The organism is Rhodophyticola sp., assembly GCF_965284195.1.
Taxonomy (GTDB): Bacteria; Pseudomonadota; Alphaproteobacteria; order Rhodobacterales; family Rhodobacteraceae; genus Rhodophyticola.
Genome location: NZ_CBDIRM010000001.1, coordinates 3,206,754 through 3,262,783 on the forward strand (window position 1 = coordinate 3,206,754; position 56,030 = coordinate 3,262,783).

General features: G+C 63.1%; 56 protein-coding genes (1 of these 56 only partly in view). 22 read left to right on the plus strand and 34 right to left on the minus strand.

Features of this window, described 5'->3' with window-relative positions; all coding sequences use genetic code 11:
- Window positions 1-155 precede the first annotated feature (155 nt).
- The 14 genes from hemA to bchF are packed head-to-tail and all read right to left on the minus strand — an operon-like array spanning window position 156 to window position 15,504.
- The gene (gene hemA, locus ACQ651_RS16085; RefSeq protein WP_227285631.1) at window positions 156-1,370 is read right to left on the minus strand and encodes a 5-aminolevulinate synthase; all 1,215 of its coding nucleotides are present in this window, start codon (window positions 1,368-1,370) and stop codon (window positions 156-158) included.
- 9 nt (window positions 1,371-1,379) lie between these two features.
- On the minus strand, window positions 1,380-2,198 hold the full coding sequence (gene puhE, locus ACQ651_RS16090; protein ID WP_375551168.1) for a putative photosynthetic complex assembly protein PuhE: 819 nt from the start codon (window positions 2,196-2,198) through the stop codon (window positions 1,380-1,382).
- The gene (gene acsF, locus ACQ651_RS16095; RefSeq protein ID WP_227285629.1) at window positions 2,198-3,313 is read right to left on the minus strand and encodes a magnesium-protoporphyrin IX monomethyl ester (oxidative) cyclase; all 1,116 of its coding nucleotides are present in this window, start codon (window positions 3,311-3,313) and stop codon (window positions 2,198-2,200) included. Before acsF ends, puhE begins: the two co-directional genes overlap by 1 nt.
- Window positions 3,310-3,606: a hypothetical protein gene (locus ACQ651_RS16100; RefSeq protein WP_121897694.1), complete on the minus strand. Its 297-nt coding sequence runs from the start codon at window positions 3,604-3,606 to the stop codon at window positions 3,310-3,312. Before ACQ651_RS16100 ends, acsF begins: the two co-directional genes overlap by 4 nt.
- A 5-nt stretch (window positions 3,607-3,611) precedes the next feature.
- Window positions 3,612-4,085 (minus strand): photosynthetic complex assembly protein PuhC, encoded by a 474-nt coding sequence (puhC, locus tag ACQ651_RS16105; protein ID WP_227285628.1) that lies wholly within the window; start codon window positions 4,083-4,085, stop codon window positions 3,612-3,614.
- Window positions 4,086-4,100: 15 nt separating this feature from the next.
- Window positions 4,101-4,736 carry a photosynthetic complex putative assembly protein PuhB gene (puhB, locus tag ACQ651_RS16110; protein WP_227285627.1) on the minus strand — a complete coding sequence of 212 codons (636 nt, stop codon included), beginning with the start codon at window positions 4,734-4,736 and terminating at the stop codon, window positions 4,101-4,103.
- Between the two features lie 13 nt (window positions 4,737-4,749).
- Window positions 4,750-5,520 (minus strand): photosynthetic reaction center subunit H, encoded by a 771-nt coding sequence (gene puhA, locus ACQ651_RS16115; protein WP_227285626.1) that lies wholly within the window; start codon window positions 5,518-5,520, stop codon window positions 4,750-4,752.
- 26 nt (window positions 5,521-5,546) lie between these two features.
- A complete protein-coding gene (locus ACQ651_RS16120) occupies window positions 5,547-6,968 on the minus strand; it encodes a PucC family protein (RefSeq protein ID WP_227285625.1) in 1,422 nt (473 codons plus the stop codon).
- Window positions 6,965-7,648, minus strand: a complete 684-nt coding sequence (gene bchM / locus ACQ651_RS16125) for a magnesium protoporphyrin IX methyltransferase (RefSeq protein ID WP_430449834.1) — start codon at window positions 7,646-7,648, stop codon at window positions 6,965-6,967. The genes ACQ651_RS16120 and bchM overlap by 4 nt, the downstream gene beginning before the upstream one ends.
- On the minus strand, window positions 7,648-8,616 hold the full coding sequence (gene bchL, locus ACQ651_RS16130) for a ferredoxin:protochlorophyllide reductase (ATP-dependent) iron-sulfur ATP-binding protein (protein ID WP_121897558.1): 969 nt from the start codon (window positions 8,614-8,616) through the stop codon (window positions 7,648-7,650). Before bchL ends, bchM begins: the two co-directional genes overlap by 1 nt.
- Window positions 8,617-8,629: 13 nt before the next feature.
- On the minus strand, window positions 8,630-12,187 hold the full coding sequence (locus tag ACQ651_RS16135) for a magnesium chelatase subunit H (protein WP_430449835.1): 3,558 nt from the start codon (window positions 12,185-12,187) through the stop codon (window positions 8,630-8,632).
- Window positions 12,177-13,748 (minus strand): ferredoxin:protochlorophyllide reductase (ATP-dependent) subunit B, encoded by a 1,572-nt coding sequence (gene bchB / locus ACQ651_RS16140; RefSeq protein WP_430449836.1) that lies wholly within the window; start codon window positions 13,746-13,748, stop codon window positions 12,177-12,179. Before bchB ends, ACQ651_RS16135 begins: the two co-directional genes overlap by 11 nt.
- Window positions 13,745-15,028, minus strand: a complete 1,284-nt coding sequence (locus ACQ651_RS16145) for a ferredoxin:protochlorophyllide reductase (ATP-dependent) subunit N (protein ID WP_227285621.1) — start codon at window positions 15,026-15,028, stop codon at window positions 13,745-13,747. The genes bchB and ACQ651_RS16145 overlap by 4 nt, the downstream gene beginning before the upstream one ends.
- Window positions 15,025-15,504: a 2-vinyl bacteriochlorophyllide hydratase gene (gene bchF / locus ACQ651_RS16150; RefSeq protein WP_227285620.1), complete on the minus strand. Its 480-nt coding sequence runs from the start codon at window positions 15,502-15,504 to the stop codon at window positions 15,025-15,027. The genes ACQ651_RS16145 and bchF overlap by 4 nt, the downstream gene beginning before the upstream one ends.
- Before the next feature lie 318 nt (window positions 15,505-15,822).
- Here bchF and ACQ651_RS16155 point away from each other — a divergent pair, with 318 nt between their 5' ends.
- From ACQ651_RS16155 to idi, 7 genes are all read left to right on the plus strand, one after another.
- Window positions 15,823-16,614, plus strand: coding sequence for a cobalamin B12-binding domain-containing protein (locus ACQ651_RS16155; RefSeq protein WP_430449837.1), 792 nt, complete (start codon window positions 15,823-15,825; stop codon window positions 16,612-16,614).
- Window positions 16,615-16,647: 33 nt separating this feature from the next.
- Window positions 16,648-18,078 (plus strand): transcriptional regulator PpsR, encoded by a 1,431-nt coding sequence (gene ppsR / locus ACQ651_RS16160; RefSeq protein WP_227285618.1) that lies wholly within the window; start codon window positions 16,648-16,650, stop codon window positions 18,076-18,078.
- A 45-nt stretch (window positions 18,079-18,123) separates the two neighbouring features.
- Window positions 18,124-19,047, plus strand: a complete 924-nt coding sequence (locus tag ACQ651_RS16165; protein ID WP_430449838.1) for a cation diffusion facilitator family transporter — start codon at window positions 18,124-18,126, stop codon at window positions 19,045-19,047.
- A 63-nt stretch (window positions 19,048-19,110) separates the two neighbouring features.
- Window positions 19,111-20,031, plus strand: a complete 921-nt coding sequence (chlG, locus tag ACQ651_RS16170) for a chlorophyll synthase ChlG (protein WP_430449839.1) — start codon at window positions 19,111-19,113, stop codon at window positions 20,029-20,031.
- Window positions 20,028-21,317, plus strand: coding sequence for a BCD family MFS transporter (locus ACQ651_RS16175; protein WP_430449840.1), 1,290 nt, complete (start codon window positions 20,028-20,030; stop codon window positions 21,315-21,317). Before chlG ends, ACQ651_RS16175 begins: the two co-directional genes overlap by 4 nt.
- Before the next feature lie 3 nt (window positions 21,318-21,320).
- Window positions 21,321-22,502 carry a geranylgeranyl diphosphate reductase gene (locus ACQ651_RS16180; protein ID WP_227285614.1) on the plus strand — a complete coding sequence of 394 codons (1,182 nt, stop codon included), beginning with the start codon at window positions 21,321-21,323 and terminating at the stop codon, window positions 22,500-22,502.
- Window positions 22,499-23,029 carry an isopentenyl-diphosphate delta-isomerase gene (gene idi / locus ACQ651_RS16185; RefSeq protein WP_430449841.1) on the plus strand — a complete coding sequence of 177 codons (531 nt, stop codon included), beginning with the start codon at window positions 22,499-22,501 and terminating at the stop codon, window positions 23,027-23,029. Before ACQ651_RS16180 ends, idi begins: the two co-directional genes overlap by 4 nt.
- A gap of 39 nt (window positions 23,030-23,068) precedes the next feature.
- Here the strand turns inward: idi and dxs are convergent, their stop codons facing one another.
- From dxs to ACQ651_RS16250, 13 genes are all read right to left on the minus strand, one after another.
- The gene (gene dxs, locus ACQ651_RS16190) at window positions 23,069-24,991 is read right to left on the minus strand and encodes a 1-deoxy-D-xylulose-5-phosphate synthase (protein ID WP_430449842.1); all 1,923 of its coding nucleotides are present in this window, start codon (window positions 24,989-24,991) and stop codon (window positions 23,069-23,071) included.
- Window positions 24,992-25,111: 120 nt separating this feature from the next.
- Window positions 25,112-26,239 carry a photosynthetic reaction center cytochrome PufC gene (pufC, locus tag ACQ651_RS16195; RefSeq protein ID WP_375551158.1) on the minus strand — a complete coding sequence of 376 codons (1,128 nt, stop codon included), beginning with the start codon at window positions 26,237-26,239 and terminating at the stop codon, window positions 25,112-25,114.
- A complete protein-coding gene (gene pufM, locus ACQ651_RS16200; RefSeq protein WP_227285611.1) occupies window positions 26,236-27,234 on the minus strand; it encodes a photosynthetic reaction center subunit M in 999 nt (332 codons plus the stop codon). Before pufM ends, pufC begins: the two co-directional genes overlap by 4 nt.
- Window positions 27,235-27,236: 2 nt before the next feature.
- A complete protein-coding gene (gene pufL, locus ACQ651_RS16205; protein ID WP_227285610.1) occupies window positions 27,237-28,136 on the minus strand; it encodes a photosynthetic reaction center subunit L in 900 nt (299 codons plus the stop codon).
- A gap of 146 nt (window positions 28,137-28,282) precedes the next feature.
- Window positions 28,283-28,444, minus strand: a complete 162-nt coding sequence (gene pufA / locus ACQ651_RS16210) for a light-harvesting antenna LH1, alpha subunit (RefSeq protein ID WP_121897572.1) — start codon at window positions 28,442-28,444, stop codon at window positions 28,283-28,285.
- A gap of 11 nt (window positions 28,445-28,455) precedes the next feature.
- Window positions 28,456-28,608 carry a light-harvesting antenna LH1, beta subunit gene (gene pufB, locus ACQ651_RS16215; protein ID WP_121897573.1) on the minus strand — a complete coding sequence of 51 codons (153 nt, stop codon included), beginning with the start codon at window positions 28,606-28,608 and terminating at the stop codon, window positions 28,456-28,458.
- A gap of 142 nt (window positions 28,609-28,750) precedes the next feature.
- On the minus strand, window positions 28,751-28,969 hold the full coding sequence (gene pufQ, locus ACQ651_RS16220) for a cytochrome PufQ (protein WP_227285609.1): 219 nt from the start codon (window positions 28,967-28,969) through the stop codon (window positions 28,751-28,753).
- Window positions 28,969-30,453, minus strand: a complete 1,485-nt coding sequence (gene bchZ / locus ACQ651_RS16225) for a chlorophyllide a reductase subunit Z (protein ID WP_121897575.1) — start codon at window positions 30,451-30,453, stop codon at window positions 28,969-28,971. The genes pufQ and bchZ overlap by 1 nt, the downstream gene beginning before the upstream one ends.
- Window positions 30,453-32,033 carry a chlorophyllide a reductase subunit Y gene (gene bchY / locus ACQ651_RS16230; RefSeq protein ID WP_430449843.1) on the minus strand — a complete coding sequence of 527 codons (1,581 nt, stop codon included), beginning with the start codon at window positions 32,031-32,033 and terminating at the stop codon, window positions 30,453-30,455. Before bchY ends, bchZ begins: the two co-directional genes overlap by 1 nt.
- 135 nt (window positions 32,034-32,168) lie before the next feature.
- A complete protein-coding gene (locus tag ACQ651_RS16235) occupies window positions 32,169-33,170 on the minus strand; it encodes a chlorophyllide a reductase iron protein subunit X (RefSeq protein ID WP_227285607.1) in 1,002 nt (333 codons plus the stop codon).
- Window positions 33,167-34,108 (minus strand): chlorophyll synthesis pathway protein BchC, encoded by a 942-nt coding sequence (gene bchC / locus ACQ651_RS16240; protein WP_121897697.1) that lies wholly within the window; start codon window positions 34,106-34,108, stop codon window positions 33,167-33,169. The genes ACQ651_RS16235 and bchC overlap by 4 nt, the downstream gene beginning before the upstream one ends.
- Window positions 34,109-34,241: 133 nt before the next feature.
- Entirely contained in the window at window positions 34,242-35,381 is a 1,140-nt protein-coding gene (locus ACQ651_RS16245; RefSeq protein ID WP_430449844.1) for a methyltransferase, read from the minus strand.
- 3 nt (window positions 35,382-35,384) lie between these two features.
- The gene (locus ACQ651_RS16250; RefSeq protein WP_227285604.1) at window positions 35,385-36,254 is read right to left on the minus strand and encodes a polyprenyl synthetase family protein; all 870 of its coding nucleotides are present in this window, start codon (window positions 36,252-36,254) and stop codon (window positions 35,385-35,387) included.
- Window positions 36,255-36,372: 118 nt separating this feature from the next.
- Between ACQ651_RS16250 and crtD the strand changes: the two genes are divergently transcribed.
- Genes crtD through ACQ651_RS16280 form a run of 6 tightly spaced genes read left to right on the plus strand, consistent with a single transcriptional unit; the run spans window position 36,373 to window position 42,899 of the window.
- Window positions 36,373-37,941: a 1-hydroxycarotenoid 3,4-desaturase CrtD gene (gene crtD / locus ACQ651_RS16255; RefSeq protein WP_430449845.1), complete on the plus strand. Its 1,569-nt coding sequence runs from the start codon at window positions 36,373-36,375 to the stop codon at window positions 37,939-37,941.
- Window positions 37,896-38,762 (plus strand): carotenoid 1,2-hydratase, encoded by an 867-nt coding sequence (gene crtC / locus ACQ651_RS16260; protein ID WP_430450341.1) that lies wholly within the window; start codon window positions 37,896-37,898, stop codon window positions 38,760-38,762. The genes crtD and crtC overlap by 46 nt, the downstream gene beginning before the upstream one ends.
- A 53-nt stretch (window positions 38,763-38,815) precedes the next feature.
- Window positions 38,816-39,373: an ATP-dependent protease subunit HslV gene (hslV, locus tag ACQ651_RS16265; protein WP_430449846.1), complete on the plus strand. Its 558-nt coding sequence runs from the start codon at window positions 38,816-38,818 to the stop codon at window positions 39,371-39,373.
- Window positions 39,370-40,452, plus strand: a complete 1,083-nt coding sequence (locus ACQ651_RS16270) for a hypothetical protein (protein ID WP_227285601.1) — start codon at window positions 39,370-39,372, stop codon at window positions 40,450-40,452. The genes hslV and ACQ651_RS16270 overlap by 4 nt, the downstream gene beginning before the upstream one ends.
- On the plus strand, window positions 40,449-41,765 hold the full coding sequence (hslU, locus tag ACQ651_RS16275) for an ATP-dependent protease ATPase subunit HslU (protein ID WP_430449847.1): 1,317 nt from the start codon (window positions 40,449-40,451) through the stop codon (window positions 41,763-41,765). Before ACQ651_RS16270 ends, hslU begins: the two co-directional genes overlap by 4 nt.
- A 39-nt stretch (window positions 41,766-41,804) precedes the next feature.
- Window positions 41,805-42,899, plus strand: a complete 1,095-nt coding sequence (locus tag ACQ651_RS16280; protein ID WP_430449848.1) for an alpha/beta hydrolase — start codon at window positions 41,805-41,807, stop codon at window positions 42,897-42,899.
- On the opposite strand, the gene ACQ651_RS16285 is transcribed toward ACQ651_RS16280, so the two are convergent.
- Genes ACQ651_RS16285 through ACQ651_RS16295 form a run of 3 tightly spaced genes read right to left on the minus strand, consistent with a single transcriptional unit; the run spans window position 42,896 to window position 45,185 of the window.
- On the minus strand, window positions 42,896-43,495 hold the full coding sequence (locus ACQ651_RS16285; RefSeq protein WP_430449849.1) for a Smr/MutS family protein: 600 nt from the start codon (window positions 43,493-43,495) through the stop codon (window positions 42,896-42,898). The genes ACQ651_RS16280 and ACQ651_RS16285 overlap by 4 nt on opposite strands.
- Window position 43,496: 1 nt before the next feature.
- A complete protein-coding gene (gene mltA, locus ACQ651_RS16290) occupies window positions 43,497-44,522 on the minus strand; it encodes a murein transglycosylase A (RefSeq protein WP_430449850.1) in 1,026 nt (341 codons plus the stop codon).
- Between the two features lie 3 nt (window positions 44,523-44,525).
- Window positions 44,526-45,185, minus strand: coding sequence for a Tim44/TimA family putative adaptor protein (locus ACQ651_RS16295; protein ID WP_430449851.1), 660 nt, complete (start codon window positions 45,183-45,185; stop codon window positions 44,526-44,528).
- Between the two features lie 129 nt (window positions 45,186-45,314).
- Here ACQ651_RS16295 and ACQ651_RS16300 point away from each other — a divergent pair, with 129 nt between their 5' ends.
- Window positions 45,315-45,788 carry an FxsA family protein gene (locus ACQ651_RS16300; protein ID WP_227285595.1) on the plus strand — a complete coding sequence of 158 codons (474 nt, stop codon included), beginning with the start codon at window positions 45,315-45,317 and terminating at the stop codon, window positions 45,786-45,788.
- Between the two features lie 54 nt (window positions 45,789-45,842).
- Window positions 45,843-46,334: a protein-export chaperone SecB gene (gene secB, locus ACQ651_RS16305; RefSeq protein WP_121897589.1), complete on the plus strand. Its 492-nt coding sequence runs from the start codon at window positions 45,843-45,845 to the stop codon at window positions 46,332-46,334.
- On the opposite strand, the gene dnaQ is transcribed toward secB, so the two are convergent.
- From dnaQ to ACQ651_RS16325, 4 genes are read right to left on the minus strand one after another with little or no spacing between them, the layout of a single operon-like run.
- A complete protein-coding gene (gene dnaQ / locus ACQ651_RS16310; protein WP_430449852.1) occupies window positions 46,335-47,024 on the minus strand; it encodes a DNA polymerase III subunit epsilon in 690 nt (229 codons plus the stop codon).
- The gene (gene coaE / locus ACQ651_RS16315) at window positions 47,017-47,610 is read right to left on the minus strand and encodes a dephospho-CoA kinase (RefSeq protein ID WP_430449853.1); all 594 of its coding nucleotides are present in this window, start codon (window positions 47,608-47,610) and stop codon (window positions 47,017-47,019) included. Before coaE ends, dnaQ begins: the two co-directional genes overlap by 8 nt.
- Window positions 47,607-48,440, minus strand: a complete 834-nt coding sequence (locus tag ACQ651_RS16320; RefSeq protein WP_430449854.1) for a shikimate dehydrogenase — start codon at window positions 48,438-48,440, stop codon at window positions 47,607-47,609. Before ACQ651_RS16320 ends, coaE begins: the two co-directional genes overlap by 4 nt.
- A complete protein-coding gene (locus ACQ651_RS16325) occupies window positions 48,437-49,033 on the minus strand; it encodes a Maf family protein (RefSeq protein ID WP_430449855.1) in 597 nt (198 codons plus the stop codon). Before ACQ651_RS16325 ends, ACQ651_RS16320 begins: the two co-directional genes overlap by 4 nt.
- 416 nt (window positions 49,034-49,449) lie before the next feature.
- Here ACQ651_RS16325 and hemJ point away from each other — a divergent pair, with 416 nt between their 5' ends.
- The 7 genes from hemJ to ACQ651_RS16360 form a co-directional block, all read left to right on the plus strand.
- The gene (hemJ, locus tag ACQ651_RS16330) at window positions 49,450-49,905 is read left to right on the plus strand and encodes a protoporphyrinogen oxidase HemJ (RefSeq protein WP_430449856.1); all 456 of its coding nucleotides are present in this window, start codon (window positions 49,450-49,452) and stop codon (window positions 49,903-49,905) included.
- A gap of 129 nt (window positions 49,906-50,034) precedes the next feature.
- Complete coding sequence (gene rho / locus ACQ651_RS16335; RefSeq protein WP_121897595.1) at window positions 50,035-51,306, plus strand: transcription termination factor Rho; 1,272 nt, start codon at window positions 50,035-50,037, stop codon at window positions 51,304-51,306.
- Window positions 51,307-51,333: 27 nt separating this feature from the next.
- Entirely contained in the window at window positions 51,334-52,623 is a 1,290-nt protein-coding gene (mnmE, locus tag ACQ651_RS16340; RefSeq protein WP_430449857.1) for a tRNA uridine-5-carboxymethylaminomethyl(34) synthesis GTPase MnmE, read from the plus strand.
- A 2-nt stretch (window positions 52,624-52,625) separates the two neighbouring features.
- Entirely contained in the window at window positions 52,626-54,500 is a 1,875-nt protein-coding gene (gene mnmG, locus ACQ651_RS16345; RefSeq protein ID WP_430449858.1) for a tRNA uridine-5-carboxymethylaminomethyl(34) synthesis enzyme MnmG, read from the plus strand.
- The gene (gene rsmG / locus ACQ651_RS16350) at window positions 54,497-55,123 is read left to right on the plus strand and encodes a 16S rRNA (guanine(527)-N(7))-methyltransferase RsmG (protein ID WP_430449859.1); all 627 of its coding nucleotides are present in this window, start codon (window positions 54,497-54,499) and stop codon (window positions 55,121-55,123) included. Before mnmG ends, rsmG begins: the two co-directional genes overlap by 4 nt.
- A complete protein-coding gene (locus ACQ651_RS16355) occupies window positions 55,116-55,907 on the plus strand; it encodes a ParA family protein (protein ID WP_430449860.1) in 792 nt (263 codons plus the stop codon). The genes rsmG and ACQ651_RS16355 overlap by 8 nt, the downstream gene beginning before the upstream one ends.
- An 11-nt stretch (window positions 55,908-55,918) precedes the next feature.
- Window positions 55,919-56,030: the 5' portion of a ParB/RepB/Spo0J family partition protein gene (locus tag ACQ651_RS16360; protein ID WP_430449861.1), read on the plus strand. Its footprint extends 785 nt past the window's final position; 112 of the gene's 897 nt are visible here — the first part of the coding sequence; the start codon lies at window positions 55,919-55,921; its stop codon lies off the right edge, out of view.

The window sequence follows — 56,030 nt, forward strand, 5'->3', positions numbered from 1 at the left end:
CCTTCCATATTCACGTTCGGGTCTATACCTAACGCAATCCGGGAAGAGACCACACATTTTTTTGCTCCGATCACGAAAACGCGACGGATTTACGCAAATAACGGCTCTGTTTCAGGCGCTTACGTTACGGAACCCAAGCGCAGAACCCCGCCGATTCAGGCCACGGCATGGGCGATGGCGCATTGCTTCCAAAGCGTTTTCAGCGCCTCGACCAGATAGTCGATATCGGCGTCCGTATGCAGCGGGCCGGGGGTGAAGCGCAGCCGCTCGGTGCCTTTGGGAACGGTCGGATAATTGATCGGCTGCACGTAGATCCCGAACTGGTCCATCAGGATATCGCTGAGCATCCGGCATTTGACCGGATCCTTCACCATCACCGGGATGATATGGCTTGGGTTGTCCACATGGGGAATGCCCTCGGCATCGAGACGCTGCCGCAGGCGTTTGACCTGCCGTTTCTGCATGTCCCTTTCGATGCTGCTTTCCTTGAGATGCCGGATCGACGCCGTCGCGGCCGCGGCACAGGCGGGCGGCAGCGCGGTGGTGAAAATGAAGCCGCTGGCAAAGCTGCGGATGAAATCGCAGAGCGCGTGGGAGCCGGTGATGTAGCCACCGACCACGCCGAAGGCCTTGCCGAGCGTTCCTTCGATCAGCGTGATCCGGTCCATCAGGCCCTCACGTTCGGCAACGCCGCCACCGCGCGGGCCATACATGCCCACCGCATGCACCTCATCGATATAGGACATGGCGCCATGCTTGTCGCAGACATCGAGAATTTCCCTGATCGGGGCGATGTCGCCATCCATCGAATAGACGGATTCGAAGGCCACGATCTTGGTTGCGTTGGCGGGCAGGGCCGCCAGCTTGCGGTCGAGATCTTCGGGGTCGTTATGCTTCCAGATGGCCTTCTGGCAGCGCGCATGGCGAATGCCTTCGATCATCGAGGCGTGGTTCAGCTCGTCGCTGAGAATCACGGCATTGGGCAAGCGCGACCCGAGCGTGGAGAGCGCGGCCCAGTTCGAGACATAGCCGGAGGTGAAGAGCAGCGCGTCTTCCTTCTGATGGAGGTCGGCCAGTTCCGCCTCCAGCCGCTTGTGATGATAGGCGTTGCCCGAGATGTTGCGTGTGCCGCCTGCGCCGGTGCCGCAATTCTGCACCGCCTCGACCATCGTGTTCACGACCTTGGGGTGCTGGCCCATGCCGAGATAGTCGTTGGAGCACCAGACGGTCACGTCGCGCGTGCCATCCTCGTGATGATTGACGACCTTGGGAAACGCGCCGCACTTGCGCTGCAACTCGGCGAAGATGCGGTAGTTGCCCTCTTCCTTCAACTGGTCGAGCTGATTTTGGAACAGCTGGTCAAATTTCATCGGGCATCCTCACTTCATCGTCTGGCTAGGTGTCGTATCCCGGGGCCGGGGCCCCGGGGTCGGGTCTGGCAGCATCCAGCGCCAGAGTTTTTCGTCGGGCAGGGGCAGGACCATGAACCAGTGCTCCAGGAGCGCCAGCGCGGTCAGCGCGGCAAGCAGGGCAAAGCCCACGATATCGCCCGTGGTTTGCGCCCCCCAGAGGCGTTCCATCCAGCAAGCCAGCGCGAAGCTGAGCCCGGTGATCGACACCGGGAACAGCGCGTTCATGCGCGCGACGCGGAAATGGCTGGACAGGTGGGTAAGGTGTTCGGGAATGAACTCCAGATTGATTTTGCGCACACCGAGATAGAGGTTCAGCTTGGCGCTGATGCGCGCCGCGAAGAGAATCGCGAAGGTCCAGGTGCCGAACTGGTTTTCGGCCCCCCAGGAGGCGAAGACCATCGCCAGAAGCAGCCCGAGAAGCAGCAGTTCGTGATAGGCGACCGTGCCCCAGGCGCGCACGAAGCGTTCCCATTCCGGGGCACCGTCCCTGGCATAGCCGCGATAGGGGCCGGTGATGACGCCGGTCAGGAAGGTGAGTTCCACCCAGCCCCAGAGCGCAAGCGCCGAGAGAAAGCCGATATAGGCCCCCGCGACGGAGGTGTTCCCCAGCGTGTCGAGAAAACCGACCGCCCCGAGGACGAGAAAGGGGAGGTTCATGAGAACCACCCATTGGCGGGCATTGCCGCCTTCCCGTTCGGCGCGGCGCACCGCCACAAGGATCGCGCCGGTGGAGAACCACCAGAGAAACAGTGCCACAAGGGCCGCGATCCAGGGGGAGGCGAGCATCAGTAGGCGGGCTCCATTCTCGTGGTGTCCGGCACGGCGTGTTTCTTGGCCGGAATGGTGAAGAGGGAGACAAACGCCATCGCGGCGCGCGCGCTGGGCCCGATACGACCCAGCAGGCTGCCGCGCTGCTTGGCCGCCGCCAGATCGGCATTGGCCTTTTGCAGCCGCTTCAGACCCTTCATCCAGCGCGGATGGTCGATATCGAGCGTGATCGGGAAGATCTGCTCGGAAATCGCGGAGGTCTTGCGGAAGACCTCCTGCCCGTACCAGTCGGGATCAACGCCCAGCGCCTCGTGAAAGGCCGGGCGCTGATGATCGCGGACATACATGGTGGAATAGACCGCGGTGAGGAAGAACTTGATCCACAGGACGTTGCCGCCGCTGGTCAGTTTCGGATCGGTCTTCATCAGCAGCGCGAAGGCCTCGCCATGGCTGAACTCGTCGTTGCACCACTCCCGGAACCACTTGAAGATCGGGTGGAACCGATGCTCCGGGTGCTTCTCCAGATGCCGGTAGATGGTGATGTAGCGGGCATAGCCGATCTTTTCCGACAGGTAGGTGGCGTAGTAGATGAACTTGGGCCGGAAATAGGTGTATTTCTTCTTCTGCGTCAGAAAGCCCAGATTGACGGCGATGCCCGCCTCGCGGAGCGCATCGTTGATGAAGCCCGCATGGCGCGCCTCGTCCCGCGCCATGAGCTGGAACAGCGTCACGATATCCTCGTTATTGCCGCGCCGCTTCATCTCCTTGTAAAGGACGCATCCCGAAAACTCGGCGGTACAGGAAGACACCAGAAAGTCGATGAACTCGGCTTTCAGCCTCGGCTCCATATTCTCCCAGTCGACGCTGTCCCAGTCTTCGTTCTTCTTGAAATGGCCCTTGTTCGGGTCCGATTTCATCTGGGCGATGAGCTTGTCCCAGTCGGCGCGCACGGGTGTCACGTCGATGGCGTCCATCTCGTCGAAATCGGTGGTGTAGAAGCGCGGGGTCAGAAGCGTGTTCTGCATGGCCAGCGCGGTGGCGCCCTCGCTGTCGACGACGCCCTGGTGGTTGTCGGCGGCCAGGGCTTCTTCGACGGTTGCGGCGTCGGCGGAATGGGTGCGTTGGACGTTCATACCGAGACCTCCTCACTGAAGGAAAATTCGCAGAGTTCCATGAACTCGAAATCGCCGGTCATCCGGGTCCAGAGCTGTTCCAGCTTGGAGGCCCGGGTGATCGTGGCCATGCGGTCCTCGATCACGACCTCGCCATAGGGCGCCATGATCGGAGCGCCGTGGACGAGCACTTCGTCCCCGGGATGGATCACCGCGCCGTTCAGAAATTTCATATGCGCGTGCAGGCTGTCGAACTTGTGGCTTACCTCAACCTGGCAAGGCGCCGTTTCGGTTTCTCTCGTAAACAGTCCCATGTTGGTCATTCCTCCAGCAAGCGGGCGAAGACCCGCGTGTTGTCCGCCCCGAAACCGATGAGTTCGGCCCGGAAATCGGTGTAGTCGTCGCGTAATCCGATGCGCCCGTCTGAAAAGAGCACCAGTCGTATGGGTTCGGAACCGGTCAGCCCGACGGCCCCCCGTTCACGTTCCAGAACCCGGTATACGCCCGCAACAAACCCGCCCTGATCGGCGGCCAGCGTGGCGATCACATTGCCGTCCATGTCGAGTACACGGGCGGAGCCATCCATTTCGCCGAACAGGCGGATCATCCGCTCCTGCGCCACCGGCCGTTCCTCAAGCGAGGGCGGCAGCGCCTCCAGCGGGCGATTGGTCGCGGTGGCATAGGCCACGATGATCAGCACACACAGGCACAGCACGAACATCGCGCGGATCAGCACCGTGGGGATCATCTCCTTGTCGCGGATGACGAGTCTTTCTTCGGGGCTCAGAGCCATCTTTCCGACCCTCCCCTATTCTGCCGCCACGGCATCCGGCGCGGGGATGCGCGAGATGACGGGCTCGGCCACGGCGGTTTCCGCCGCATCGGCCAGAAGGGCGGCGACCTTTTCCACATCCGGAATGCAGCGCAGCGCCGGTTCGGTCTGCTTCATCCGCCACGGCCGCACATGGGGCCATGTCATCATGTAGCTCAGCGTCACATCGCCGGGCAGAAGCTCCAGCGCGATCGTGCCGGTTCCGTTGGCCCGCTTGGCCAGCGTCGCATTGGCGATCTGCCGGAACGGCAGGTTCAGCGTCATCGTGAGCGCCGCGCCGATCCGCAGCGCCACGCGCCGATTGGTCAGCGTGTAGACGGTCGATTTGGCCTGAACATAGGCGATCAGCACCAGCAGCGCGCAGACGATGGCGCCAAGGACCAGAAAGAAGGACGCGGCATTGGCGCTGGCGGCCCAGCTTTCGCCCGCAGCGCCGGCGATGGTGCGCCAGGCGAAGAGGAAGGCGAAATAGCCGGCCACCCAGTACAGGCTGAGTGATTCCCGCGCCAGGGCCCACCAGTCCGGCTGGCCCTGCCACAGGATCTCTTCGCCCGCGGGCAGGTTTTCGGGTAATCCACGGACAGGCTCGGTCTGAAAGTCGTCGTGGGACATCGGTTTCTCCTCCTCAGATGGCGGGGTCGAGCCGCTCTTGCGAGGCGTAGAGAATGCCTCCGGCATAGTAGGCCGAGATCTTCTCCTCCTCCAAAAGGGTGACCTGATTGGGGGATTTGGTGACCGGCACATTCGCGAAATGCTTGCCGAAGATCGCGTTGATCTTCACCCGGTCGGATTTGATCTTGCAGTAATGGATTGGCACGAGGCGGGTGCCCCCGCCATGATCCGCATCAAGTTCGATGGACAGATAGCGGACCAGCTGTTCGGGCGCGTCCAGCCACATGTCGCTGATCTCGCCCACGATCTCTCCGTCCCCGGCCTCCACCGGCAACCCGCGCGGGTCGCGCCCGGCGGAAACACGATAGCCCTCGGTCGCGCCCATGGGAACGATCTTGCTGTGGCCGTGGCCGTCAAGCTCGGGCAGGTCGCGGCGTTTCGCCCAGGAGGCGGGGCCGACACCGTCCAGCATCGGGTCGCCGGTCGGCTCGAACGGATAGCCATTGGCGGGGTTCGTCCGCTTCAGCGCCACCTCTCCGCGCGCTTGCAGGTCGGGCCCGGGCACGGTGACCTCGCCCCGATTGTGGGGCAGCTTGAAGGTTTTCGGGCTGGGGACGGGAAACAGGCCCTGATTGGCCGATTGCGTTCCGTCATCGTTTTCCAGCGGATAGCCTTCGCGCATGTTCTCGGTCTGCAGGTAGTAGATCAAGAGGGCGAAGAAGATCCAGAACAGCCAGATCGACAGGCTGGCCAGATCGAACGTTCCGAAAAAGGTGCTTGTCATGTTTGGTCTCCTTCGTGACCCGTCGGTTAAGTGGGCATGTCGGCAAGGCCGATCTTGCGGACGCTGCCGGTCTGTGTGGTTGTGATGGTCCGCACCAGCGGGCCAAGCGCGATGAGCGTTGCGAACAGCAACAGAATTTCCAGGTGATAGACGACCGAATAGCCGGTGCCGGGATTGGCAAGCGCCTCGCCCAGACTGCCGGACATGGCGGCCTGATTGACCAGATCGCGCACCCCGCCGCCGATGGCGATGGACAGGCCCGCCGCCGTGGCCTGCGCCGCGCCCCAGGCCCCGAGCGCCAGACCGCGCCCGGCCATGCCCTGCGCCGGCATCGTCATCGCGGCGGTCAGCGTGGCCACCGCGAAGAGACCGCCGCCAAAGCCGATGCCGCAGGCACCGGCAAAGAACAGCACTTCGGAGCCCATCGGGTTTGCGAAGATCACGGCGCAGAACGCCGCGACACCGGCCAGAATGCCGCGCGCCGCCATCCGGTAGGGATTGATGCCGCCCGCCAGCCATTTGGCGGCCAGCGCGAACCCGACCAGCGCACCGGCGGCCCAGGTGGCCGTCAGCAGGGTCGTGGCGGACACCGACAGGCCGAGGATCTCCCCGCCATAGGGTTCCAGCAGGACATCCTGCATGTTGAAGGCCATGGTGCCCAGAAAGACCACGACCAGAAGCCGCCCGGCTGTCCCGCCATTGGCATAATCGGCCCAGGCGTCGCGGAAGCTGGGACGCGGCGCGGCGCGCTCTTGCCTCGTCATCGGGCGGACGCGTTCCTGTTTCCACAATGCGATGAGGTTCAGGATCAGGGTGATCAGGGCGGCGGACTGGACGACCTGAATAAGCTTCAGCGGCGTGAAATCGCGCAGGAACCAGCCCACCACGAGGGCGGAGATGCCCATGCCAATCAGGAACATCACATAGAGAAGGGCCACGACGCGGGGGCGGGCCTCCTCCGACGCGCGGTCGGCGGCGAGCGCGAGACCGGCGGTCTGGGTCATATGCATGCCCAGACCGGTCATCAGGAAGGCCAGCGCGGCAAGCACCTCACCGGCGAAGGGCACATTGTGAACAACATCGCCACCCAGAACGAGCAGCGCCGCAGGCATCACCGCCAGCCCGCCCATCTGCCAGATGGAGCCGAACCAGAGATAGGGGATGCGCTTCCAGCCGATCGAGGAGCGGTAATTGTCGGACTTGAACCCCAGAAGCGCGCGGAACGGGGCGATCAGCACCGGCAGCGCCACCATGATCGCGACCAGAACGGCGGGCACCGAAAGCTCCACGATCATCACGCGGTTCAGCGTGCCCAGAAGCAGAACCCCAGCCATGCCGACGGAAACCTGAAACAGCGAAAGCCGCAGAAGCTCGCCCATGGGCAGGCCGTCGCTGGCTGCGTCCGCAAAGGGCAGATACCGGATGGATATGCGCGACAGCATGCTCATCTGGCATACTCCAGACAGGTGGAAATGTAGAAGCCCCGGGACACACGCTCGACTTCGGAAATCGAGCCTGATGCGCCATGCAGAGACGTTTTCCGGGCCAGATGCCGCGGCTTGTGCGGCACCATGGTGGGGGAGCGGTCGGACCGCGGGAAGAGTTTGCCCACCCCCCACATCGCCATCAGAAGCGTGGTGCGCGGTGCGACCGTGAAGACCACGGATCCCTCGACCCGGGGGCACAACCCGGCCAGCGCCCGGCCCAGATCGTCGGCCTCGTAATAGATCATGCTGTCCATCGCCATGACGTAGTCGAAGGCGCCAAGGCTTTCGGAGAGCATATCGCCCGAGGTAAAGGTGACGCGCGGCGCCAGATTGTCGGACAGGCGGCGTTCCGCGATCTTCACGAGTTCCGGCGAGATGTCGATCGCCACGACATCGGCGCCGCGCATCGCAAGCTCCGCCGTCATCTGGCCTGCGCCGCAGCCTGCATCGAGCACGCGCTTGCCGGCCAGATCCTCGGGCAACTGGCCCAGCATGATCGCCCGCATCCGGTCGCGGCCCTCGCGCACGGTCTGGCGGATACCCGAAACGGGTGCGTCAGAGGTCAGACGCTCCCATGTCCGGGTTGCCGTGCGGTCGAAATAATCCTCGACCCGTGCGCGTGTGGCGGCGTAGTCGGCCATCAATCAAACCCGAGCAATTCGAAGATTTCACGATCCGGCAGGGACTCCGGGGCAAGCGGGTCGGTGCCCTTGAAGAGAAGATCGGCAAGCCGCACGTATTCGGCACGGGCCAGCACGATATCCTCATCGTCGGGCATCTCGAAAAGGGTCTTCTTCTTCAGCCGCGACCGCCGGATGGCGTCGATATCGGGCATGTGCGCGATGCGGTTGAACCCGACCACCTCGCAATAGCGATCCACCTCATCGGTGTCCTTCGAGCGGTTGGCGATGCAGCCGGCGAGACGCACGTTGTAGTTCTTGGATTTCGCGCCCACGGCCTGAATGATCCGGTTCATCGCGTAAATGCTGTCGAAATCATTCGCGGTCACGATCACGGCGCGGTCCGCATGCTGGAGCGGGGCGGCGAAACCGCCGCAGACCACATCGCCCAGCACATCGAAGATGACCACATCGGTGTCTTCCAGCATGTGGTGCTGTTTCAGCAGCTTGACCGTCTGGCCCACGACATAGCCGCCGCATCCGGTGCCCGCGGGCGGGCCGCCCGCCTCGACGCACATGACGCCGTTATAGCCGGTGGTCACGAAATCCTCGGGGCGCAGTTCCTCGGCATGGAAATCCACGTCCTTCAGGATGTCGATCACCGTCGGCTGAAGATGGCCGGTCAGGGTGAAGGTGCTGTCATGCTTGGGGTCGCAGCCGATCTGCAGCACCTTCTTGCCAAGCTTGGTGAAGGCGGCGGACAGGTTGGACGAGGTGGTGGATTTGCCGATCCCGCCCTTGCCGTAGACGGCAAAGACCTTGGCGCCTTCGATCTTCAGCGTCTCGTCCTGATGGACCTGCAGCGAGCCCTCGCCATCCTCCCCCTTCTTCAGGATCGGCGGGTTGGCCAGCCCACGGGCCTTCAGACCCTCTTGCTCGCGGGCATTGGCGCGCGCGGCGGGCGGGTGTTTGGTATCCAGTGGGCTCATGTCGGTTCTCCTGTCATTCAGCGGCTACGTTGAGCCCTTCAAGCGTGTCTTCCAGCTCGTCCGCCCCGGCCTGAAGGGCGGCAAGCGTGGCCTCGTCGGGTTGCCAGTAATCACGTTCATGTGCCTCCAGCAGGCGGTTGGCCATGCGCGCGGAGGCTTGCGGGTTGAGCGCGGCCAGACGGCGGCGCATCTCCTCATCGAGCACGAAGGTCTCGGACAGGCGCTGATAGACCCAAGGGTCGACCTGACCGGTGGTGGCGGACCAGCCAAGCGTGTTGGTCACCTGGGCCTCGATCTGGCGAACGCCTTCATGGCCATGCTTCAGCAGACCTTCGAACCATTTCGGGTTGAGCGAGCGGGAGCGGGTTTCCAGCGCGACCTGATCCTGAAGCGTGCGGACCTTGCCCTCGCCCCGGGTCTGGTCGCCGATGAAGACCGGCGCTTCGACACCCTTGGCGCGTTTGACCGCGCGCGAGATGCCGCCCAGCGTATCGAAGTAATGATCGACCGTCGTCACGCCCAGCTCGACGGATTCGAGGTTCTGATAGGCGATATCGACATCCTTGAGGGCCGATTGCAGGAGGCCTGCGTTTTTCTTGGCCTTGCCGTCGCGGCCATAGGCGAAGCTCTTGCGCGCCTCATAGGCATCGGCCAGTTCATCCTCACCGTCCCAGGCGCTGCTGTCGACGAGGATGTTGACGTTGGAGCCGTAGGCGCCTTCGGCATTGGAGAAGACGCGCAGGGCCGCCGTTTCCATGTCGACCCCCATTTTCTCGGCGTAGTCGAGGGCGTGGGCGCGCACGAAGTTCCGCTCCGTCGGCTCCTCCGCCGTGGCGGCCTTGTAGGCGGCTTCGGCCAGCATCCGGGTCTGCAGGGGCAGCAGATCGCGGAAAATGCCCGAAAGCGTCATCACCACGTCGATCCGCGGGCGGCCCAGTTGTTCCAGCGGGATGAGATCGGCACCGGAGAGCCGGCCATATCCGTCGAAGCGCGGGGTCGCCCCCATCAGCGCCAGCGCCTGGGAGATCGGGCCGCCATCGGATTTGATATTGTCGGATCCCCACAGAACCAGCGCCACCGAACGGGGAAGCGTGCCGGCGGCCTGCAACAGCCTGTCGGCCTGTTTCGCACCGTCCTGCAGGGCGAAGGCCGTTGGCATGCGGAACGGATCGAAGGCATGGATGTTGCGGCCGGTGGGCAGAACCTCGGGCGAGCGGGTCAGATCGCCGCCCGGAACCGGTTCGATGAAATGCGCCTCAAGCGCGCGCATCAGCGCCGGAAGCTCGGTCTGCTGACGCAGCAGGTGTTCGACCCTGCCCCGCGTTTCAGGGTCTGTTTCGGCCATCACGCGCAGATGTTCCTGTAACTCCGCCTCGTCGATGGCGCGGCCCAGAACATGCAGCCCGTCGGGGATCAGCGCATCCTCGGTCTCCAGAAGCTTCAGCCACAGCGTATCCGGATCGGTGTCGGCCATGTCGACGGCCTCGGCCTGCGTGCCGATCAGGGCGGCCAGTTCCTCCCGCTCGGGGCTGTCGGGGGGCAGGCCACGCCAGCGGGTGAGGCTGTCTTTCAGTTCGCTCAGACCCTTGTAGAGACCGCTTGCGGCCAGCGGCGGGGTCAGGTGCGTGATCGTCACCGCGTTGGACCGGCGTTTCGCCAGCGTCGCCTCGGACGGATTGTTGGAGGCGTAGAGATAGACATTGGGCATGTCCCCGATCAGCCGGTCGGGCCAGTCGCGCGCGCCCAGGCCCGCCTGACGGCCCGGCATGAATTCCAGCGCGCCATGCATCCCGAAATGCAAGAGCACATCGGCGCCGAAATCCTCCCGCAGGTAGCGGTAGAAGGTGGAGAAGGCATGGGTCGGGGCAAAACCCTTCTCGAAGAGCAGCCGCATCGGGTCGCCTTCATAGCCGAAGGTCGGCTGAACCCCGACGAAGACATTGCCGAACTGCGCGCCCAGCACGAAAACGCCGCCGCCATCGGATTGCTGTTTTCCCGGGGCCGGGCCCCAGACGGCCTCAAGCTCGGCCAGATGGGGCTCGCGGGCGACGATATCGTCGGCGGGGATACGCGCGGCGACGTTTGCCTGCTGGCCATAGCGCTCGGCATTGCCGTGCAGGATCGCGTGGCGCAAGTCGTCCACCGTGGCGGGCGGGTCCAGGTCATAGCCTTCGGTCTTGAGCGCATGCAGCGTGTTGTAGAGCGACTCGAAGACGCTGAGATAGGCGGCCGTGCCGATGGCCCCGGCATTGGGCGGAAAGCCGAACAGGACGATCCCGAGCTTGCGCTCGGTCACATCGGAGCGCCGCAGGATCGCCAGCTTGCGGACCTTTGCGGTCAGCGCCTCGATCCGTTCGAGACAGGGCGACATGGCCTTGTGATTGTCCTTGTTCGGGCAGTTGTAGTTGCAGCCGTGGCAGCCGTCTGCCCCGTGGCGCCCGCCGAAGACCGTGGGGCAGGTCGCCCCGTCGATCTCGGGAAGCGCGATGAGCATCGTGGTCTCCACCGGGCCGAGACCGCCCTCGGACGAGCCCCACTGGCCAAGGGTCTGAAACTCGATCGGATGGGCCGCGACATAGGGCACGTCGAGATCCTTGAGGACCGCAACGGCGGCGTCGCTGTCGTTATAGGCCGGGCCGCCGATCAGGCTGAACCCGGTCAGGGAGACCAGCGCGTCGATCCGGCCGCCGGCGAAGTAATCCGCGATCGCGGGACGACCGTCGAGCCCGCCGGCGAAGGCCGGGATCACGGCCAGACCGGCCGCCTGCATCTGCCGGATCACACCATCGTAATGGGCGGTGTCGGAGGCTAGGATGTAGCTGCGCATCATCAGCAGGCCGACGGTGGCGACCGGAGCCGCGGGCTGCGGCAGATCGGCGGCATCGGTGGTGATGTGGTGGCCCGGCAGGTCCGGGTGGTACAGCCCGACATCGGGATAATCGATGGGCGCGGCGGCCTCGGCGCCCTTGAAAGCGGTGTCGCTGGCATAGCGGCCCACAAGGAAGCGGACCATCTGTTCGACATTGTCGTCGGACCCGCCCAGCCAGTATTGCATCGACAGGAACCAGGCGCGGAGATCCTGCGCCTTGCCGGGGATGTATTTCAGGATCTTCGGAAGCCGGCGGAGCATCTTCATCTGCTTTTCGCCGGACGAGGCAGAAGGTTTCGCCGAGCCGCGCAGCTTTTTCAGAAGCTTCATCGGCCCGCTGCTGGGCTTGCGCATGTCCAGCTCACCCATGCGGGTGAGGCTTACGACCTCGGAGGCGGAGATCAGCCCGATCATCGCGTCGCAGGCGTCGCGGCGGGCTTCGAGGTCGGGCAGGATCGCCTGGATATGCTCCTCGATGAACAGAAGGTTCGCGACGATCAGATCGCCGTGGCGCACGGCATCCTTGGCCATTTCCAGCGCATCCGGGTTCTCGGCCCATTCCGCGGAGGCATGGACGGAGACCGAGAGGCCCGGGAACTCATCGGCCAGACGCTCTGAAACCCGGGCGGCGGGCCCGGCGGCGTGGCTGTCCAGCGTCACGATGACGACGCGGTAGCCGGGGATGTGGCCGCTATCGCGCATAATGGGCCTTTGCCTCGTAGAGTGTGTCGATGCTGATTTCCGTCACGCCCTGTTCGGCGGCGAATTTCTCGGTATTGCGCCGCGCCTTGCCGCGCACGAAGAACGGGATCTTCTTCAGCTCCTTCTCGGCGTCTTCCAGCCAGACCATCACGTCGCCGCCGGTTGATCCGGGCGCGGCATCGTCCTGCGCGTCCTGAGCGGGGCGGGCGGTTTCGGCGACCGATGCACCGGGCTCGGCCACGGGCTTCGGCGCATGGCCCCCGTGATGGCTCGGGCCCGCTTCGTCGTGGAACTCGAAATCCTCGCGGAACATATGCAGCAGGTGCTCTTCTAGACCCATCACCAGCGGATGGATCCAGGTGTCGAAGATCACATTCGCGCCTTCCCAGCCCATCTGCGGCGAATAGCGGGCGGGGAAATCCTGCACATGGACGGGCGCGGAAATGACGGCGCAGGGAATACCGAGGCGTTTGCCGATATGGCGCTCCATCTGGGTGCCGAGGATCATTTCGGGCGCCGCCTCCTCGATGGCCTTTTCCACCTCGAGATAATCGTCCGTGATCAGTGCGGTGAGCCCGTAATCCTTCGCAAGCGCGCGGATGTCGCGCGCAAACTCCCGGTTGTAGCAGCCCATCCCCACCACCTCGAAGCCCATCTCGTCGCGGGCGATCCGGGCGGCGGCCTTCACATGCGTGGCGTCGCCGAAGAGGAAAACGCGTTTGCCCGTCAGGTAGGTCGAGTCGACGGATTTGGACCACCAGGGCTGGCGCAGCCGGGAGAGATCCTTGCGGGGTTCGACCCCGGCGAGCGCCGCGACCTCGGCCACGAAATCATGGGTCGCGCCCACGCCCAGGGGCACGGTTTTCGTGTAGGGCTGGTCGCAGACCTTTTCCAGATGGCGGCAGGCGGTCTCGGCATGCTCGGGATAGAGCATGACGTTGAAATGGGCCTGTCCAAGGGTCGTGATCTGTTCGGGCGTGGCACCCAGCGGGGCCACGACATTTACGGCGATGCCCATTTCCCAGAGCAGGGATCTGACCTCTTCGATATCGTCGCGATGCCGGAAGCCCAGCGCGACGGGACCGAGGATGTTGCAGGAGATTTCCGGCGTGCGCGCCATCGGGCGGGCAAGGGCCTTGACGATCTGATAGAAGGTCTCGTCCGTGCCGAAGCCTTCCTTGCGCTGATAGCTCGGAAGCTCCAGCGCGATGACCGGCACCGGAATGTCCATCGCTTCGGCAAGGCCGCCGGGATCGTCCTGAATAAGCTCCGCCGTGCAGGAAGCGCCGACGATGAGCGCTTGCGGCCGGAACCTCTCATAGGCGTCCATGCAGGCGGTCTTGAAGATGCCGGCGGTGTCGGCGCCCAGATCGCGCCCCTCGAACGTGGTGTAGGTGACCGGCGGGCGATGATCGCGCCGTTCGATCATGGTGAAGAGGAGATCCGCGTAGGTGTCGCCCTGCGGCGCGTGCAGCACGTAATGCAGGCCTTTCATGCCGGTTGCGACGCGCATCGCCCCCACATGGGGCGGGCCTTCATATGTCCAGACAGTCAGTTTCATTCCGCGGCCTCCAGCTTCAGAAGGGCGCGGCGGCGCAGCGGGCGGGCGAAAAGGGCCGCCAGATCGCCGGCCTGTTCGTAGAAATGGACCGGGGTGAAGACAAGCTCGATGGCCCATTTGGTGGTGAGACCCTCGGCTTCGAGCGGGTTCGCGAGGCCAAGACCGCAGACGGTGAGATCCGGGCGTGCGGCGCGGCAGCGATCAAGCTGCAGGTCCACATCCTGCCCTTCCGATATCGTCGGACCGGCCGGGATCAGATCCATGTCCGGGCCGACAAGGCCCTTGTGGATATAGGGCGCGCCGATCTCGATCGCCTCCATCCCGCATTCGCGAATGAGGAACCGGGCGAACGGGATCTCCAGCTGGCTGTCGGGAAAAAAGAAGATCGATTTGCCCGCGAGCGTTTCCGCGGCGGCGGCCACGGCCTTGCGCGCGCGGGCGCGCGGCGCGGCGGTGACGCGATCGAAGGTTTCGTCATCGACGCCGAATTCATCGGCGATGGCGCGCAGCCACGCCGTTGTGCCCTCTTCGCCGAAGGGGAACGGGGCGGAGATCATCCGCGCGCCGCGACGGTCCAGCGCCGCGGCGGTATCGCCCAGAAACGGCTGCAGCAGCGCATAGACCACGTTTTCGCCGATGCCGGGCATCTCGGCCGAGCGCGGCGCGGGCAAAACGCGGATCGGGCCGATGCCCATCTCGCTCAGAAGCTTGACGGCCTGATCCTCGACCACGTCGGGCAGCGCGCCGACCAGAAGCAGCTCGCGCGCCTGCGTGGCGGGCAACACCGGAACCATGGAGGCCAGGCAGGCATCTTCGCCCTGGGTAAAGGTGGTTTCGATCCCGGAGCCGGAATAGTTCAGCACCCGGACATGGGGCGCATGTTCGACGGTCAGCCGCTCGGCGGCGCGGGCGAGATCCAGCTTGATGACTTCGGACGGGCAGGACCCGACAAGGAAAAGCTGCCGGATGTCGGGGCGGCGGGCCAGCAGACGGGCGACCTCCCGGTCAAGCTCGTCATGGGCGTCGGCCATGCCGGCCAGATCGCCCTCTTCAAGGATGGCGGTGCCGAAGCGGGGCTCGGCGAATATCATCACGCCCGCGGCGGATTGCAGCAGATGCGCGCAGGTGCGGCTGCCGACCACCAGAAAGAATGCGTCCTGCATCTTGCGGTGCAGCCAGATGATGCCGGTCAGGCCGCAGAACACCTCGCGCTGTCCGCGCTGTTTCAGGATCGGCGCGTCGCGGCAGGTCTGCGCGGGAATGGTGGCGGGGCGGTTCATGCGTCCCCCTCCAGCCGCGCGGCGCGGAGCTTCAGCAGGAACTGGCCCGCGTTGATCACATAGGCCGCATAGGCCGCCAGCGCGATCCACATCTGTTCGGCATGGGGCAGGCCCGCAAGCAACGCCCAGACATAGGCCGCGTGCAGTGCGATGACGGCGAAGCTGAAGACATCTTCCCAGAAGAAGGCCGGCGCAAAGAGATACTGCCCGAACACCACCTTTTCCCAGATCGCGCCGGTTATCATGATGACGAAGAGAAAGCCGGTCTTGACGACGATCGAGATCGTCGCGGCCTCGTATCCCGAACCGCTCAGCATGAAGCGCGCGACGAGCACCAGGGAAATCAGGAATGCCAGAAACTGAAGCGGCGCCAGAACCCCCTGCACGGTCGTCCAGACAGTCGCGTCCCTTCGGGCGCGTTCCTCCGGTGTGTAAAGCCGCCGCGATGGCGGATGCGTCAGAGTCTCAGATGACATGCAGATACGATTCCTTGGATCTCCCCTTGAAAGCTACTGTTGTCAGATTGGAAGTGTCAACTAAAACTTACACATTTTGAGGCGCCCGGAATGCTTCTATTTCCGAGATTATAATAGGGAAAAGACCCTATTTTTGCTAAGAAATTCAGGCGGTCCGCGGCACAATCCGCCCGGACGGCACGGAGGGGCAACCCGAGTTGTCAATTTCCTTTGACAGATTTGGCGAAGTCATAGAGACTGTCTGGCGAAAGACTTCCCGGACGGTCCGGCACCGCGTTTCTTTCTATGGCCGGACATCTCTCGGGGAGGGGTGATCCGATGACTCAATACAGCAAACTCTCCGTTCGGCCAGGCAGCACCATGCAGGATGCAGAGGTGAAGATGCTGGCCGCGCGGGCGTTATCGGTTCTGGCCTCCAAGGCGACCCCTCGACCGGCTGGCGTTCAGCAGCATCTCGAAGCGCTGTGCGACGCCTATACCTCCCCCGATGAAGACGAGCGCCACGACACGATCCTGCGGATCCGTCAGGAGGGTATCGCGCCACGCGATATCATCGCGCATATCATCCCCGAGACCGCACGGCTTCTGGGCATTCATTGGGCCAATGACACGCTGAGCTTCTCCGAGGTGTCGATTGCGGCCGCCCGCCTGCAGGAAACTGTGCGCGCGCTGGCCGCGAAAGACCAGGTGAAGCGACACGACAGCCTGGGCACCGTTTTGCTGGTGGTGCCAAGGCCCGAACATCATACCCTGGGCCTGTTCGTCGCCGCAGACCGGTTTCGGCGTCTGGGATATGAAGTCGACATTTCTGTCTCGCAGCACCCGCGTCAGATCAGCGACCGGGTTCTTGCGCGCAGATATGCGATGGTGGGGGCGACAGCCTCCAGCCGAAGAACCCTTGCATCCGTTAAGGAACTGGTCGATAGCATCCGGGCTCGCGTGCCGCGCAAAGTGAAAGTGGTCGTGGGCGGAAGCGTCGTGGACCAGAAACTTGATATCGTTGCATTAACCGGTGCCGACTATTCCGCACCGGACGCGCAAGCCGCCTTGAAGCTCTGCGGTTTGACCATATCTCAAGACTCTCTTCTGGAACGGACGACCGCTAACTGAACGACGACACGTTATAAAAAGGCGAAAGCCGTCATGAATACACGCGGATCAGATTTCTGGGATGAGCCGGCTGCGCCACCAATCGCGCCAGAGCATTTCAACGATATCGTGGCCACCGCCGCCGACCTTGCGATTGTACTGGATACATCGGGCATCGTGCGGTCCGTCGTGGTCAACCCCCTGAACCCCACCTTGGGCCGTCTGGACCACTGGAAGGATCGCAACATCCGCGATTTCACCGCCGAAGACAGTCTGGTGAAGCTGGAAACCCGGCTGGACGCCTATCGCGACGGCAAGAAAGACACCGTCGATGCGATCGAGGTGAATCATTACGACAATGCGAATTGGGAATTCCCGATCCGCTATACGCTGCACAAGACCGGGCAGGATGACATCATCCTGATGCTGGGCCGTGATCTCAGGCCGATCGCGGAGTTGCAGCACCGCCTTGTGAAGGCGCAGCTTGCGCTTGAGAAGGATTACGAGACCCACCGGGATTACGAGACGCGCTACCGCGTCATCATGGAGGCGGCGCGCGATGCGCTGATTCTGGTCGATGTGACGACCGGGCGGATCATGGACCTGAATACCGCCGCCTCGCAGATCCTCGGGGCGGATGCGGAGACCCTGACCGGAAGCTCCTTCACCCAGGAATTCGAGGGCCGGCGCCGGGGCGAGTTCGTCGAGAGCCTGATCGCGACCGCCGGGGACGAAGGCAGCGGCCCCGTCACCGCGGAAACCAAGCGCGGCCAGAAGGAGGTCGCGATCGACCCGGTCCTGTTTCGCGCGGCCGGGGACAAGACGCTGCTTTGCCGTATCGAAGCCGCCGCAAGCGCCGAAACCGTGGCCGCGGAGGTGTCGCAGTCTCTGGCGGTGCTTTATCGCGACGGGGCGGATGCGGTGGTGTTCACCGATCCGCTGGGGGCGATCCGGTCCTGCAATGACAGCTTTCTGGGGCTGTGCGATTCCGGGCAGCTTTCTGAAATTCGCGGCAAGTCGCTTGGCGATTTCCTGAGCCGCGGCAGCGTCGATCTGAAGGTCATGCTGGACAATGCCGCCCGCACCGGCCGGATGCGGATCTATGCCACCCGGCTGGAGGGCGCCTATGGCTCGCAGCTTTCGGTCGAGATCTCGGCCACGCATATGCCCGGAAACGGCGGGTTCGCCTTCGTGATCCGGGATACGTCGCGGATGGAGATCGTGCGGGAGCCGGTTTCCGCCGTGCCCGGCGGCGCGCCGATGACCGATGAGGCGATGCGCAATGTGATGGATCTGGTCGGTTCGGCGCCGCTGAAGGATATCGTCGCCGCGACGACGGATGTCGTGGAGAAGATGTGCATCGAAACCGCCGTTGAACTGACCGATAACAATCGCGTGGCCGCGGCCGAGATGCTGGGCCTTTCGCGGCAATCTCTCTATGTAAAATTGAGAAAATACGGGCTGTTGGCGAAAAACGACGGCTAGCGTGGCGATCTGGTATTCAGGTATCGGGGGCAGTATCTTCCTCCCATGCCTCATGACCACGCCCATCACCACCATCATCATGCCGATCCGTCCGTTGGCGACTGGCGCCTTGCCCTTGCGGTAGGTGTCAATATCGGCCTGACGGTGGTGCAGGTGATTGGCGGTGTTCTGTCCGGCTCCCTGGCACTGATCGCGGATGCGCTGCACAATCTGTCGGATGCGATGGCGTTGATCATCGCCTTCGTGGCGCGGCGCATCGCCCGGCGCCCGGCCGATGCCGACATGACGTTCGGCTATGGCAGGGCCGAAACGGTGGCCGCCCTGATCAATTACACCACGCTGATCCTCTTGGGGATCTATCTCGCCTATGAAGCCGTGATGCGGTTGTTCGACCCGCAGGAGGTGGCCGGCTGGACCGTGGTGATCATCGCGGCCGTGGCGCTGGTGATCGATCTTGCCACCGCTGCGCTGACCTATGCGATGTCGAAGGACAGCCAGAATATCCGCGCCGCGTTCCTGCACAATCTTGCGGATGCGGCGGGCTCGGTCGGGGTCATCATAGCGGGAACCGCGATCCTGCTGTTCGGCTGGAACATCGTGGATCCGATCGTGACCCTGATCATTGCGGGCTACATTCTGTGGATGTCGTTCGCGGAGATCGGCGGCGTGATCCGCATCCTGATGCTGGGCAGTCCGCCCGCATTGCAGACCAGAGCCGTTCTGAACGCGATCGATGAGATCGACGGCGTTGCGGATGTTCATCACGCCCATCTGTGGCAGATGCAGGAACACGAAGCGGCGCTTCAGGCCCATATCGCGCTGTACCCCGGATGCTGGGACCGGGCCGATGCGATCAAGGCGCAGATCAAGGCCCGGCTGCGTCAGGATTTCGCCATTTCCCACGTGATGCTGGAGATGGAATGCGCCGCCCATGCCTGCACCGATGCCAAGGCAATCGGTCACGGCTGAGGCCGGTCGTCTAGCCGAGTTTACACTTGCCGAGTCGCAAAGTGTCAGCTTAAACTTACACTCATGAGTGTAACGACCGACCTCACCCCAAGCAGCCCTGTCCGGCGCTGGCCCGAACCCGCTGCTGCCCTGACATTGCTGAAACCGATCACATGGTTCCCGCCGATGTGGGCGTATCTTTGCGGCGCGGTCTCGGCGGGCGTCGCGCCCTCGGGCCACTGGTTCGTGCTGTTTCTGGGGGTGCTGCTGGCCGGGCCGATCGTTTGCGGAATGAGCCAGGCCGCCAATGACTGGTGCGACCGCCATGTCGATGCGATCAACGAGCCGAACCGTCCGATCCCGTCGGGGCGCATACCGGGGCGTTGGGGTCTGTGGATCGCTCTGGCGATGTCGGTCCTCGCCATCGGCATCGGCTGGTTCCTGGGCCCGTGGGGTTTTGGCGCAACCATCGTGGCGGTCATCGCCGCCTGGGCCTATTCGGCCGAGCCGGTGCGCCTGAAGAAATCGGGCTGGTGGGGGCCGGGGCTGGTTGGCCTTTCCTATGAATCGCTTCCCTGGTTCACGGGCGCGGCGGTTTTGGCTGCGGGCGCCCCGTCTTGGCCGGTGATCATCGTGGCGCTGCTTTATGGCATCGGCGCCCATGGCATCATGACGCTCAACGACTTCAAGGCGCTGGAGGGAGACCGGCAGATGGGCGTGAACTCCCTGCCCGTCACCTTGGGGCCGGAGCGCGCGGCGCGGCTGGCCTGCTGGATCATGGCGATCCCGCAGGTGATCGTGATCGGGCTCTTGCTCTATTGGGGGCGCGAATGGCACGCTCTCGCCGTCGGCCTGTCGCTGGCGCTGCAGGTCTGGGCAATGACCGTCCTGCTGAGCGATCCGAAGGCCAGGGCGCCCTGGTACAACGGAACCGGTGTCACGCTTTACGTCTCCGGCATGATGGTGACCGCCTTCGCCATCCGCACGCTGGAGACCTGGCCATGACACTCAGCTGGTTTCAGATCGTGCGGATGGGTCTTGTGCAGATGGCGCTTGGCGCCATCGTGGTGCTGACCACCTCCACGCTGAACCGGCTGATGGTGGTGGAGCTGGCGCTGCCCGCCGTCCTGCCCGGGCTTCTGGTCGGGCTGCATTACGGGATCCAGATCACGCGCCCGCAATGGGGCTACCGATCCGACACCGGCGGGCACCGCACCCGCTGGATTATCGGGGGTATGGCGGTCCTGGCGCTGGGCGGGTTTTCCGCCGCCTATGGCGTCGTCGCGATGGAAAGCTCTTTCGCAGTCGGGCTGGCCATCTCGGTTCTGGCCTATGCAGCCATCGGTGTCGGTGTCGGCGCCTCCGGCACATCTCTCCTTGCGCTGCTCGCGACGGCAACCGCCGAACGCCGCCGACCGGCCGCGGCCACGATCACATGGTTGATGATGATCTTCGGCATCGCGATGACGGCGGGCATCTCCGGCCAGTTCCTCGACCCCTACACGCCGCTTCGCCTGATGCAGGTCGTGGCCGTGGTGACCGGCGGGGCATTTGTGATCACATGTCTGGCGGTCTGGGGCATCGAAGCCTCGGTCGTATCCCGGCGCGAGATGGACACCATGCCCTTCATCGACGGGATGAGGGAGATCTGGGCCGAGCCCAAGGCCCGCCATTTCACCGTTTTCGTCTTCCTCAGCATGACGGCCTATTTCATGCAGGAGCTGATCCTTGAGCCGTATTCGGGTCTGGTTTTCAACTATACGCCGGGCCAGTCCACGTCGCTCTCCGGGGCGCAGAACGGCGGGGTCTTCCTTGGCATGGTCGTGGTTGGCATCGCCGGCACCGCCCTGCGGTTCGGATCGCTGCGGGCCTGGGTGGTCGCGGGCTGCATCGGCTCCGCCGCGTCGCTTGGGCTGATCACCGTTCTGGGGCAGATCGGCCCGACCGCGCCGCTTCTGCCGGCCGTGATCCTGATGGGGTTCTTCAACGGAATGTTCGCCGTGGCCGCCATTGGCTCGATGATGGCGCTGGCCGGCGAAGGCCGGGGCGCGCGCGAAGGCACGCGGATGGGCCTGTGGGGTGCGGCGCAGGCGATCGCGGCCGGGTTCGGCGGGCTTCTCGGCGCCGCGCTGGTGGATCTTTTGCGCATCGTGCTGTCGGACCCGTCCGCCTTCGGCACCGTCTTTCTGTTCGAGGCACTGCTTTACATCGCCTCTGCCTTCATGGCCGTCCATGTGATGGATCGGCGTCCCTCTTATCGGCCCCCGCGGGGCCTTGTTCCGGGAGAATAAGCTATGCGCTATGACGTTGTCGTTGTCGGGGGTGGCCCCTCCGGTGCAACCGCCGCCGAAGACCTTGCCCGGTCCGGCCACAGGGTCGCGCTTCTGGACCGTGCGGGGCGGATCAAGCCCTGCGGTGGGGCCGTTCCACCGAGGCTGATCGCGGATTTCCATATTCCGGACGCGCAGATCGTGGCCAAGATCAACACCGCGCGGATGATTTCACCCACCAACCGCCGCGTCGATATCCCGATCGAGAATGGCTATGTCGGCATGGTCGACCGGGAGAATTTCGACGAATTCCTCAGGGTCAGGGCGGTCGAGGCCGGCGCGACGCGGCTTACCGGCACCTTCACCCGGATCGAGCGGGAGGAAGAGGGCCCGGTTGTGATCTATCGCGACAAGGCTACGAAAGAAGAGACCCGCGTTGCGGCAAAGCTCGTGATCGGGGCCGATGGCGCCCGCTCCAACGTTGCCCGCGCCGAGGTGCCGGGCGGCGACAAGATCCCCTATGTGATCGCCTATCACGAAATCATCGAGGCGCCGGGCAAGGTGGGAAGCTACGATCCGGAACGCTGCGACGTGGTCTATGACGGCCGGATCAGCCCGGATTTCTACGGCTGGGTGTTCCCGCATGGCAAATCGGCCAGTGTGGGCATGGGCTCCATGGTCAAGGATGTGGATCTGAAGAAGGCCACCGCCGATCTGCGTGAATCTTCGGGCCTGACGGATTGCACCACGATCCGCCGGGAAGGCGCGCCGATCCCGCTGAAACCGCTTGACCGGTGGGACAACGGCAAGGATGTCGTGTTGGCCGGAGACGCGGCCGGCGTTGTCGCGCCATCCTCGGGCGAGGGGATCTACTACGCGATGGTTGGCGGACGCGTTGCGGCGACGGCTGCGGCCGCCTGTCTGGCCAGCGGTCGGGTCAAGGACCTGCAGCTTGCGCGGAAACTGTTCATGCGCGAACACAAGAACGTCTTCAAGATCCTCGGCGCGATGCAGGATGCCTATTACAAGTCCGACGAGCGCAGGGAACGCTTCGTATCGCTCTGCCACGATGTGGATGTCCAGCGCCTTACGTTCGAGGCCTATATGAACAAATCCCTGGTCAAGGCGCGCCCCCTTGCGCATATCAAGATCGGCATCAAGAATATCGCGCATCTGACAGGGCTTATACCGGCGACACGTGCATGACAGAGATGATTCCAACCTGGGTCGACGGCGTTCTGACCCCTGTGGAAAAACTGGAGGCTCACAGGAAGGGGCTGCGACATCAGGCGATTTCGGTGTTCCTGATGCGGGGCAACAAGACCCTGTTGCAGCGCCGGGCGCTTGGAAAATATCATACGCCGGGGCTGTGGGCGAATACCTGCTGCACGCACCCATATTGGGGCGAAAGCGCTTTGGATTGCGCGCAGCGCCGTCTGGGCGACGAACTGGGGCTGCCGCCCATCCCGCTGACCTTCCGCGACCGGGTCGAGTATCGCGCCGATGTAGGCGGCGGGATGATCGAGCACGAAGTTGTGGATATCTTTGTGGGCACTCTGCCTGAGACCGTGCCGGTTCTGCCAAATCCCGCCGAGGTTATGGACACGATCTGGCAGGGTCTGGACGATCTGGCGCAGGAGGTGGTGAAGACCCCGGGCAGCTTTACCCCCTGGTTGCAGATCTACCTGCGGGACCATGCGGCCAGCATTTTTGGCGACATGCACCCTGCCTGACGCCTTCGTCAGGGCCTGCATGCAGGATACCGCGCCCGATCAGGCGCGGTTTTTCGTTTCGAAATCGGCGGTCGCGACACCCAGCGCCGACAATCCGGCCCTTGCAATATCGCCCGCGGTCAACCCCGCTTCGGCATACATATCCGCCGGGCTGGCCTGGTCGATGAACGTGTCGGGAAGCGTGAGCGTACGGATCGCCAGACCCCGGTCAAGCCGCCCGGATGCCGCCAGATGGTGCAGGACCATCGCCCCGAACCCGCCGACAGCACCCTGTTCCACCGTGATCAGCGCCTGATGCTCCTCGGCCAGCCTGTCGATCAGACCGGTGTCGAGCGGTTTGGCGAAACGGGCATCCGCAACGGTGACGGAGATGCCCCTCGCCTCAAGCTCCGCGGCGGCGTCCAAAACCTCGGACAGATGCGCACCAAAGGACAGAATTGCCAGGTTAGAGCCTGTTTTCACGATACGGCCCTTGCCGATTTCCAGCACATCGCCACGCTCGGGACGTGCGACACCAACCCCTTCGCCGCGCGGATAGCGCAGCGCGATCGGCCCGTCGTCATGAGCGGCCATGGTGGCCATCATGTGCACCAGTTCGGCCTCATCCGCGGCGGCCATGACGGTCATGTTCGGCAGTGCGGCGAGATACCCGATATCGAACGCGCCCGCATGGGTCGGCCCGTCGGCCCCCACCAGCCCCGCACGGTCGATGCAGAACCGCACCGGCAGGTTTTGCAGCGCCACATCATGCACAATCTGGTCGTAGCCCCTTTGCAGGAAGCTGGAATAGATCGCGCAGAAGGGCTTCAGCCCGCCCGCCGCAAGCCCGGCCGAGAAGGTCACCGCGTGCTGCTCCGCGATCCCCACATCGAACACCCGCGCGGGCATCGCCTTTTGCATCACGTTGAGCCCGGTGCCGCCGGGCATGGCCGCGGTCACGGCGACGATGCGGCTGTCCCGCTCCGCCTCGGCCAGCAAGGTGCTGCCGAAAACGGCGGTGTAGCTGGGAGCGTTGGGCTTGGATTTTGCCTGAACCCCGGTTTCAGGGTCGAATTTCGCGACACCGTGATAGCAATCATCCGCGCCCTCCGCCGGTGCGTAGCCTTTGCCCTTCACGGTGACGCAGTGGATCAGAACCGGCCCGGTGGCGCGCGCCTTCGCCGCGCGGAGCACCGGCAACAGCTGATCCATGTCGTGACCGTCGATCGGGCCGATATAATCGAACCCCATATGCTCGAACAGCGTGCCGCTGCCATGGGCGCCGGTCACCAGTTCGCGTGCCCGTTCCGCCCCGGCCCGCAACGGAGCGGGCAGATTGCGGGCGACCCCGTCCGCGATGTCTTTCAGCGCATGAAGGGGCGTGTTTTCATAGAGCCCGGACAGGTATTTCGACATGGCGCCGACCGGGGGCGCGATGCTCATCTCGTTGTCGTTCAGGATGACGAACAGGCGCCGCCCTTCGGAGCCGGCGTTGTTCAGCGCTTCATAGGCCATACCCGCCGAAATCGACCCGTCGCCGATCACCGCGATGGCATCGCCCGTCGCCTCGCCCAGCTCGCGGGCCATGGTGAAACCGAGTGCGGCCGAGATCGAGGTGGAGGAATGCGCCGCGCCGAACGGGTCATAGTCGGACTCGGCGCGCTTGGTGAACCCGGACAGGCCGCCCTTCTGGCGCAGCGTGCGGATCCGCGGGCGGCGGCCGGTGACGATCTTGTGCGGGTAGCATTGATGACCCACATCCCAGATCAGCTTGTCATAGGGCGTGTTGAAGACCGCGTGGATCGCGACGGTCAGCTCGACCACCCCAAGGGAGGAGCCCAGATGACCCCCGGTTTCGGAAACCGCCGAGATCGTCTCCGCCCGCAGCTCATCGGCGCATCGGGCAAGATCCGCGTCGCTCAGGCGCCGCAGATCCGCGGGATACTGAACCGTGTCTAACACAGGTGTTATCGGTCGGGTCATGGTCTGGGTCCTCCCCTGAAACGTCAAACGCCACGAACCGCTGAAGGCGACCGTGGCGTTTGCTTAGCTTGTCTGGCTCAGCGGGCCGGTCATCCCGCAGTCGCCAAGCCCCGTCAGCGTCTATTGCTCGAAGGCGCTGTAATCGTAATCTCCGCTCGTCGTGGCAAGCTCGGGCCAGTTGTGGATCACATTCAGCCCCTCCATCGGGCGCTGATAGCCCTGGTGGCATGTCCGGCAGGCCGCAAGCGGCGGATCGCCATAGACTGGGCCAAGCCGTTCAGGCGGATAGACATCGGCCAGCGGTACCAGGTAATCGGCATTCAACTCCTGCACCATCTGGATACCGAGCGAGGCGGTCGCCCATTGCGGCGTAACCTGCGCGCCATCGTAGAAGGCACGGGAATTGTGGCAGAACGTGCAGTTTACCCCCAGAGAGTTGGAGATGTAGTTCATGAAGGCATAGGTCCGCTCCGTCTGCTGGATCAGCGGATCGCCGGGCAGGTTTTCCACGCGCGGCGCGAGATCGTGAACCGCGATCCGCTCGAAATCGAGCAGATAGGTCTCCAGATAGTCCGACGGCAGCGACGTGAAGTTGGAGGTCATCGTCACCCGGTTCTGGTTCGCCGACCATCCGGCCATGGCGCTGTTCACCGGCGAGATGCGGAACCAGATGTTGTTGGGCACATTCTGTCCGCGGTGGCAGGTGTAGCAGGTGACGCCCACCTGGGCATTGGCATTGACGTGAACGTCCCAGTTTTCATTGATGCTCTGGGTCATTTCGATCATGCGGCGCGCCACGACCTTGGTGTAGAGATTGTCTTCGCCGTATTCCTCCAGCGCAACGTCGCCATGGCAATAGGCGCACCCTTGTTCGGGCGCGACCCACTGGGTCATCGCATTCATCAGGCGGTTGAAATTGGCGTCGGTCAGCCCGCCCAGAACCTGCACGTTCCGATAGATATCGCCGGCAAGTTCTTCGCCGCGTTCCGGAACGAACGGCTCGTCGGTGTAGAAATCGGCCACCGTCGGGTCGCCCCGGCGCAGGCTCGCGTCGAACTCGGGGACATACATCGCCGTCCCGCGGGGGCCGGTCTGCATGCTGCTGGTCTGGGCCGGGTTGCCAAGCCCGATGATCACGACCGCCAGGATCACCGCCGACCCCATCACCGCGATCAGAATGGCCAACCCCCTTACGCTGGTGGGGTTGTCCTTGTTCCATTGGTCAAACCATTTGGGCCGGATGCTCATTGACCTGTCTCCCGGCCAAGGAAGCCTTCGTAGGTTCCATAGGCCTCATAGCCATAGGGTTCGAGATATTCGGGCGCGAAATTGTGTTCCACCGCCCAGAGGAACCAGTTGTCCACCACCGTTCCCGTCAGCAGAATGCCGATGCCGCCGGTGATGGGGGTCAGCACCGCGAACCACCAGGCCCATCGGTGAATGCCTTCCATCGTAGCGTTGAACCCCATGGTCCAGCGCCAGAAGAGCGCGGCCCGTTCGGAGGCGGTGCCACGGTCGTAGATCTGCTCCAGCTCCCGGTCGCCGCCGAAGCGGGAGACCGCGAGGATGGTCGCGCCATGCATCGCGAAGAGCAGGACGGAGCCGTAGAGGAAGACGATCGAAAGGGCGTGGAACGGATTGTAGTAGAGGTTGCCGTAGCGGATCGAGAAGGCCGTCGTCCAGTCCAGATGCGGGAAGATGCCATAGGGCACGGCCTCGGACCAGCTTCCCATGAAGATCGGGCGGAACAGGCCCAGAACGAGGAACAGCCAGATGGCGGACAGAAACGCCCAGGCAATGTGCTTGCCCATCTTGTGTTCCACGGCCAGCAGATAGACCCTCAGCCACCATGTCATAACCGAAACCAGAAGGAAGAAGCTGGAGATGATGTACCAGCCGCCATCGTTGAGCGGCGGTATGCGCAGCCCGTATTCGGGGCCGGGCGGTTCCAGCGCCAGCCAGAAAAGCTGCCGGATGAATTCGGGGATCGACCAGTCGACCTGCGCCAGCATGTTCAAACCGACGATGTTCAGCCAGAGCGTGCCGGTGGCGAGGCTGACAACCCCCGCCCAGCCGAGATAGATCGGTCCGAGCTGGGCATTGCCGAACCAGCCGAGCAGGGTCGAAAAACTCGCGCCCTTGGTCCGTTCCCGGGCCATGCGGTTTTCGTTGTCCATCCCCATTTCGGGCGGGCCCTGAACCTGCACCTGGGTGAAGATGTTCTGATATTCGAAATACGCCATGATCATTCGCCTCCGATCAAAGCGGGTGCGTTGGTGCCATAAGTGGCCGCACCGGTGCTGTCATGGACCAGCCCGGGATCGGGCCAGATCGGCAGCTCAAGCCACCAGTTCCACCATTCCGGCCAGCCGCTTGTCCAGACCGGGCCGGAGATGATGATGCAGATCGCCGACCAGAACCCGGCGTTCAGCGCCAGAAGCAGGCCCACGCGGTGGATGCCGAGCGTTCCGATCGAATAGCCGATGAAATCGCGGAAGAACGTGTCTTCGTCGTCCGGCGTCTTCGCGTTTTCGCCTTTCGCGGGGTTCGCCGCAGACAGGATCAGCCCGCCATGCAGCGCCAGCGCGAGCGTCGTCGCGAAGAAGAAGCTGACCGCGATCATATGGGCCGGATTGTAATGGAAGTGCAGGTAGGAGTAGCCGACATTGGAAACCCAGTCGAGATGGCTGAAAATTCCGTAAGGAAAGCCATGGCCCCAGGCCCCCATCAGAAGCGGGCGGAACACCACCAGCGTGACATAGGCAAAGATGGCGACGCTGAAGGCGAAAGGCACGTGATAGCCGATGCCCAGCTTGCGGCAGATTTCCACCTCGCGCAGCGCCCAGCTGCAGAACGCGCCGACCGCACAGAAAGTGATGATCTGCCAGAGGCCACCCTCCATCAGCGGCGCCATTCCCAAGCCATAGCTCAGGTCTGGGGGTGCGATATTGATGGTCCAGGGGTTGAAGTTGCCCTGCATCGCCGCGCCCCAGAAAATCAGGATCGTTCCCAACAGGGCGAAAAATGCGGTCGTGACGCCGAAGAAGCCCACGTAGAACGGCCCGACCCAGAAATCGAACAGATCGCCGCCGATCAGCGTCCCTCCACGGACACGATATTTTCGTTCAAAGCTCAACAAAGCCATCTGTCTGTCTCCGCGTTCGGCGGCATGGGTCGCAGCAAGCGTCGTCAGCCGTCACACATTGGGGTTTCGATGGCCGCGGGCAGGATGCACCCGCCCGCAGCGTTCTTGTTCACATGACCCGGCGCGTCTGGCGACACGCCAAAGGATCACATGCCGCCAGCTGCCGCCGCGGCAGTCTCAAACCAGTTGAGACCGCTGGACAGAACCACCAGGTGGATCATCGCAGCCAGCAGGAAGAGGAACACGCCCTGCGCCACGAACACGCGGCGCGGGTCGAAGATGAGCCAGATTTTATAGAACTTAGCCATATCTCAGCTCCTCAGCCGAACCACGGGCGCCAGATATACGTGGCGATATGAGCTGCGAGGGCGATACCGGCAAAGAGCCAGAGCCCGCTCATATACACCGAGTGCAGCTCCTGCGCCTGCTCGTCGGTTAGACCCGTGAAAGACAGGTCGGAATTATCAGCCATATTTCCTCCGGAAGTTTGACTGATGCCGCAAACCCTGCGGCCGGGCCCCGACAAGGCCTCATTGCCCTGCCGGCATTCACCCACCGGGTTGCCCCGGTTTGTGAAGTCTCTTCGACCCTATCGGGCCAATTCGGCTCGACCCTCAGGCCGAGAAGATCATCGGCGTGATGATCCGCGCCTGGCTCCAGGCACGGGCCACCGGGCCCCTGTCCGTCATCGAGCCGCTGCGGATCGCCGCCAGCGCCCAGGTCAGCATCGCCAGTGGCAATGCGGCCAGGAAAATGATCACGAAATAGATCATGAACTCCGTCTTTGGCGGCTTGTGCCGCGTGACGGGTGCATCCGAGGTGTAATCAGTCATCACGCCCCTCCCTTAGGTTGATGATCGGGATCCACGCCGGCCGGAGCCAGTGCGGCAATGGTTTCACGCACCACCCGTTCGGCGCCCTGCTCCAGCGCCGATTTCTCGGCGGCGTCGCGTAGGGTCTTGGCCGCGGAAATGCGGGTCAGAACCGGGTGGTTTTCGACGATCTTGTCGAGCAGGGCCTGCGCATCGGCATCCCAGGGGAAGTCCCGGCGCAGGGTTGTGGGGGTGGCTTCGGCGCTGTCCATCTCGCTGCCCAGCGGCAGGATGTGGAACAGCGCATCGAAAAGGCCGTTGCAGACCTCCTGAAGCAGGTAGGTTGCGCCCGCATAGCCCATGAAGGGCGTGCCGGTGGCGCGGCGGATCGCGGCGCCCGGGAAGCTGGCGGGAATGAAGGCAGGTTTGGGCCCGTGGCCGCCGGACAGTTCGGCGAGATACATTTTCTCGTTGATCGAGCCCATCAGGATGAGCGGCCGATGCTGCGCGACCATCGCGCGAACCTCTTCGTTATTGGTCTTTTTGCCGGCCACCCGTGCCACCGCAAAGGCACAGGGCAGACCCAGGTCGGTCTCAAGGAAATTGCGGATGCCGCGGGCGTAGGTTTCGTTCGCGACGATGCCGAAGCTCGCCGTGGCGAAGAAATCCTGCGTGACCGAACGCCAGAGATCCCAGACGGGCTTGATGGTGGAATGCTTCTCGCGCTCGATGAAGGGCTCCGGATCGAGATCCAGCATCTCACCCAGCTTGCGCAGGAATTTCGTGGTGCTCTCCACGCCGATCGGGGCCTGAAGATAGGGCTTGCCAAGGCATTCGCTCAGGCCACGGCCAAACTCCCGGTACATGCAGATATTCACATCCGCATTCACCAGATTGCGCATCTCCGCCAGATGGCTGCCCAGCGGCATGACCATGTTGACTTCGGCCCCGATCCCTTCGACGAGGCGACGGATCTCCGCCAGATCGGAGGGCATGTTGAACGTGCCATACATCGGCCCGAGGATGTTCACGCGGGGCGCGGCGCCCTCTTCACGTTTCTTTTCGGGCGGCATCCGGCCCTTGGTCATGCCGAATTCGGTGAAGATCCAGGTCATCGCGCGATCGGCGCATTCCCACTGATCCTCGTCGATGGTGCGCGGCAGGAAGCGCTGGATATTCGTGCCCTGGGGCGTCACGCCGCCGCCGATCATCTCGGCAATCGAGCCGGTGACCACAACGGCCGGCAAGGCGGGATCAAGCGTGCCCCAGGCGCGTTTCATCGCGCCTTCCGTGCCGTCGCGGCCCAGTTCTTCCTCGCCCAGACCGGTGGTCACGATCGGCAATTCGTGGGGCGGCAACGCATCGGTGTAATGCAGAACCGACGTCACCGGCAGGTTTTCGCACCCGACCGGGCCGTCGATCACGACCTGCAGGCCCTTGACGGCGCAGAAGGCATAGATCGCCCCCCAGTATCCGCCCGCGCGATCATGATCCTGAACAAGCATCAGATCATCTCCTGCGCTTTGGCGGCGCGCGCCTGTTTGTCGAGTTTCTTCTGATGCGCGGCACGGAAATCGGGGCGCAGGTTCGGATCACCCTCCCACACGCCGGCGGTGTCGCCATGACCCACGCCTTCGAAGAAGTCGCGCATATGGTCCATACGGTCCTTGTTGCCCATCGCGGCATTGACGACCTGTTGCAGGCTGCCGGCCCCCATCGGGCCCATCAGGGGCCGCGCGGAGATGAGGTTGGTGAAGTAGAGCGACGGGATGCCGAGCTCCTTGCCCTTCTGCACGACGGGCGTGGTGCCGACCGCGAGATCGGGCTTGATCGCCTCCATCGCGGCGCAATCGTCTTCCAGCGAGGCGCGGAACTTGACCTTCGCGCCATGCGCCTCCAGCCAGTCGACATCGTCCCTGGACCAGGCCGTCTTGGGGCAGGCGGTCCCGACATAGGGAATGTCGGCCCCGCTTTCGATCAGCAGACGCGCCACCAGAAGCTCCGAGCCCTCATAGCCCGACAACGTGATCGTACCCTTGACCGGCGTGCGCGCCAGCGCTTCCCTTATCGCGGGCAGGAATGCGTTTTGCGATGCCGCGACCTTATCGGCGGCGATCCCGAAAGCGTCCCCGATATTGGCCAGCCAGGCGGCAGTGCCGTCATGCCCCACGGGGGCGGAGCCCACGATGGGCCGGCCCGCGGCCTCGAACTCGCGGATCGCGGCGGTGTAGAACGGGTGGATCGCGGCAACGGCGCCGCAATCCAGAGCGGAATAGAGCTCACGCCACTCACGGCAGGGAACGACCGGACCTGCCGCCAGACCGAGTGGCGCGAGCATCCCACCTATTCCAATAGGATCAGCTGGGAACATTTCGCCCAACAGGGTCACTGTCGGACGGTCTGATTTACCCGAGACAGGGGCTTGAACGGGACCGGCCTCCACCTCCTGTCGGGCATAGTTGAGCATGGCGCCGGCCAGAACGTCCTTGGCCTCTGCATGCGTCGGGATCCCGAAGCCAGGAACATCAATGCCCACAATGCGGACACCGTTGATTTCGCTTGGCAAAAGCCGAAGCGGCACACCCGAAGCCGTCGGAACGCAAAGATTGGTGACCACAATGGCGTCATAGCGTTCGGGGTCGGCCATATCGTGCACGGCTTCGCGGATGTCTTCGAAGAGCTTCCCTGTTACCAGGGTCTCTGAATTGAACGGGACGTAGCCCACCGAGCGGCGGGCGCCGTAGAAATGAGAGACGAAGGTCAGCCCGTAGACGCAGCAGGCCGAGCCCGACAGAACCGTCGCCGTCCGCCGCATCCGCAAGCCCACGCGGAGCGAACCGAAGGCAGGGCACATGGATTGCGGCTTGTCATGGGGGCCTTGCGGATAGTCCTTGGCATACTGGTCGAGGATCTCGGATTTGCCGGCCATTCGCGCGGCTTTCTCCATCTCGGCGGCCCCGGCATGGCATCCCATCCCGTCGCCCGCCAGATCAGGTGCGGGTGCGGGTGCCGGGCTTTCCTCGCGGCCCTCTCCCATGGTCACCTCAACATCGGCGGCGGCGTCATATGTGATCTCTTCGCTCATCCTTCCCCCTTCGTCCGTCCGGAGGGACCACTGAGATTGCGGAAGATGTCGCGCAGCAGACGGCGGAGCTGATCCGGCCGGGCGCGTTCAAGCGTCAGATCCGTACACTCCACGCCGTGATGGGTGCTGCATTCCTTACACATCGTCATACACCACCTCCAAAGAGGCTTTGGGCTTTGCGTTCTTGCCGCGCATATCGGTATCGGTGGCGGGCTCCAGCACCACGCCCGCGCCGGTGTCGGAGCCGTCGAACAGCTCCAGAAGCTCATCCTGGCTGAGCGCGGTCGGCCGCATCGGCGGTGCCACGGCGACGTTTTCGCCAAGCGCGGCGAACAGGCCGCCCCACTGGCTCTCGCCGGTGCCGACGATCTGGTAATTCGCGGATTTCTTGCGCAGGTCGTCATCCTGCGGGATCGAGGCCAGCACCGGGATGTCCACCGCCTTGGCAAAGGCCTGCGCCTCGCCGGAGCCGTCATCCTTGTTGATGACCAACCCCGCCACGCCGACATTGCCGCCGAGCTTGCGGAAATACTCCACTGCGGAGCAGACGTTGTTGGCCACATAAAGCGATTGCAGGTCGTTCGACCCGACAAGGATCACCTTCTGCGCCATGTCCCGCGCGATGGGCAGCCCGAAGCCGCCGCAGACCACGTCGCCCAGGAAGTCGAGCAGAACGTAATCGAAATCCCAATCGTGGAAGCCCAGCTTTTCCAGCAGCTCGAAGCCGTGGATGATGCCACGCCCGCCGCACCCGCGGCCAACCTCGGGGCCGCCCAGCTCCATCGCAAAGACACCGCCGCGCTTGAAGCAGACATCGCCGATTTTCACCTCTTCGCCCGCCAGTTTCTTGCGGGTCGACGTCTCGATGATCGTGGGGCAGGCCTTGCCGCCGAAGAGCAGGCTGGTGGTATCCGATTTCGGGTCGCAGCCGATCAGCAGCACCCGCTTGCCCTGTTCGGCCATCATGTGGCTGAGATTGGCCAGCGTGAAGGATTTGCCAATGCCGCCCTTGCCGTAGATCGCGATGATCTGTGTCTTCTTGGTCGGCTCGCCCTGCGGCACTTCCAGCGTCGGCTCGGCGGCTTCTTCCCGAAGCTTGTTGTCGTAATCCTTGAGATTCGGGATATCGAGGGTCATGCGGCGTTCTCCCAGTTCAGGATCATCTTCAGGCAGGCCGGATCTTCGAATGCCGTCTGGTAGGCAGTTCTGGCCTGATGGGCGGGCAGGTTATGAGTGATCAGCCCGTGCAGGTTCAGCGCGCCGTGATCGATGAGATCGCGGGTGGCGACCAGATCGGCGCGCGTCCATTCGGCGGCGATGCGGAACCGGGCCTCTTTCATGAAGGCGGGCGGGAAGGCAAAGCTGAGCGGTTCGGGATAGAACCCCGCCAGCACAATTTCGCCGCCCTTGGCGATGCGGCCGATCAGCGGGTTGAGCAGGCTGCCGTCGCCGGTGGCATCATAGATGCAGCCGTAATCCTTGCGGTCGTCGCTGTCGGGATGAAGGACGGTGTAGCCCTCGGCGCCGGTTGCGCGGTCCTCGCTGATCTCCCAGACGGTGGGCGGTTTGCCCCCGGCGGCGATTGTCAGCCGCGCCAGAAGACGCCCGAACACGCCGTGGCCGACGATAAGGTCGGGCAGTGTCTTGTCGAGGCCGGCCATCGCGTGCCGAGCAGTCGCGGCCAGCGCCAGAAGGGCGCCCTCGGCCCCCATCGCGGCGTCGATGCGCACGACGCGGGCGGCGGGGGTCACAAGATGATGGGACGCGCCGCCGAAGAGGCCCTTGACCTCGCCATAGCAATTCGCGCCGGGCACAAAAACCCGCTCCCCGACCGAGAAACCGGTATTCGCTCCCGCTTCGACAACCTCTCCCGCGGCCTCGTACCCGGGAACGAGCGGGTAGCCCATGCCGGGGAAGGGCGGCATGTCGCCGGACCAGAAGAGCTTTTCGGTGCCCGTCGATATGCCGGAATGGGAAACCGCGATCACCAGATCATCGGCGGTCGGCTCATCCAGCTCCAACGCGCCGAGATCCAGCTTGCGCGGACCTTCGAGAATGACGGCGGTGGTTTGCACTGGCTTGTCCTTTCTCGCGAATCTGGCGGTGCGGAGACCTGTCATCGGGGCGCGACAGGTCAGATCTCATGTGTCAGTTTAACCTGACACTTTTACATGTCAACGAAAATGGACAGCCGGATTGTCAGGATATTCAGGCTTTCTCCGCCGTGACCACGCGGGTGACGAAGGGGCGATCAACCTTGGGGATAGCGACGGCGACGAAGCCCGCCTCGGACAGCAGCTCCGCGATTCGCCCTGCGGAGCGGACGGTGCCAGTTCGCATGGCCAGGCAATACAGTGCAAAATAGGCGTCTCCGGCCCTTTCGGGGCGGTCGCCGCCGGACATCGGCTCGGAAATCACGATGCGGCCGCCCGGCGGCAGGGTCGCATGGGCGCTGGCCAGAAGGGCGCGAACCGTAGCGTCCTGATGGTCATAGAGCACGCGGATCAGACTGATCGCGTCGGCACCAATCGGAAGCGGATCGCGTTGAAAGCTCCCCGAATGAATGGTCGCCCGGCCGGATAGCCCGGCGGCATCGAATCGATCCTGCGCGGTGGGCGCCACGGCCGGAAGATCGAAAAGATGAAGCGCCAGTTCAGGGTAAGCGGCGCCCACGGCCGCAAGGAAAGCGCCTGTCCCGCCGCCGATATCGAGCAGGGCGGCGGTGTCCGACAGGTCGACGGCTTTCAGGGTTTCCTCGGCCACGAGCACCTGACTGTCCGCCATCAGGTTCGAATAGGTGGCCGCAACATCCGGGTCCACATCGCCTTCGGAACCGAAGACATAGGGCCAGAAGCCGGCCAGTTCGGTTTCCGTCTCACCCCTGAAAAACGCGCCCGGCTCGGCCAGATCACGGTAGAGAACGGAGTGATGCAGGATCATCTCCGGCAGACCGGGCACACCGTTCAGCGCAGCGCCCAGCCGCGCGAGGCGAAAGCGGCCATCGCGACAGCGTTTCAGCAGGTCGAGAGCGGCGGCGGCCTGACAAAGCACGGCCATCCGGTCAGGAGGAACCCCGCATCTGAGCGCAAGTTCGGCCGGGCTGCGCGGCCCGTTGGCCAGATGGTCGATCAGGCCGAGAGAAACCACCGCGTGCAAGACCTGGCTGTAGGTAAAGCCGGCAACGAGATCGAACAAACGCTCCCCGTCGCGTCTGGCGGCGCGTCTGGTCAGGGGAAACCGCGCGGCCCAGCTCTGAAAATCACGCGAGCCGACAAGACGATCCCGCCACGCGGCGATCCGATCGGTCAGCGATGGTGTGTCGGATCCGTGATTGTCCACGGTCGCCATGGCTCAGACGGCCTGCCGCGCCGGGACAACAGGCGTCAGGCGCTCGGCCTGCTTGCGGACCATTTCGCAAAGCATCGCCTCGCCCGGACAGGACGGGATCGAGGAAATCGCGCCGCCCAGAATATCTTCCAGCCGGCTGATCGCGCCGCGCACACCAAGCGCCGCGACCGCATTGGGGCGGTCGTGGATTTCATCCTGATGGGCGGGCTTGCCAAGCGTGGCCTCGTCGTAAAGCGCGTCGCGCAGATCATCGGCAACCTGAAACGCCTCGCCGATGCGCGCGCCCAGCTCCGTCCATGCCTCGGGGTCTTCGCCAGCGGCGGCGGCGCCCATGCGCGTGGCGGCTGTAAAGAGCGCGCCGGTTTTCGCGCGGTGATACGCGCCAAGATCGATCTTGTCTTCGCTTTCCCAGCCCTGCCCTGCGCAGATACCGCCCGGCATGCCGGTGCTTTCGCCAAGAATACGGATCAGCGATATGGCGCGGGCCGCGTCATGCTCCGCCGCGCGCGCCAGAACCTCGAACGCCATGATGATGAGCGAATCGCCCGTCAGCAATGCCAGCGGCTCGCCAAATGCCTTGTGAACCGATGGCTTGCCGCGCCGGATGTCGGCATCGTCGAAACAGGGCATGTCGTCATGGACAAGGCTGGCGCAATGGATCAGCTCGATCGCCGCCGCGGCCGCGTTCGACACCTCGGGCCGGTCATCGCCGCAGGCGAAAGACACGGACATGGCGATTGTCGGGCGAATGCGCGCGCCGCCCGGGTTCACCGCATAATCGAGTGCTGCCGCCAGTTTCGGCGGCGCCTGTCCGCCCTGCCCTTGGGCGATGGCATTGGCAATGGTCGTTTCGATTCGTGATTTCAACGGCATGAGAGCTCCGGAAAACCCGTGCATGTCAGCAGAGTGCGACATGACATGTGTAAATTACACTGGACACTCCCGCGCCGTGTGTCAACAATAAGTGACAGATCGACCGGAGGCTTCGCACGTGGCCACCCCCACGGACACTGCTGTTGTGATAGGTGCCGGCATCGCCGGATTGTCGGCGGCATTGCGGCTGTCGCATGCGGGCCTGCGGGTGCGCGTGATCGACATGCATGACGCGCCCGGAGGGAAGATGCGCACGCTCCCCTCCGCTGCGGGGCCGGTGGATGCGGGGCCGACCGTTCTGACCATGCGGCCCGTCTTCGAGGAGCTGTTTGCCGAGGTTGGCGAGCGCCTTGAGGATCATGTGACCCTTCACCGGGAGACGGTTCTTGCGCGGCATTGGTGGGCCGATGGAAGCAGCCTTGATCTGTTCGACGATGCCGAGCGCAGCGCCGAAGCGGTTCGCCTGTTCGCGGGCGAAAGAGCGGAGGCGGAGTTCCGTGCGTTTTCGGCCCGCGCGGGGCGGCTTTATGACGGGTTCGATGCGCCGATGATGCAATCCCATGCGCCGGGCCTTCTGGAGCTGAGCGCGCATGTCTTCCGCCACCCGGGGCTGATCAGGGACATGGCGCCGCTCAAGACGCTGGCAGGCTCCCTTGCCGCACAGTTCAGCGACCCGCGCCTGCGGCAGCTTTTCGGGCGATATGCAACATATGTGGGCGGATCGCCCTATCGGAGCCCGGCGATCCTCGGCCTGATCTGGCGATCCGAAGCCAATGGCGTCTGGCGCGTCGAAGGGGGCATGCACCGGCTGGCGCAGGCACTGCACGATCTGGGCGCGAAATTCGGTGCGGAGTTCAGCTTCGCAGAGCGCGCCACCCGGATCGAACAGCAGGACGGGCGCGTCAGCGCGGTCCATCTGCAATCGGGCGAAAGGCTGGTTTGCAACCTTGTCGTCTTCAACGGGGACCCCAAGGCGCTGTACGAGGGGCGGCTTGGACCGGGCGTTACCCACGCGGTGGAGAAAAAGGCCGTGCTGCCGCGCAGTCTTTCGGCCTATGTCTGGGCCTTCGCCGCGCAGGCCAAAGGGTGCGATCTCAGTCATCACAATGTGTTCTTCGGGACGGACCCGAAATCGGAGTTCGACGATCTGGCAGCCGGGCGGATGCCGCACGATCCCACGCTGTATCTGTGCGCACAGGACCGCGGCGACGGGATCCCGCCGAAAAGCCCGGAGCGCTTCGAGATCATCATGAACGGCCCGGCAGGCAGGATCCCGGATGCCAAGGAGGCCCAGATATGCCAAACCCGCACGTTCGAGACGTTTCAGAGGCTGGGATTGACCTTCTCTCCGCGGCCGGAGACCACCGCGCTGACGACGCCGGCGGAATTCGGCCGGCTTTTCCCCGGCTCGGACGGATCCCTCTACGGGCGGAGCCCGCACGGGATGATGGCGGCGTTTCATCGGCCGAAGGTGCGCAGCCGGGTCCCGGGTCTCTATCTGGCGGGGGGCGGGGTACATCCCGGAGCTGGCGTTCCGATGGCCTGCCTCTCCGGGCGGCACGCGGCCGCGGCGATCTTGAGCGACCGTGCTTCAACCTCCACGTCCCGCCGGACGGCTATGCCTGGTGGTATGTCGACGGGATCAGCGACGATGGGGAAAAGGCGATCTCCATCATCGGCTTCATAGGCTCGGTTTTCTCACCCTGGTACCGCTGGTCCGGCCGGAAGAACCCGGCCGATCACTGCTGCCTGAATGTCGTCACCTATGGACGTGGCGGGCGCTGGACGATGACCGATCGCGGGCAGGAGGCGCTGACGCTTTCCGATGACCGGTTGCAGATCGGACCGTCTGCGATGCAATGGGACGGCGAAAAGCTGATCGTCGAGATCAACGAGATCAGCACCCCCCACGCCCAGCGGATCAGCGGCACCGTGACGGTGCGGCCATCGGCCCTGACGACGGTGGAATTGCCGCTGACCGAGGATGGCGCGCATGTCTGGCGGCCATTCGCCCCGAAGGCGGAGATCGACGTGGCGCTGAACCGCCCGGGCTGGACATGGTCCGGACATGGATATTTCGACGCGAATTTCGGAACCCGCGCCTTGGAGGCGGATTTCAGCTACTGGACCTGGGGCCGGTTCCCCCTGAAAGACGGAGCGGCGTGTTTCTACGATGCCGTGCGGCGGGACGGGACGGATCTGGCCACCGCGATCGGCTTTGCCGAAGACGGCACCCCGCGCGCAATCGACATGCCGCCAAAGGCGAGGCTGCCGCGCCCCTTCTGGCTGGTGGAGCGCGAAACGCGGGCGGATGAGGGATACGCGCCGAAACAGGTGAAACCGATGCTGGACGCCCCGTTTTACAACCGTTCCGCGGTGCGCACCCGGATCAATGGCGAGGAAACCGTGGGCGTTCACGAGGCGCTGGATCTGAACCGGTTTTCCTCCAACTGGCTGATGCCGATGCTGGCCGTCCGTGTGCCCCGGCGCGCCCGCTGGCCCGGCTAGAACTTGTTCCCCGACCCTGCCTTGTCCATATAGGGCCAAGAATAGGAGACGGCATGAGCAAATCGGATTTTCCTGGCTGGCACGGCACCACGATTATCGGCGTGCGCAAGGGCAATGAGGTGGTTGTGGCCGGCGACGGGCAGGTGAGCCTCGGCCAGACCGTGATCAAGGGATCGGCGCGGAAGGTGCGGCGGCTGAGCCCCGGAGGATATGACGTGGTGTGCGGGTTCGCCGGATCGACGGCGGATGCCTTCACTCTGCTGGAGCGGCTGGAAAGCAAGCTGGAGGCGACGCCTGGGCAGCTGCAACGCGCCAGCGTGGAACTGGCCAAGGACTGGCGCACGGACAAATACCTGCAAAAGCTGGAAGCGATGCTGATCGTCACCGATGGCGCAGAGCTTTACGTCATCACCGGGGCGGGCGATGTGCTGGAGCCCGAGTACGGGATCGCCGCAATCGGATCTGGCGGAAACTATGCGCTCGCAGCGGCGCGGGGCCTGTCGGAAACGGATCTGAGCGCGGAGGAGATTGCCCGCAAGGCCATGGCGATTGCCGCCGATATCTGCGTTTACACGAACGGCAACCTGACCGTGGAGAGGATCGGCAAGTGACCGGTATCAGCCGCGACGACATTCGCGCAGCGGTGGGCGCGGGCATGATATCCGAGGCGCAGGCCGTCTCGTTGATCGCGCTGGGCGAAGCCCGGCGCGGAACCCGCAAGCATATGTCCGGACTTGATGAGCCTTTCGAGCTTTTCCGCGGGTTCAACGAGATCTTCATCGTTGTCGGTCTGGTGATCCTTTATGCCGGCTGGGCCGGTCTGACCGGCCTCAGTCTTTTCGATGCCAACAACGGCTATGTTCTGGCGATGGTCTACGCGGTGATGACCATGGCCGCCGTCGTCATGCTGGCCAGATACTTCACGTTGACCCGCCGGATGGTCGCACCCTCCATCACGCTGGCCGTTTTCTTTGCGCTGGGTGCCGGGCAACTGGGGCGGTCGCTGGGCTGGATGCTGGATGCGGAGTTCGCCATGTCGATCACATTGGCGGCCGGTGTCTGGACCGTATCGCTTGTCGCCTATTACGTGTTTTTCCGGGTTCCATTCACCATGGCCCTGATCGCCCTCGGCGTCTTCACGACGACCTTCGGCCTTGTCAGCTTCAGCGGCACCTTGCCGACGGAGCCCGCCGATATCTTCCTGCTGACCGCCGAAGGCCCCTTTGCGATCCTGACCATGGTTCTGGGACTGATCGGGCTTGCGGTCGCCCTGCGCTTCGATATGAGCGATCCGCATCGGGTCACGCGACGCTCGGCCAGCGGGTTCTGGCTGCATATCATTGCGGCGCCCGCAATCGTGAACACGATCGCCCTGTCGCTCTTCGATGTGGGAAGCGTGTTCGCGCAGCTTCTGCTGGTCGCATTCGTGGCCTGCATGGCGATTTTTGCGGTGGTGATCGACCGGCGGTCCTTTCTGGTCTCCAGCGTCGGCTACATCGTGGTCTTGTCGATCACGGTGATGGAGGGGGGCGCCTTCCTCGCCATCCTGCTGCTTGGCCTTGGACTGATCGTGCTTGGCGCGAAATGGGAGGTTCTGCGCCGGGTCCTGATGGACGCCCTGCCCGAGTTTCCCGGCAAGTACCGCCTGCCACCCTGGACAATCATGACTTCCGAGGAGCCTGAAGCTTGACCGACCTGACCCCCCGCGAAATCGTCTCGGAACTCGACCGTTTCATCATCGGCCAGAAGGATGCCAAGCGCGCCGTGGCCGTGGCCCTGCGCAATCGCTGGCGCCGCAAACAGCTTGGCGATGACCTGCGCGACGAGGTCTATCCCAAGAATATCCTGATGATCGGGCCTACGGGCGTCGGCAAAACCGAAATCAGCCGCAGGCTGGCCAAGCTGGCGCGTGCGCCGTTCATCAAGGTGGAGGCGACCAAGTTCACCGAGGTTGGCTATGTCGGCCGGGATGTGGAGCAGATCATCCGCGATCTGGTCGACGCGGCCCAGGTGATGATCCGCGAATCGATGCGCGACGAGGTGAAGGCCAAGGCCCATGATGCCGCGGAAGGGCGGGTGATAGAGGCGCTGGCCGGGACGGATGCGCGCGAACAGACCCGGGAGATGTTCCGCAAGAAGCTACGCGCCGGAGAGCTGGACAACACGATGATCGAGCTGGAGGTCGCCGACAGTTCCAACCCGATGCCGATGTTCGAAATTCCCGGCCAGCCGGGCGGGATGGGCGGGTTGCCGGGCGGGATGAACCTTGGCGATCTGTTCGGGAAAGCCTTTGGCGGACGGACCGTGCGCAAACGGCTGAGCGTCGCGGCCAGTTACGATCTCCTGATCGAGGAAGAGGCCGACAAGCTTCTGGATCAGGAAGCCGTAACCCGCGAAGCGCTGACCGCCGTGGAGCAGAACGGGATCGTGTTCATCGACGAGATCGATAAGGTTTGCGCCCGATCGGATGCGCGCGGCGCGGATGTCTCCCGCGAGGGGGTGCAGCGCGATCTGTTGCCGCTGATCGAGGGGACGACGGTTTCAACCAAGTACGGCCCCGTGAAAACCGATCATGTCCTTTTCATCGCCTCGGGCGCGTTTCACATCGCCAAGCCTTCGGATCTCTTGCCGGAGCTTCAGGGCCGTCTGCCGATCCGGGTGGAACTGCGGGCGCTGACCGAAGAGGATTTCGTGCGCATACTGACCGAAACCGACAATGCGCTCACCTTGCAATACACCGCCCTGATGGCGACCGAAGAGGTCACCGTCAGCTTTACCGAAGACGGGATTGCGGCGCTTGCGCGGATTGCCGCCGAGGTCAATCAGGATGTGGAAAACATCGGCGCCCGGCGGCTTTATACCGTGATGGAGCGGGTCTTCGAAGAGCTTAGCTTCACCGCGCCGGACCGTTCGGGCGATGCCATCGTGGTGGATGCCGGGTTCGTGGAGGCAAATTTGGGTGCGCTGATGAAATCCGCTGATCTGAGCCGCTACGTGCTGTAAAAGGGTTTCACAGCATTTGATTTCGGCGAGATGCCACCCATGCAAAGAATTGCCTTTGTCCTGATCTTGGCCCTTCTGGCCGGCTGCGCCCCCCGTGCATCCATTGTCATCGTGCCCGATGCGGCTTCGGGCGGCGCAATCGAGAGCGTCTTTGTCGCCAGCAATCGGGTTTACGATGGCAGCAGGTTCACCAGCGATCGGCTGGAAGGGCTCGGCTTCACCCGGTTCGATGTGGCGATTCCGCCGAACAGGGAGGTTGGAGAGGTCAACTGGCCCAGAGGCGAGGTGGATCTGGAGGCTGATTTCGTCGTCAGCCAGGCGGGCAGTTTTGCCGATGCCGCCGCCTTCCGCCGCGGCTTGCGCGCAGCCGTCGCCGCCCAGCCCGAGAACGCGCGGGAGGTCATGGTCTTCGTTCACGGCTTCAACAACACCTTTGCCGACGGTCTTTTCCGCACAGCCCAGATTCGCAATGATTTCGAGATACCGGGTGTGGCGCTGCATTATGCCTGGCCCAGTCTCAGTTCGCCCTTCGGATACGCCTATGACCGCGACAGTGCGCTTTTCGCCCGCGACGGGCTGGAGCGGTTTCTGCGCGAAATCGCGGCGGCCGGGTCGCATGACATCGTCATCGTTGCCCATTCGGTCGGATCGGAACTTGTTATGGAGGCGCTGCGGCAGCTTCGGATCGGTGGCGCGGATCGCGTTCTCGACCGGATCAGCGGCGTGGTGCTGATGTCGCCCGATATCGACGTGCAGGTGTTCCGGTCTCAGGCCATGCGGATCCTGCCACTGCCCGAGCCGTTTTTCATCTTCACATCGCAACGGGACCGGGCGCTGCGCCTGTCCGCGCGGATCAGCGGGCAACCGGCGCGGCTGGGCAATATCGGCACCATAGACGACGTTGCGGAATTCAACGTGACGCTGATCGACGTGTCGGAGTTTCGCGGCGGCGACCGGGATGCGCTCAACCACAACACCGTGGTCACTTCGCCCGCGATGATCCGTCTGCTGAGCCGGGTGGATTCGATCAATTCCGCGTTCGAGGGGCAGGAAAACAGCCCTATCGGGCTTTTGCCCGGTACGATCCTGACCCTGCAGAACGCCACTCAGGTGATTCTGACACCCAATCTCTAGCGCTTGCGGCGAAGATAGACGTAATAGGCCCCGTCGCCTCCGTGACGCAGATGGGCGGGGCGGATATCCAGAACCATGGCGCCAAGCGGCGGTGCGGACAACCAGCCCGGAACCTGATGGCGCAGGACCCCGCGCCGGATCGGGATCGGCCCCGGATCGTCACGGTCCTTTCCCTTGCCGGTGATCACCAGAACCAGCCGTTTGCCCTCCGCATATGCATTCTGGATGAAGTGGATCAGGCGCGGATGGGCATCGGCCAGCGTCATCCCGTGCAGATCGATCCGCGCATCGGGTTTGAGCTTGCCCCGGACCATCTGACGGTGCGTGCCATGGTCCATGCGGACAGGCGCGTGGGACAGGCGTTCGGTCAGGCTGTGGCTGAGTTGTGGGAAGGAACTGTGGCCATTGGCGCGTTCGCCGATCCGGAAATCCCCGACCTCGGCGCGGGGGGGTGTTTTCTTCGGCATTTCGGCGAAGGGATCGGGCGACGGGTCCACCTTGTGTCTTGCAGAATGAAGCGGCTTCGCCGTCTTCGCCACGCGCGACCACAGCGCGCGATCTTCGGCGCTCAGGCCTTTCGTCTTGCGGCCCGCCATCTCAGACGTCCGGCACCAGACGGTGGGCAAGCTCGATCGGCAACAGAACGACCATCCGCCCCGGATCGCGGATGCGCCCTGCCTGCCGTCCGGCCGCATCACCCGACCCGTAGAAGACATCCGCCCGCTGCGCGCCGCGAATGGCACTGCCGGTATCCTGAGCGATCATCAATCGGCGGATCGGATCCTCCCCGCCCTTTTCAATCCAAACCGGCGCACCAAGGGGCGTGAAATCCGGATCGACGGCAATCGTTCGGTGGGCCGTGATGGAGCGGTTCATGGCACCCAGCGGGCCGTCCTCCGGATTGCGGATCTGCACCTCCCGAAAGAAGACGTAGGATGGGTTGTGGCGCAGCAGGTCCGCCCCCTCGATCGGGTTCCGGTCCACCCAGGAACGGATCACCTGCGCGGAGACCTGATGCGGCTGATAGATCCCGCGCCGCACCATTTCCTGACCGACCGAGCGATACTCATGGCCGTTCCGGCCGCCATAGCCCACGCGGAGATACCCGCCCTCCGCCAGACGGATACGGCCAGACCCCTGGATTTGAAGGAAAAAAACATCAACCGGGTCATCAACCCACGCAATCTCAAGCCCGCGGCCTTCCAGCAGGCCGCGCTCCTCGATCTCGGCACGGGTAAACCACAGCCCGTCCACTTCCGGCGGCAGGCGATAAAGCGGATACCGGAAGCGGGCGGTTCGCTGGCGGGAGCCGTCAAGCTCCGGCTCGAAATAGCCCGTGAAAAGCGCGGTCGACTCGCCGCCGATCAGGACCGGCCGGAAGAAAAGCTCGAAGAAGGCGCGAGCATTGGTTTGCGACTGGGCGAGTGCGCAAAGCGATTGCCACTCGCTGTCGGCAAGGTCGGGACAGGTATTCAGAAAAACGTCGAGCGCCTGGCCGTGATCGTCATCGGCCCAGCCCTGCAAATCGCCAAAGCTCAGGATCCGGGCCGTGGGTTCAGCAGTGCCGGGCATCGCCATAGTCAGACTCGCTGCCAGCAGGAGGGCTGTCAGGCCGGCGCGCATGACTCATCCGCCGGTGGCCACCAGGATCCAGTTCGGATCGGAACTGCCCATGGCACGCGAGAACGTCCAGACATCGCGCTGGCGTTTGATTTCGGTCGGATCGCCTTCGACGATCTCGCCGTCGCTGTTGCGAACAACCGACGTCAGTTCGCCGACGAAGCGCACGGCGATCTCGGCCGTGCTCGTGTCGCGGTCGAAACTGGCGTCATGCAGCGTCAGCTCGCGGATCCCGACGAAGCTTGCGTCGATCGACAGGCCCTGCTCTTCCCGCTGCCGGATGACGTCTTCGAAGGTGTCCATCACGTCATCGGCAAGGAACGGGCGCAGGGCATCGACGTCGCCGCTTTCGAATGCCATCAGGATCATCTCGTAGGCACCGCGCGCACCGCCCAGAAACTCGCTTACCGAAAACCCGGGCTCGGCAAGCTTCATCGCGGCCAGCGCCTTGGCGGCATCGCTGCCATCGTCCACATGATCGGTGATATCGCGGTCGGGTCCACCTTCGATGACCTCGAAATCGCGGCGGGGGCCGGACTTGCTTTCCACTCGCGCGACGGGCGGTTTTTCAAACCCGTCGCGGGTGCCCAGAACGTTCCGCAAGCGCAGGATCAGAAAGATCGCTATCCCCGCAAGGACGAGCAACGAGATAAAGGGCGAGTTCATAAGGTATCCTCGGTTGGACAAGCAGGGGTTTTTTGGCGGCTTTGTGGGACATATGTAGGTGAGGGGGGCGGTCAAGTCCATCGGCGCCGAGGCGCAATCCCGCCCGGATGGCGATGAATAGGAAAGAACATGTGGCTCTTCGTGGCATTTCTAATGGTTCCGCTGATCGAAATTGCCCTGTTCATTCAGGTCGGCGGGCTGATCGGCCTGTGGCCGACGCTTGGCATTGTCGTGCTGACGGCGATATTGGGCACATGGCTCGTAAGGTCGCAGGGCCGTCAGGCGCTTGAAAACCTGCGCCGCAGTTTCGGCGCCCTCAACGATCCGACGGAACCGCTTGCCCATGGCGCGATGATCCTGTTTTCCGGCGCGCTGCTTCTGACGCCTGGGTTCTTCACCGACGCGGTGGGCTTTGCGCTGCTGGTTCCGGGTGTTCGCAACGTGGTGTTCCGGGAGCTGAGGAAGCGCATCACCGTGTCATCGGTCGTTTCGGGGCAGGCGCAATGGTCCGCGGACCGGCGGCCGCGCGAAGATGTGATCGAGGGCGAATTCGAGGTGGATGAAACGCCAGGCGACACTCCATCCGGTTGGCGTCGGCATTGAGGCTTTCGGCTCCTGCTGCTACAGGACCGCAACACTATTCAATCGGAGATCCCAATGGCCGAAGAAAACGGCGCCGCACCGCAGCCCCCCACGCCCCCGCGCATGCAGATCCTTGGGCAATTCATTCGTGACCTGTCTTTCGAGAACATCGCTGCCCAGAAATCGATCCAGACCCAGACGCAGCCCGATATTCAGGTTCAGGTGGCGCTTGATGCCCGCAAGCGCGAGCAGGAAAACCAGTTCGATGTGATCGTGAAGCTGAAGATCGAATCCAAGACCAAGGACGAGACGCCGCAGCCGATCTTCCTGATCGAGCTGGATTACGTGGGCATCTTCCAGGTGGAAAACGTCCCGCAGGAGCAATTGCATCCGTTCCTGATGATCGAATGCCCCCGCATGCTGTTCCCATTTTTGCGGCGGATCGTGTCGGACATCACCCGCGATGGTGGTTTCCCGCCGCTCAACCTTGAAAACATGGATTTTCTTGCGATTTACCGCAACGAGCTCGCGCGGCGGGCCGAATCCAAGAAAACCGCCGACGCGTGATCAGGTGAACCGCGCCCAAAGCGCGGCCTCACCAAGCTCCTTCACGAAATCCTCATGTGCGGCCGCCTCTTCCTCGGAAAGGCGGCCGGGCAGGGGCGCGGGCCGCGGATAGGCGCGCCACGTTTCGCCCGTATCAACCGACGATGCCGCCGGCTGTGTGCTCAGCGCGAAATCCGGTTGCCGCCCGCCGATCAGCTCAAGATAGACCTCCGCCAGAATCTCGGAATCCAGCAGGGCGCCGTGTTTTTCCCGCGCACTGTTATCCACGCCGAACCTGCGGCAGAGCGCATCGAGGGACGCCGGAGAGCCCGGAAACTTGCGCCGCGCGATTGCCAGCGTGTCCAGCGCGCGGCTGTCCGGAAGTTTCGGTTTCTTGGCCCAGGACAGTTCGGCGTTGAGAAACTTCATGTCAAACGCGGCGTTGTGGATGACAAGCGTGCCATCCGCGACGAAGTCCAGAAAAGCATCGGCTATATCGGCGAAGATAGGCTTGTCGCGCAGGAAATCATTGCCGAGCCCATGCACCTCGAAGGCCTCGTTCGGCATGTCTCGTTCGGGGTTGATATACTGGTGATATGTCCGCCCCGTTGGCACATGCTGCCAAAGCTCCACCGCGCCGATTTCGACAATCCGGTGCCCTTCGGAGGGCTCAAACCCCGTGGTTTCCGTATCGAGAACGATTTCACGCATGCTGGCCTCTTGTGATTTGGCTTACCAGAGTCTCGACCGCGGCGCGCGTTTGTTCAAGGGTCTTGGTCTCGATCACGTAATCGGCGCGGGCCCGTTTCTGCGCATCCGGCATCTGGCGCGACAGTATGGTGTTGAATGTGTCTTCCGTCATGCCGGGGCGTTCGAAAACACGCGCGCGCTGCACCTCGGGCGCCGCCGTGACAACGAGAACGCCGTCGACCCAGAGATCGGCCCCCGTTTCGAAAAGCAACGGGATATCCAGAACGACAAGCGGTCGTTCCGCGTGATCCTCCAGAAACTGCGCGCGGTCCGCCGCCACCAGCGGATGAACGATCGCCTCGATCCGGGAAAGGGCGGCCGGATCCTCCGCAAGCCAGGCCTTGAGATGCACGCGGTCGACGCAGCCGTTTCGAACCGCGCCAGGGCGAAGCTCCGCAATCATCGAAACGGCGGCCCCGTCCTTGGAATACAACCGGTGAACCGTTTCATCCGCATCCCAGACCGGAATGCCGAGGTCACGGAAAAACCGAGCGGTCGTGGATTTCCCCATTCCGATGGAACCGGTCAGGCCGAGAACGAAGCTCATGCGGTCAGCACGGCCTGGCGCAGCGCGTCATCCACCTCCGGCTTCTGGCCGAACCAGCGCTCGAAGCCCGGGACCGCCTGATGCAAGAGCATGCCCAGCCCATCCACCGTGGAGCATCCGATGGCAGCAGCTTGCTGTAAAAGCGGTGTCTGCAAGGGCGTATAGACGACATCGGTGACGAGCGTGGAGGGTCTCAGCGTCGAGAGGTTGATATTGAGTGGCTGCCCGCCCTCCATACCCAGGGAGGTGGTATTGACCAGGCACGCCTGATCGGGCAGCAGTTCGGGTATGCGGGTCCAGTCCACGACCTTGACCCGGGCACCAAGCTTGTCGCGCAGCGCTTCGCCCCTTGCGCGGGTGCGGTTCACGACGAAAACCTCCGGCGCGCCTTCGCTCAACAGGGCGGACACGATGGCGCGCGCGGCGCCCCCCGCGCCCAGAACCAGAGCGGGCCCCGCATCGGCGCGCCAATCCGGTGCGTTCTGATGAAGATTGGCCAGGAAGCCCATACCGTCGGTGTTGTCGGCCTGAACCTTGCCCTTGGAGGAAAAGGTGATGGTGTTGGCCGCACCGATCAGCGCCGCGCGATCGGAGACGGAATCGGCAAGGGAAAGCACCTGTTCCTTGTGCGGTATCGTGACGTTGACGCCCAGAAAACCCATTTTCGGCAACGCGCGCATGACCTTCTTCAGGTCTTCATGGGTGACTTTCAGAGGAACATAGTGGCCGTTGATCCCGTAGCGCCGCAGCCAATGCCCATGCAGGGCCGGCGACTTGCTGTGCGAAACCGGGTTACCGATCACGCCGGCCAGAGGCACCTCGACACTCATCCCTCGATTATCCCCCGGTTCACGAGATACCCGCACAAATCCAACAGTGGCAGGCCTAAAACTGTGAAGTAATCTCCATCGATCCGCAAGAAGAGCCGCGCGCCTTCCTGTTCCAACTTGTAACCCCCAACGCTGTCGGCGATATCCGGCCAGTTTCTGTCAAGATAATCCTCGATGTAATCATCGCTCAACGGTCGCATCGACAAGCGGACCTGGCCAACCACGCGCCAGACCGGTTTCAGATCCTCGTAGATGACGACTGCGGATAAAAGCCGATGCTGGCCACCGCTGAGGGATTGGAGCTGGTTTCGCGCATTGTCCCGTGTTTCGGGCTTGGCGAGAACACGCCCCTTGTGGTCGAGCACCTGATCGCAACCGATCACCATGGCTCCTGGATGTTTCTCGGAAACGCGGCGCGCTTTGTATTCCGCCAGGGCATCGGCCACATCCCGGGGCGTGGCGCCTTCATGTTCAAGCGCCCCCCGAATCGCCTCTTCGTCGATGCGCGCGGGCACCGATGTAAAGGGGATGCCCACCTGCTTCAGCATGGACTGACGTGTGGCGGAGCCTGAAGCGAGGATGAGTTCGGTCATGGTCTCTTTGGATGACTTTGTGGATATCCGGCGGGGCAGCCCGGTGATCGAAATGTGTATAGAAGCCGATGAGGCGCGCAGCCATGCTTTTCGCGATGTCCCACGTTGCCCGACGGCCCGCCATCCCCGTTGGTGAAAGATCCCCGTTCGCTTGTGGGCCGATGGCGCGAAACGCTGGACAGGGCGGATGATACAGACCTATCCTCAAGCTGTACATATTCAAGCTATTGAAAATGTTTGTTTATTCCAGAAATGTGGGCAAAATCCCGACCATCTTCGGCTGGTTAACGATGGGAGGGTGAAATCTTGGATAGACTGTGTATGCCTGAGTTATCCGAGTTATCCACGGCACAAACACAACATCATCTTTTCTTCTATTCCTTTTATTTTTATTGGGGAGGGAAAGGAGCAAGCCCATGATCGTCGACTTTCTCGTCCTGGCCTACCCATGGACGAAGAGCCTGCACGTGATATCTGTTATCGCGTGGATGGCGGGGTTGTTCTATCTCCCGAGACTGTTCGTCTACCATGTCGAACGTGTGGGGATGAGCGGAGAGACCGCAGATCTGTTTCAGACGATGGAAGTCCGTCTTTTGCGGGCAATCATGAACCCCGCGATGATCGCCACTTGGATCTTTGGTCTTGCTTTGGTCTTCACACCGGGCGTGGTCAGCTGGCAGGAGCTGTGGCCATGGACGAAAACCGCCGCGGTTCTGGCGATGACCTGGTTTCATCATTGGCTGGGATTGCGCCGCAAAGAGCTTCTGGCCGGCACCGATACGCGCAGCGGCCGTACCTATCGGCTGATGAACGAAGTTCCGACATTGCTGCTGATCGTGATCGTGGTCTCGGTGATTGCGCGCCCCTTCTGAAGGTTTTGTTGACATCGTCGCAAGCTCTTCCTATGTCGGGCCTGCAATGGGCCGTCCGGCCCTGTCGCTTCCCATTTCAATACGACATGCCCCGCTTGAGAAATCGCGGGGCCTTATGGTGTTTCCCACATGACCGAGAATTCCCTGAACCTGGCCGATCTCAAGGCCAAATCTCCCAAAGACCTTCTGTCGATGGCCGAGGAACTGGAGATCGAGAACGCCTCCACCATGCGCAAGGGCGACATGATGTTCTCGATCCTGAAAGAGCGGGCCGAGGATGGCTGGGAAATCTCCGGCGACGGTGTGCTGGAAGTTCTGCAGGACGGATTTGGCTTCCTGCGCTCTCCGGAGGCGAACTATCTGCCGGGCCCGGACGATATCTATGTTTCGCCGGAGATGATCCGCCAGCACAGCCTTCGCACGGGCGACACGCTGGAAGGCGTGATCAACGCACCGAGGGAGAACGAGCGTTATTTCGGGCTGGTGAAAGTGAGCAAGATCAACTTCGAAGATCCTGCCAAGGCGAAACACAAGATCGCCTTCGACAACCTGACGCCGCTTTATCCCGACGAACGCCTGAAGATGGAAATCGAGGATCCGACGATCAAGGATCGCTCCGCACGGATCATCGACCTAGTATCGCCCATCGGCAAGGGACAGCGCTCACTGATCGTGGCGCCCCCGCGGACGGGGAAAACGGTTATCCTGCAGAACATCGCGCATTCGATCGAGCAGAACCATCCGGAGTGTTATCTGATCGTGCTGCTGATCGACGAACGCCCCGAAGAGGTGACGGACATGCAGCGGAGCGTGAAGGGGGAGGTCGTTTCCTCCACCTTCGACGAGCCGGCGACCCGGCACGTGGCGGTTTCCGAGATGGTGATCGAGAAGGCGAAGCGGCTTGTGGAGCACAAGCGGGACGTGGTGATCTTGCTCGATTCCATCACGCGCCTTGGGCGCGCCTTCAACACGGTCGTGCCATCCTCGGGCAAGGTCCTGACGGGTGGTGTGGATGCCAACGCCCTGCAACGCCCGAAACGCTTTTTCGGTGCCGCGAGGAATATCGAGGAAGGCGGGTCGCTGACCATTATCGCGACGGCGCTGATCGATACCGGCAGCCGTATGGATGAGGTGATCTTCGAAGAGTTCAAGGGAACGGGCAACTCCGAGATCGTGCTGGACCGCAAGGTTGCGGACAAACGGGTGTTTCCCGCCATGGACATTCTCAAATCCGGCACACGGAAAGAGGAGCTTCTGGTCGACAAGGGCGATTTGCAGAAAACCTATGTTCTGCGCCGAATCCTGAACCCGATGGGAACGACTGACGCGATCGAGTTCCTGATCTCGAAGCTGAAGCAGACCAAGACAAACGCGGAATTCTTCGACTCGATGAATACCTGACGCCATCCGGGATATTGGGGCGGTCTGATGGATACGATCTTTGCCCTGGCGTCCGCGCCAGGAAGAGCCGGTGTTTCGGTGATCCGGGTATCGGGGCCTTACGCCCATGATATCGGGCGCAAGCTGGCAGGCCGGTTACCGGATAGCGGCCGCGCGGGGCTTCGCGATCTCAGAGCGGGCGATGGTGAGTTGCTGGACCAGGCGCTGGTTCTGACCTTCACCGCTCCCAACAGCTTTACCGGTGAAGATATTGTTGAATTTCAAGGACATGGTAGTATCTCGGTCGTAAATTCGATCTTGTCTGAGATCTCCGCGACCGGGCTTGCACGGGGTGCCGAACCCGGCGAATTCACCCGCCGGGCATTGCTGAACAACCGGTTGGATCTGGTGCAGGTGGAGGGTTTGGGTGCTCTTATCGAAGCGGAGACGGATGCGCAGCGGCGGCTGGCGATGCAGGTTTTTTCTGGGCGCTTCGGAGAGATCGTTGATGGATGGCGTGGCGCGCTTTTGCGGGCCGCCGCCCTGCTGGAAGCGACCATCGATTTCGCCGATGAAGATGTGCCGGAAGATGTTACGCCGGAGGTATCCAAGCTGATCGACAACGTCGCTGGCGGCCTTGAGGCAGAGATTGCTGGAAGCCGGTTTGCGGAGCGAGTTCGCGACGGGTTCGAGGTGGCGATTCTCGGCGCGCCCAATGCGGGGAAATCCACGCTTCTCAACTACCTCGCAGGACGGGAGGCCGCGATCACGTCGGAGGTTGCCGGAACCACCCGCGATGTAATCGAGGTGCGAATGGAGCTGGACGGGCTGGCGGTGACGTTGCTGGATACCGCAGGTTTGCGCGCCTCCGATGACGTTGTGGAGAAACTCGGCATAGCGAGAGCATTGGACCGGGCGCAGGGTGCAGATCTGCGCGTCTATCTGCAATCGCGTCCCGGGGAAGAACCACCGCTTGAGCTTGGCGAGGAGGACATTATTTGTCTGGGCAAGGCCGATCTTCGTGGTGAAAGCCATCCGGCTGTGTCGGGCAAGACGGGTGTCGGTGTGACATGGCTTGGGGAACAGATTTCGGAGCGTCTGTCGAGGCAGGCTGCACGCGCGCAGACCGCAACACATGCCCGGCACAGGGAGGCGATGGAAGCGGCTCAGGCGGCTTTAGTTATGGCCAGATCTGAGGTAGAGAACGGCTCTGGCCGGACAGAGCATGCAGCGGAGCATTTGCGAACTGCGATTCGGAAGCTGGATGCTCTGGTTGGTCGTATTGATGTGGAAATGGTACTTGGAGAGGTCTTCTCCAGCTTTTGCATCGGGAAGTAGGAGTGTTTCACGTGAAACACGGTGATTACGATGTTCTGGTTGTTGGCGGTGGGCATGCCGGTTGCGAGGCTGCGTCGGCCGCAGCCCGGGCCGGTGCGCGCACCGGTCTGGTAACCCTGTCGCGGTCAGCTATCGGGGTGATGTCCTGCAATCCGGCCATCGGCGGGCTTGGCAAGGGCCATCTCGTTCGGGAAATCGATGCGCTGGGCGGTGTGATGGGGCAGGTCGCGGACCGTTCCGGTATTCAGTTCCGGCTTCTGAACCGCAGCAAAGGGCCGGCTGTTCAGGGCCCCCGTACCCAATCGGACCGCGCGCTGTACCGCAATGCGATGCAGGACGCGTTGTTCTCCACACCGAATCTGGAAATTATCGAAGGTGAGGCGGCCGAGTTTCTGATGTCCGCAGGGGCCGTATCGGGTATCCGGCTGGCCGATGGCGCAGAGCTGCGCGCGGCGGCGGTTGTTCTGACGACGGGGACGTTCCTCCGTGGCGTCATCCATATCGGCGATCAGCGTCGACCAGGTGGGCGGATGGGGGAGAAGCCCTCGGTTCGCATGGCTGAACAGATCGATGCGTTTGGTCTTCCGCTCGGGCGGCTGAAGACAGGCACACCACCGCGACTCCGGCGGGACAGTATCAACTGGGATATTCTCGAGCTGCAACCGGCAGATCGCGAGCCGGTGATGTTTTCTTTTTTGTCGACGAAGCCCTTCGCGAAGCAAATCAGCTGTGGCATCACGCATACAAATACGAAGACGCACGACATCATCCGTGAAAATCTGGGGCGATCCGCCATGTATGGGGGGCATATCGATAGCGTAGGCCCGCGCTATTGCCCCTCGATCGAAGACAAGATCGTTCGCTTCGCGGACAAGGACTCCCACCAGATTTTCCTGGAGCCGGAGGGGCTTGAAAGCGATCTGGTATACCCGAACGGGATTTCCACATCTCTCCCGGCGGACGTTCAGGAAAGCTATGTCACCTCCATTCGCGGCCTTGAGCGGGCGGAAATCGCGCAGCCCGGATATGCGATCGAGTACGATTATGTCGATCCGCGCGCGTTGTCACCAACTCTTGAGCTGAAAGACGTTGGTCGGTTGTTTCTTGCCGGGCAGATCAACGGGACAACCGGTTACGAAGAAGCTGCGGCGCAGGGGCTGATTGCAGGTCTGAACGCGGCACATGCTGCGCTGGGCCGCGACAAGATCGTGCTTGGGCGGGATCAGGCCTATATCGGCGTGATGATCGACGATCTGGTGACCCGGGGCGTGACGGAACCCTACCGGATGTTCACCTCCCGCGCGGAGTTCCGGCTGACATTGCGGGCGGACAATGCGGATCAGCGCCTGACACCGCTTGCCGACAGGCTTGGCATCATCTTCGAAGAGCGTCGCCGGACATTCGGCGCGAAGATAGAGCGCCTGTCACATGCATATGACATCATGAGGGAAAGATCCGTTTCGCCGTCCGAGGGGCGGGCCCACGGTTTGCGGATCAATCAGGACGGAACGCGCCGCAGCGCAATCGATCTGCTGGCCTTCCCGGATATCGCGCTTTCCGATCTGGATGTGATCTGGCCCGAGTTGAAAGAGATCGACAAGGAGACGCGCGATCAGATCGCCCGAGAGGCGCAGTACGTGAACTATATCGAACGGCAGGCCCGCGATGTAGCTGCGCTGAAGCGGGACGAAGCCTATGAAATTCCGGAAGGATTTGCTTTCGACATGATCGAGGGACTTTCGAATGAGGTGAAGGGCAAGCTGTCTATGGTGCGCCCTCGCAGTCTTGGGCAGGCGGGCCGTATCGACGGAATGACGCCGGCGGCACTGACGCTTCTGCTTACGAAACTTCGCCAGGCCGAACGTAAACGCGCATGACCGAGGCCGAAGCTCAGGCCCGGCTCGCGGCGGATGTTTCACGTGAAACATGGAATCGGCTCGTGACTTTTGCCGAAGCGCTCGTGAAATGGCAAAAAGCGATCAATCTTGTCGCGCCCGGGTCGCTCGATGCGCTTTGGCAAAGGCATTTCCTCGACAGTGCGCAGATTTTTCCTCTTCGGCAGCAAGATGCCGGACTTTGGCTCGACCTTGGTAGTGGCGGCGGGTTTCCGGGGCTGGTTTGCGGAATCCTTGCGGCCGAGAAAGCGCCGGAGCTCAGGTTCACGTTCATCGAGAGCGATCTCAGGAAGGGCAGTTTTCTGAGGGATGTCGCGCGTCAGACCGGTGTCAGGATCTCCGTTCTGACGCGGCGGATCGAAGATGCACCTGCGCAGAATGCTGCGGTCATTTCCGCCCGGGCTCTCGCGCCGCTCGGCCGCCTTTGCGAGCTTGCGGCGCCTCATCTTGCGGCCGATGGCATCTGCCTGTTCCAAAAGGGCGCAAATCACGCGACGGAACTGGACGTTGCGCGCGGGGAATGGCACATGAAGGTCACAGAGGTCGAAAGTCAGACGGCTGCAGGCGCTGTAATCTACAAGATAGAGGAGCTGGCACGTGTCTGATGCAACCAGGGCCCGGATTGTCGCCATCGCCAATCAGAAGGGTGGCGTCGGAAAGACGACGACAGCCATAAATCTGGGGGCAGCGCTTGCGTTGGAAGGGCAGCGGACGCTCATTCTTGATCTCGATCCGCAGGGGAATGCATCTACCGGTCTGGGTATCGACGCCCGGAACCGTGACCTGACGACCTATGATCTCATATTGGAAGATACGCCGCTGGCGGAGATCATCAGAAGGACGAGTGTCGAAAATCTCTGGATCGCACCGGCCACAACCGATCTCAGCTCGGCCGATATCGAGATGGTCGCCAATGAAAACCGCGTGTTCATGCTGAAGGATAGCCTGGCCAACAGGGCGACGAAGGATTTCGACATCGTGCTGATCGATTGCCCGCCGTCTTTGAATCTTCTTACGATAAATGCGATGGTGGCGGCAGATGCTGTGCTGGTCCCGCTGCAATCGGAGTTCTTTGCGCTCGAAGGGCTGTCGCAGCTGATGCTGACGATCCGGGAGGTGCGCCAGACCGCCAACCCCGCCTTGCGGATCGAGGGGGTCGTGCTGACGATGTACGATCAGCGCAACAACCTGTCTCGCCAGGTGGAAGAGGATGCACGTGAGACCCTCGGCGATCTGGTCTATGAGACGCGAATTCCGCGAAATGTCCGGCTGAGCGAGGCGCCTTCGTATTCAATTCCGGTTCTGGAATACGATCCGGCTTCGAGCGGGAGCCGGGCATACATGAACCTGGCGAGAGAGATGCTGGATCGTCATCTCGCGACGGCTTGAGGAGAGGCGCTATGGCATCGAAACGGGAAAAACGCGGTCTTGGGCGGGGTCTTTCGGCCCTGATGGCGGATATCGAGCCTGCGCCCGAAGCACCCGCTGACCCTTCCGATCCCGTCGCGCGGC

What these genes read in the sequence shown, in the direction of transcription:
- hemA (WP_227285631.1), bottom strand. Translation starts at nt 1,370, where the DNA reads ATGAAATTTGACCAGCTGTTCCAAAATCAGCTCGACCAGTTGAAGGAA.
- puhE (WP_375551168.1), bottom strand. Translation starts at nt 2,198, where the DNA reads ATGCTCGCCTCCCCCTGGATCGCGGCCCTTGTGGCACTGTTTCTCTGG.
- acsF (WP_227285629.1), bottom strand. Translation starts at nt 3,313, where the DNA reads ATGAACGTCCAACGCACCCATTCCGCCGACGCCGCAACCGTCGAAGAA.
- ACQ651_RS16100 (WP_121897694.1), bottom strand. Translation starts at nt 3,606, where the DNA reads ATGGGACTGTTTACGAGAGAAACCGAAACGGCGCCTTGCCAGGTTGAG.
- puhC (WP_227285628.1), bottom strand. Translation starts at nt 4,085, where the DNA reads ATGGCTCTGAGCCCCGAAGAAAGACTCGTCATCCGCGACAAGGAGATG.
- puhB (WP_227285627.1), bottom strand. Translation starts at nt 4,736, where the DNA reads ATGTCCCACGACGACTTTCAGACCGAGCCTGTCCGTGGATTACCCGAA.
- puhA (WP_227285626.1), bottom strand. Translation starts at nt 5,520, where the DNA reads ATGACAAGCACCTTTTTCGGAACGTTCGATCTGGCCAGCCTGTCGATC.
- ACQ651_RS16120 (WP_227285625.1), bottom strand. Translation starts at nt 6,968, where the DNA reads ATGAGCATGCTGTCGCGCATATCCATCCGGTATCTGCCCTTTGCGGAC.
- bchM (WP_430449834.1), bottom strand. Translation starts at nt 7,648, where the DNA reads ATGGCCGACTACGCCGCCACACGCGCACGGGTCGAGGATTATTTCGAC.
- bchL (WP_121897558.1), bottom strand. Translation starts at nt 8,616, where the DNA reads ATGAGCCCACTGGATACCAAACACCCGCCCGCCGCGCGCGCCAATGCC.
- ACQ651_RS16135 (WP_430449835.1), bottom strand. Translation starts at nt 12,187, where the DNA reads ATGCGCGATAGCGGCCACATCCCCGGCTACCGCGTCGTCATCGTGACG.
- bchB (WP_430449836.1), bottom strand. Translation starts at nt 13,748, where the DNA reads ATGAAACTGACTGTCTGGACATATGAAGGCCCGCCCCATGTGGGGGCG.
- ACQ651_RS16145 (WP_227285621.1), bottom strand. Translation starts at nt 15,028, where the DNA reads ATGAACCGCCCCGCCACCATTCCCGCGCAGACCTGCCGCGACGCGCCG.
- bchF (WP_227285620.1), bottom strand. Translation starts at nt 15,504, where the DNA reads ATGTCATCTGAGACTCTGACGCATCCGCCATCGCGGCGGCTTTACACA.
- ACQ651_RS16155 (WP_430449837.1), top strand. Translation starts at nt 15,823, where the DNA reads ATGACTCAATACAGCAAACTCTCCGTTCGGCCAGGCAGCACCATGCAG.
- ppsR (WP_227285618.1), top strand. Translation starts at nt 16,648, where the DNA reads ATGAATACACGCGGATCAGATTTCTGGGATGAGCCGGCTGCGCCACCA.
- ACQ651_RS16165 (WP_430449838.1), top strand. Translation starts at nt 18,124, where the DNA reads ATGCCTCATGACCACGCCCATCACCACCATCATCATGCCGATCCGTCC.
- chlG (WP_430449839.1), top strand. Translation starts at nt 19,111, where the DNA reads ATGAGTGTAACGACCGACCTCACCCCAAGCAGCCCTGTCCGGCGCTGG.
- ACQ651_RS16175 (WP_430449840.1), top strand. Translation starts at nt 20,028, where the DNA reads ATGACACTCAGCTGGTTTCAGATCGTGCGGATGGGTCTTGTGCAGATG.
- ACQ651_RS16180 (WP_227285614.1), top strand. Translation starts at nt 21,321, where the DNA reads ATGCGCTATGACGTTGTCGTTGTCGGGGGTGGCCCCTCCGGTGCAACC.
- idi (WP_430449841.1), top strand. Translation starts at nt 22,499, where the DNA reads ATGACAGAGATGATTCCAACCTGGGTCGACGGCGTTCTGACCCCTGTG.
- dxs (WP_430449842.1), bottom strand. Translation starts at nt 24,991, where the DNA reads ATGACCCGACCGATAACACCTGTGTTAGACACGGTTCAGTATCCCGCG.
- pufC (WP_375551158.1), bottom strand. Translation starts at nt 26,239, where the DNA reads ATGAGCATCCGGCCCAAATGGTTTGACCAATGGAACAAGGACAACCCC.
- pufM (WP_227285611.1), bottom strand. Translation starts at nt 27,234, where the DNA reads ATGGCGTATTTCGAATATCAGAACATCTTCACCCAGGTGCAGGTTCAG.
- pufL (WP_227285610.1), bottom strand. Translation starts at nt 28,136, where the DNA reads ATGGCTTTGTTGAGCTTTGAACGAAAATATCGTGTCCGTGGAGGGACG.
- pufA (WP_121897572.1), bottom strand. Translation starts at nt 28,444, where the DNA reads ATGGCTAAGTTCTATAAAATCTGGCTCATCTTCGACCCGCGCCGCGTG.
- pufB (WP_121897573.1), bottom strand. Translation starts at nt 28,608, where the DNA reads ATGGCTGATAATTCCGACCTGTCTTTCACGGGTCTAACCGACGAGCAG.
- pufQ (WP_227285609.1), bottom strand. Translation starts at nt 28,969, where the DNA reads ATGACTGATTACACCTCGGATGCACCCGTCACGCGGCACAAGCCGCCA.
- bchZ (WP_121897575.1), bottom strand. Translation starts at nt 30,453, where the DNA reads ATGCTTGTTCAGGATCATGATCGCGCGGGCGGATACTGGGGGGCGATC.
- bchY (WP_430449843.1), bottom strand. Translation starts at nt 32,033, where the DNA reads ATGAGCGAAGAGATCACATATGACGCCGCCGCCGATGTTGAGGTGACC.
- ACQ651_RS16235 (WP_227285607.1), bottom strand. Translation starts at nt 33,170, where the DNA reads ATGACCCTCGATATCCCGAATCTCAAGGATTACGACAACAAGCTTCGG.
- ACQ651_RS16245 (WP_430449844.1), bottom strand. Translation starts at nt 35,381, where the DNA reads ATGGCGACCGTGGACAATCACGGATCCGACACACCATCGCTGACCGAT.
- ACQ651_RS16250 (WP_227285604.1), bottom strand. Translation starts at nt 36,254, where the DNA reads ATGCCGTTGAAATCACGAATCGAAACGACCATTGCCAATGCCATCGCC.
- hslV (WP_430449846.1), top strand. Translation starts at nt 38,816, where the DNA reads ATGAGCAAATCGGATTTTCCTGGCTGGCACGGCACCACGATTATCGGC.
- ACQ651_RS16280 (WP_430449848.1), top strand. Translation starts at nt 41,805, where the DNA reads ATGCAAAGAATTGCCTTTGTCCTGATCTTGGCCCTTCTGGCCGGCTGC.
- ACQ651_RS16285 (WP_430449849.1), bottom strand. Translation starts at nt 43,495, where the DNA reads ATGGCGGGCCGCAAGACGAAAGGCCTGAGCGCCGAAGATCGCGCGCTG.
- mltA (WP_430449850.1), bottom strand. Translation starts at nt 44,522, where the DNA reads ATGCGCGCCGGCCTGACAGCCCTCCTGCTGGCAGCGAGTCTGACTATG.
- ACQ651_RS16295 (WP_430449851.1), bottom strand. Translation starts at nt 45,185, where the DNA reads ATGAACTCGCCCTTTATCTCGTTGCTCGTCCTTGCGGGGATAGCGATC.
- ACQ651_RS16300 (WP_227285595.1), top strand. Translation starts at nt 45,315, where the DNA reads ATGTGGCTCTTCGTGGCATTTCTAATGGTTCCGCTGATCGAAATTGCC.
- secB (WP_121897589.1), top strand. Translation starts at nt 45,843, where the DNA reads ATGGCCGAAGAAAACGGCGCCGCACCGCAGCCCCCCACGCCCCCGCGC.
- dnaQ (WP_430449852.1), bottom strand. Translation starts at nt 47,024, where the DNA reads ATGCGTGAAATCGTTCTCGATACGGAAACCACGGGGTTTGAGCCCTCC.
- coaE (WP_430449853.1), bottom strand. Translation starts at nt 47,610, where the DNA reads ATGAGCTTCGTTCTCGGCCTGACCGGTTCCATCGGAATGGGGAAATCC.
- ACQ651_RS16320 (WP_430449854.1), bottom strand. Translation starts at nt 48,440, where the DNA reads ATGAGTGTCGAGGTGCCTCTGGCCGGCGTGATCGGTAACCCGGTTTCG.
- ACQ651_RS16325 (WP_430449855.1), bottom strand. Translation starts at nt 49,033, where the DNA reads ATGACCGAACTCATCCTCGCTTCAGGCTCCGCCACACGTCAGTCCATG.
- hemJ (WP_430449856.1), top strand. Translation starts at nt 49,450, where the DNA reads ATGATCGTCGACTTTCTCGTCCTGGCCTACCCATGGACGAAGAGCCTG.
- rho (WP_121897595.1), top strand. Translation starts at nt 50,035, where the DNA reads ATGACCGAGAATTCCCTGAACCTGGCCGATCTCAAGGCCAAATCTCCC.
- mnmE (WP_430449857.1), top strand. Translation starts at nt 51,334, where the DNA reads ATGGATACGATCTTTGCCCTGGCGTCCGCGCCAGGAAGAGCCGGTGTT.
- rsmG (WP_430449859.1), top strand. Translation starts at nt 54,497, where the DNA reads ATGACCGAGGCCGAAGCTCAGGCCCGGCTCGCGGCGGATGTTTCACGT.